Source organism: Sphingomonas sp. 77B, from assembly GCF_056497825.1.
Map to the genome: position 1 here is coordinate 745,601 of NZ_JBWMBY010000001.1, position 57,671 is coordinate 803,271.

Genomic DNA, 57,671 nt, shown 5'->3' on the forward strand with positions numbered 1-57,671 from the left:
CCATGCCCAGCGTCGCACGGTAATAATCGGCCTGAAATTCCTCGGAGAATTTTTGCTTGTTGGTCGGATCGTGAAATCCCGCGCGTGCATCCGCCCCGAATTCGGAGAAGATCAGCGGCTTGTCGGCAGGCACCCGCCATTCGCTGCGCGCCAGGTCGGTCAGGCGGTCCTGGGTGTACCAGCCATTATAGGTGTTGATCGCCATGACATCGAGCGCATCGGCCAGCGGGTCGGCCAGCGTCATCACCGGATGATCGGCGCCCTCGCCGCGTTCGACCAGCAGCGCGGCGCTGACCAGACGGGTGTCGTCGAGCCGCCGGACATCGCCGACCAAAGTGCGCAGGAAGGCGTTGCGGGCATCGGTCACGGGCGTCTCGTTGGCGACGCTCCAGATCGCGATCGAGGCGCGATTGCGATCACGCAGGATATTCTCGGCGAGCATCGTGCGCGCGCGGTTCAGCGTATTGGGATTGGACCAGGCGACACGCCAATAGACCGGCACCTCGCTCCACACGATCAGACCGAGTTCGTCGGCCAGCCGCACCGTCACGTCGGAATGCGGATAGTGCGCCAGCCGGACGAAATTGCCGTGCAGCCCGTCCTTGATCTCGCTGAGCAGCGCGCGCGAGGCGGCCGGGGTCATGGCGCGGGTGGGGTCGACGCCGAGTTCCTCCTCATGCATCGAAATGCCGCGCAGGAAGATCGGCTTGCCGTTGAGCAGGATGTCGGCCCCGCGCCGCTCGATCGTGCGGAAACCGATCCGGTCGCGCCACTGGTCCTCGCCCGCCGTCACCGCCACATCGTAGAGGCGGGGCCGCTCGGGCGACCAGCGGACCAGCGCGCGTGGGGCGGCCATGGTCGCACGCCAGTCGCCATTGGCGTCGGTCGTGCCCGCCCGGTCCAGTCCCAGCTCGGCGATGCGCAGCCGCACCGGCCGGTTTGCCGCCTGCGGCCCGTCGAGATGCACATCCACCGCCATGCGGCCGTCACGGGTCAGCCGGACCCAGGCGTCGTCGACATAGGTGTCCGGTGTGGCGATCAACCGCACCGGGCGAGTGATGCCGCCATAATTTTCCCAGTCGGTGACGGGCGGCGGCACGGTCGCCTCGGTCGCCTGGCTGTCGACGCCGACCGTGACCTGGTTCTGGCCATCGCGCAGCAGCCCGGTCACGTCGAAGGCAAAGGGGGTGAAGCCGCCCTCATGCTTTCCGACCGGCTTGCCGTTCAGATAGACGATGGTCGCGTAGTTGGCTGCTCCGAAGCGGAGGAAATAGCGCCCCTTGCGGACGGCGGGGGCGGCGAAGGTCCGCTGATACCACATCAGCCCGTCATAGTGGCGAAGCTCGGGCGCCTGGGTCAGCCAGGACGATGGCAGCGAGGTCAGCGGCGAATGGGGGAGGTCGAACTCGTAAAGGACGCGGCTGTCCTTCGCCATTTCCGCGCGGACATCGACATCCTTCCAGCGCTGCTGGCCGCTGTCGGGCATGCCGCCATGAAAGCCCGAAATGCCCGAGCGGAACGGATCGATCGAGTAATGCCAGGGCCCCGACAGGTCGGTCCCGTCGCGCAGGTCGGCGGAAGCCAGAACGGGACCGGGCCGGGGTGCGATATCCTGCGCGGCCAGTGGCGTGCCCGTCGCCAGCATCATGCCCGCGACGGCATACCCCCATATCGTCCTGCCCATCACATGCCTCTCCCCGTCATTCGGCCAGTCCTGAACGCTAGCCATTGTCGTCAGCCTAGACCCCGCCCCCACTCATCGCCAGCCGGGTGCGGGCCGATATTCAAAGCTCATGCCGACGGCCCGACCGGGCTGAAAACCCTTCCATACGGTCGAAGCGGGCGGGCCGGGGCTGTACTGCGCGACGCGGCCTACCGGCGCACCCGGCCAGCGGCCCGCATCCGACTGCACCGTCAGGCCGTTGAGATAGGCGTCCATTGCCGTCTCGCCCTTCACATAGCGGTCGAGAAAGGCGGTGATGAAATGGGTCTGGATCGGCAACAGCCGGTCCTTGCGCCACACCGCGTCCTCGAACCAGTCCATGTCCCAGAAGCGCTGCCGCATCGCCGGGGGCGCGGGGGTCAGGGCGATGCTGTGCCCGGCCTGGGCGAAGGTCAGCAGGTAACGCGGGGCGGACGCGGGGGCCATGAACAGCGCGCGCACCGTCTCATGCCCGACGACGCGGTCATGATCGCCGACCACGATCAGGGTCGGCACGGGCACTGCCCCCACCCCCTTCCCGGTCCAGATCGGCACCTCGCCGAAGCGCGCGGCGGGTGCGAGTGCGACGATGGCCTTGAGATTTTTCACGCGCAGTTCGCCCGCGCGAACGGTGGCATAAGGGGTCAGGATATCGCGGCTGAGCGCGCCCATGGCCGGGTTCAGTGGCGCGCCGCCGACGGTCAGTACGCCGTAACCACCCATCGAATAGCCGATCAGCGCGGTTCGCGCCGGATCGGCGGCGGCGAACACGCCTTCGTGTTTGCCCGCACGCGCTTGTGCCTCGGCGGTCACGAAAGCGATGTCCAGCGGTCTGCGGGCGATCGGCCCGGCCCGCGCGGCATCGGTGCGGATGCTGATCGGCGGATCGCGGAATGCGGGAGCCACAACGACATAGCCCTTGCTCGCCAGATTTTCGCCGAGCCAGGACAGGACCTCCGGCGTATTGCCATAGCCATGCGCCAGGATCACCAGCGGAAACCGGCCCGCCGCAACGGGACGGTCAGGCGAGGCCAGACCGGGCACGTCGAAGGCGACGTCGCGACCGTCCTCGCCCGACAGGGCGGTGTGATAAATCGCCCCACGCCCCGGCGAGGCCGCCGGATACCAGATCAGCAGCGGCAATTCACGCGGCCCGATGGCGGGCCTGTCCTTGCCTCGAAGCGGATCGGCCTGTCCCGGCTGGACGAAATGGCTGCGTTGAACGCCGACGGGATAGCGACCCAGTCGGGCCAGTTCCGGCGCATCCACTGGCGGCCGGGCCAGAGTGTCGCCCTGCCCCGCCTCCGGCCGTTGGGCGGTGGCGACGGCAGTGACCGCCGCCATGGCCGCCAGCCCGAACCCCAGGCCGATCCGGCGCATCAGAAGTTCAGACCGACGCGCATCCCGGCATAGCGGCGGAAGTCGCGGGGCAGCACCGCCTGCGTCGCGATATTGTTGCCGAAATTGCCTGCGGTGTTCACCAGCGACCCGTAATATTGCTTGTCGAACAGGTTGTTGACGAAGGCGACGATCTCCCAACGGCGATCCTCCTCCCGCACGCCCAGCCCGACATTGACGATGCTGAAGGCGGGCTGGAAGGTCTGCGGATCGCGGGCCTGGAAATAGAGGCTGCTCTGATACTGCCAGTTCACCTGCGCCACACCGCGCGTCGTCGTGCTTAGGCGGGGCGAATAGTCCAGATTGGCGTTGAACTTCCACTTGGGCGCCTGGATCGCGGTCGTGCCGGTCAGGTTCTGGCTGGCGGGCGATCCGGTGCAGCCCTGCGCCGCCGTCTGGAGCGGGTAGCATTGCGCGACGTCGAACTGGGCGTATTTCGCATCCAGATAGGTGACCGCCCCACCCAGGTTGAAGCTGTCGCTGAACCGCATCGAGCCTTCGAACTCGACGCCCTTGGTGTTGAGCTTGCCGACATTGGTCAGGCGATAGTTGGAGGTGCCGTCCGGCAGCGTCTCGATCGTCTGCGCCTGAAGGTCGCGGTAATTGGTGTCGAACAGCGTGACGTTGGCGGTCAGGCGCCGATTGAGGAACTGGCTGCGAATGCCGATTTCCTTGTCGCGCGACTTTTCGGGGCGGATCGGCCCGGCCAACGCGCGGTTGCGGTTGAAGCCGGTCGTCAGGTCGTAGGTCTGGCCCTTATAGCCGGTCGCATAGGTTACGAAGCCGTTGATCGTCGGGCTGAAATCATAGCGCAGCGTACCGCGATAGGTGCCCGCCGTATCGCTGGCATGGCCCGCAAAGGCGGTCCCCGCCAGATTGTCGCGGAAGGTATAGCTGACCCGCTCGTTCTGGACGCGCCCGCCGCCGGTGAAGGTCAGGTCGGGCACGATCGTCCAGTCGACCTGCGCAAAGGCCGCGACCTGGCGCGACTGCGAGGTGGCGTACCAATTGGCGAGCGAAAAGTACGGCCCGCGCTGGAACGGGCGGTTGAACTTCACATTCGCGCCGTACAGCCCCACGGTGTAGCGGAACGGCTTGTCGGCGTCGGACTGGAGACGGACTTCCTCGGTCACCTGCTCGGAATTGAACACGCCGATCTGGGTGTTGTTGCCCAGATTGCCGGGCGCGGACGTGTCGTCATGGTCCAAATAGTCGTTCAGGTGGAAACGGTCATAGGAACTGATCGTGACGAGGTTCAGCGAACCGATACCGAACTCGCCGCGGATATAGCCGCCGCCGCCCTCATATTTGGTGCGCGAATTATAGTTGTTGCTGATCGTCTGGTTGTCCGGCCCGACCACGACGCCGGGCAACACCACCGACGGGGTCAGCCCGGCGACGCCGCGCAGGCGGGCATTGGCGCCGAACGCCAGGAAGGGGCGGCCGACCGTCGTGTTGCCGTTGACGTAATTACCCGAAATGGTCAGCGACGCGGTATCGGTCGGCTCCCAGCGCAACTTGCCGCGCAGGTTCAGCGTCTCGCGGCCATTGACGAACCTGCCGTTGAACAGGTTGCGGATGTTGCCGTCCCAATTGTTGTAGGCGGCCGACACGACATAGCCGAGCTTATCGTTGATCGGGCCCGACACGCTGAAATTGATGCCCTGTTCGCGGTCGGTCGTCGCCACCGCATTGGCACGGATGCGCAACTCCGAGGTCGGGTTGCGGGTGATGAGGTTGACCAGACCGGCCGAGGCCGACTTGCCGTACAGCGTGCTCTGAGGACCGCGCAGCACCTCGATCCGCTCGACATCGGGCAGGTCGGTGAAGGCGCGCGCCTGAAAGGCCAGCGGCACTTCGTCGACCAGCACTGCGACACTCGACTCCACGCCGATGCCGAAGGCGAAGGTGCCGACGCCCCGTAGCGAGATATTGGAGTTTTGCGGCTGTTCCGCCGGGCGGACGACCAGCGAGGACGAAACCTTGCCGATATCGGTGAAATTGCGCACGCCCGCCGCCGCCAGTTGCGCCGGGGCGACGACAGAGACGGCGAGCGGCACGCGCTGGACATTCTCGGCACGCTTGTTGGCGGTGACGATGATGTCGCCTGCGCTGGCCGGTTCGGGCACGATATTGGAGGTGGGACCGCCGGGCTGCCCCTGCGTGTCCTGGGTCAGCCGCGCCTCATCGGTCTGCGACGGAGCCGCCTGCCGGGCCGAAACCTGGGTTGCCGCCGACAGCGATACGATCATCGCCGTCAGCGCCACGGTGGAACGCAGCATCTTCATCCTTCCCTCCCATTGCCGCCGGTCTTGGCCGGTTTTTGCCTTGTCAACCAAACATACCGAATGGCCTTACCAATGCAATGCTGTTGTTAGACCTGCACGGCGTTTGTCGGAACGGACGCGTAGTCGAGGGGGAGAATTGCAAACGTGTGCGACATTTGCGCATCACTGGCCAGCGCCAGATGCAAAAAAGCGCCCGACCAAGGTCGGACGCTTTCGCTCACCATGGACTGCGGTCAGACTGTCAGGCTGAGACCCCGTCGCCCTTCATGTTCCACCGGCTCGCCAGCCGCGTCCTCAACGATCAATAGGCGGTCATCGCCCGGCGGGAGCAGCAACGTGATGCCCCCCTCGCCGCCCCCGGCCCGCGAGACGGACACGACAACCCGCTCCGCATCGGCATGGCCGGTCAGTTGCCAGCGGGTGACCGGGCCGTGGCCGTCGCCGCTATCGTCCATGCCGGTCCAGCGCATTTCGCCCTGCGAGGGTGGGAACAGCCACAGGCCACGCCGATGGGGCTCCGGCCGCCAGCCTCCCTTGGCCAGGTCGACCAGCATCGCCGATCCGCCACGCGCGAACAGCGGCGGCGGGCCGTCGAGCGGTGCCGCGACATCGGCGGTCCCGCCTCCGGCGAAACGCTCGCCGGTCCAGACATGGATCCACTCCGCCCCGCTCGGCAGTTGCACCGAACGGCGCTCCGCCCCTTCATCCATGACGGGCGCGGCCAGAACGTCCGGCCCCAGCATGTGCTCGTCGCGCTCACCCCATGCTGCCGGGTCCTGCGGAAAGTCGGCCCAGAGCGGACGGACCATCGGCTCGTAATCCTCATGATAGCGATGAAGCAGATCGTAGAAGAACGGGATCAGCGTCTGTCGCAGCGCCATCAGACGATGCATCGCGGGCAACATATCCGGATACATCCAGGGCTCGTTGACCGTGCGGTCGTCGTTCCAGCTATGGATACTGAACCGCGGCATCAGCACCCCCGCCTGCACCCAGCGGATCAGCAGCTCGGGCGACGGCGCGGGGCCGGAAAAGCCGCCCACGTCATGCCCGCTGTTCGACACGCCCGACAGCGCAAGGCCGATCGACTGGCGTGCATTATAGCGGATCGTCTTCCACTCGGTTCGATTGTCGCCCGACCAGGTCTGGGCATAGCGGTGCAGCCCCGCCATGCCCGAGCGGGTGACGACATAGGGCCGTGTATCGGGCTTCGCCGCGACCTGGGCCTGGCGCGAGGCGCGGGTCATCAGGATCGGCTGGACCGGCCGCATATCGGACGCAGGACGTGCTTGGCCGAAGCCGTCGACCATCGCGCGGCGGTCCCATAGCTCATATTCGTTATTGTCGTTCCACGTCGCCTCCATCCCATGGTCGAGCAGCGCCGACGTCACCTGGTCGCGCCACCAGGCCGCCGCTGCAGGCTTGGTCATGTCGATATAGCTGCCGACCTCGTCCCAGAATTGCGCCTCGACCGGATGGCCATGCTCATCGGCGACGAACAGCCCTGCCCCCGCCACCTCGTCATAGCGTGGATGGCTGCGCAGCAGCGCGGGCTTGATATTGGGCACCAGCCGCACGCCGGCCTCGGCATAGGAGGCGATGAATGCGGCGGGATCAGGAAACTTGTCGCGATTCCAGTGGAAGACGTAGCGCTTGTCGCCGATCGAGGTGTAGCCCGACGACAGATGGAAGGACGTGCAGCCCAGATCGTGGCGCTCGCACAGTTCCAGAAACCCCGCCATCTGCGCCGCCGCATCAGGCGCATCGGTATAGGTCATGGTTGAGCCCGAATAGCCCAGCGACCAGCGCGGCATCAGCGCCGGACGCCCGGTCAGCCAGGTAAAGCGCCGCGTGACCGCCAGCGGATCCGGCCCGGCGATGACCCAGCGGTCGACGTCGCCCGCGTCGGCCACGACATGGCGGAAGAGGCCGTGATAATTGTCCAGCTCCTGCCCCAGATCGAAGGTGACGTCGGCGACCGTGTCGTAGAACTCGCCATGACAACGGCCCTCGGCATCGGCGACCAGCAGATAGGGGATGGACTTGTAGAGCGGGTCGCTGGTTTCCGCATCGAACCCCATCGGATCGACATTGGTCAGGCGAAAGCGCCGCCCGGCCCGATCGGTATCGCCGGTACGGTCGCCCAGCCCGAAGAAGCGTTCGCCGGGGGTGCGGGCGGCGTAATGATGCGCCCGGCCATCCCACCATCCGAAATCATAGGCCTGGGTCGGGCGGTCCTGGGTAATGACGTGCCAGTCCTTGCCCGCCCGCTGTTCCCAGCGGCCATGCAGGCCGTCGAGTGTCAGGGTCACGCGCAGCCGATCGGTCGCGACGATCAGGCGTCCGTCCGCCTCCTCGCAGGTGAAATCGGGACATGCAAAGCCAGACACATCCATCCGGTCGCGACCCGGCTCGGCAATATCGTCTGCGCCTGGCGCGATCGCCCAGCTCGGCGGGCTGGTCACGCGCCCCTCGGCCAGCAGCAGGAGGCGCATCACGTCCGGCTCCAGCACAAAGAGATGCGCAACCGCGCCGGTATCGGCGGTCAGCGTCAAGCACCCGCGCGAATGGCCGCTGACGGCGAAACGGGGCGGCTGGGACAGGGTGGCGCGCCTCATCGGTCGGACTCCTCGGTGGTGGTGGAAAAAGGCGTCAGGCGCCGAATGAAGATGATGAGCACCGCCGCCCCGATCAGGTCGAAGACCGCGAGCACGGCAAAGAGCGGCGCATAGCCGACCGTATCGGCCAACTGCCCGATCAGCAGCGAGAAGAGCAACCCGCCGATCCAGCCCGCCTGACCGATAAAGCCGTTCGCGGTGCCCACCTCAGCAGGCGCGAAGACATCGGCCGACAAGGTATTGATAAGACCGGAGATCATCTGATGCGCAAAACCGCCGATGCAGAACAGCGCGATCGCCGTGTAGGGGCTGGCCGCCAGCCCGATGCAGCCCGGCGCAATCATCAGCACCGCGCCGAGCGCCACCCCCGCCACGCGCGACGGGATCAGGGTGACGCCGCGCTTCATCAGCCAGGGCGAGAGATAGCCGCCGAGGATGCCGCCGACATCGGCCGCGAGGAAGGGCAGCCAGGCGAACAGCGCGATCTGTTTCAGGTCCATGCCGCGCTCGCTGGCAAGGTAGAGCGGGATCCAGAAGCTGAAGGTCTGCCACGCCGGTTCGGCCAGGAAGCGAGGCACCGCGATCACCCAGAAGCGCGACGTGCGAAGAATGTCCTTCGCCTTGGCGCGCTGGACCGGCCCCTTGGGCTTTTCAACCGCGATCATCGCCTTTTCCTCGGCCGTGATGGCCGGGTGGTCGTCGGGCGAGCGATAGAAGATGTACCAGGCGGCCGCCCAGAAGATGCCCACACCGCCGGTGACGAGGAACGCCGTGCGCCAGTCCGCCCAAAGCGCCACCGCCACCACGACCGGCGGCGCGATCAGTGCGCCAAGCGAGGTGCCCGCGTTGAACCAGCCAACCGCCACCGAGCGCTCCCGCGCCGGAAACCACTCCGCCACCGCCTTGATACCCGAGGGGATGGCGGCGGACTCGAACAGGCCCAATATGCCGCGATAGATGGCCAGGCTGACCCAGCCGATCGCCAGGGCGTGCATCATGTTCGCCGCCGACCAGGCGAGACCGAACAGCGCGAACCCGGCACGCAGGCCGAAGCGGTCGATGAACGCCCCCGCCACCGGCTGCATGATGGTGTAGCAAAGCTGGAAGGCACCGACGACATAGCTGTATTGCTGCGTCGACATGTGGAGCGCTGACTTCAGCTCAGGCGCGAGCACGCCCAGGCTGTTGCGCGCCAGATAATTGGCGATCGTCCCTGCACAGATCAGCGCGACGATCCACCAGCGCAGATTGCGTACCCGCAAGCCCGTCACTCCCCTGTCCTATCCGTGCGCATCACGGCGCCGGTGTTTGGGGGAGCTTAACGGGACAAAAGCGGCCTGTCCATATTGGTCTAGCCAATTCTGGGATCAATCATCGCCAAGTCGCTCGACATAATGGAAATATTGGAAGTCCGCTGGAAGACCGGAGCCGCTCATGTCCTGACAGGCCATGCCGACAAAGGCGCCGGTGAAATTGGGCAGCCCGGCCAGCGTCGCCTCGTCCGACAGGATGGAGGCGTCGAAGCTTTGCGGAAGCCAATTCCACGCCGCCGCCCCCTCCCCCCGGAACGCAAAGCGCAGGACCTCATGATCGACCACGGCCCGCAATTCGATCGGGCCGGAGGGGGCCGGGATGGCCGGGGTCATCAGGCTCTGGCCTTCGCCGTTCGGCAGGACCGAGAGGACCTGGATCAGCTTCTCGCCTCCATCCCCAGCGGTAATCTGGAGGAAATGATATTTGGTGCTGTTGTAATAGGCGACGATCCCGGCCGCCTGCTGGAAATGCTCGGGCTCGTAATCGAGCAGCGCGCGTGCATCATAAGTGAACGCGGTCTGGCGGCGGGCGATCAGCGCCTGCTCGAAAAGACTACCGATCGTCTCGCGCCCGAACAGCCGCAAATGGCCGGGGCGCTCGGTCAGGCTGAAGATATGCCCGGGCTCGGGGGTCCGCAGCCATTGGAAGGCGGCGGGCAATTCAGGGCCGTCGAAACGATCGAGCGCGTCGACCGGCACAGCACCAGCCGCCACCGGGGTCGGCTCGGCACAGCGCAGCCAACCGTCCGCGCCCCATTCCATCCGCTGGATCGCCGTCTCACGGCCCAGCACGCAGCGATTGCTGACGGGCAACGGACGGCCGCAGAGATAGGCCATCCACGTCTCGCCTTCGGGGGTGTCGACCAGATCGCCATGCCCGGTGCGTTGCAGCGGCGCATCGGGCGTGTCGCGTGCGGTCAGGACCGGGCCGTCCGGATGCACCTCATAGGGTCCGAAAAGATCGCGCGCGCGGGCCATCGTGACGGCGTGTCCCCGCTCGGTCCCGCCCTCCGCGACCAGCAGATGATACCAGCCGTCGCGCTTGTAGAGATGCGGCCCCTCGGTAAAACCCAGCGGCGTCCCGTCGAAGATATGGCGACGCTCGCCCAGCAGGCGACCCGTCGCCATATCCATCTGCTGGATCACGATCCCGGCGAACCGCTTGCGGTCGGGCCGATGGTCCCACAGCATGTTGAGCAACCAGCTGCGTCCGTCATCGTCATGGAACAGCGCCGGGTCGAAGCCGCTGCTGTTCAGATAGACCGCATCCGTCCACTCGCCATCGATCCGGTCGCTCGACACCCAGTAATTGTGGAAGTCGCGCAGCGACGCGCCCTTGGCCCCGTCGACGGTGGTGCGGCCGTAGCGCTTCACGTCGGTGAAGATCAGATGGAAGCGGCCATCCGCGTACGTAAGGTCCGGGGCCCAGACGCCGCAGGAGTCCGGGTTGCCGCGCATGTCGAGCTGCCCCGCACGCGCCAGCGGCCGGGCGACCAGCGTCCAGTTCATCAGGTCGCGGCTATGGTGGATCTGGACGCCAGGATACCATTCGAAGGTCGAGGTCGCGATGTAATAATCCTCGCCGACGCGCACGATCGAGGGATCGGGGTTGAAGCCCGGAAGGATAGGATTCGTCGGAGTCATGCGGGTTTGCGCACCAAGGTCCAGAGGAGAGCGGCACCTGCCAGATCGAGCAGGCCGAGCAGGATAAAGAAGGGCTGGTATCCGACCTGATCGACCAGCGAGCCGAGGGTCAGGGTGAAGATCAGGACGCCCAGATTGGCCGCCGTCCCCGACACGCCGGTCGCGGTCGCGACCTGATCCTGGGGGAACAGATCGGAACACAGGGTGATGACGGTGACGGACAGCGTCTGGTGCGCGAAGCCGCCGAGGCACAGCAGCGCGACGGCGGCAATGGGGCTGTCCACGCTGCCGACGAACATCATGCCGGTCATCAGCACCGCGCCCAGCGTGAAGGCCCCGCGCCTAGCGTCGATCAGGTTGACGCCGCGCCGTTGAAGGAAGGCGACGACCGCCGGGCCGAACAGGCAGCCGAGATCGGCGGCCAGGAAGGGCAGCCAGGCGAACATGGCGATCTGGGTCAGGTCAAAATGCCGTGCCTGGACCAGGTAGAGCGGCATCCACAGCGACAACATGCCCCAGACCGGATCGGCCAGGAACCGCGCCGCCGCGATCGCCCACAGGTTCCGTCGACGCAGCAACTCGCCCAGCGGCGGGCGGCGGCGCTGCTTGACCAGCGCGGCCTCCTGCCCCTCGACGATCAGCGTCCGCTCGCGTGCCGACAGCGCCCGGTGCCGCGCGGGCGGCGCATACCAGAACAGCCAGGCCATCACCCAGAGCAGCCCCAGCCCGCCCGCCACGAAGAACGCCGCGCGCCAGCTGTGATGGAATACCGCCCAGGCGACTAGCGGCGGCGCGAAGACCGCGCCGAACGACGCCCCGATCTGATAGATGCCGCCCGCCACCCCGCGCTCGCGCGCCGGGAACCACTCGGCGACGACCTTCATGCCCGCCGGTTGGGCCGATCCCTCGACCAGCCCGAGCGCGCCGCGAAGCCCGGCAAAGCCCAGCCAGCCATTGGCGAAGCCATGTCCGATGGTGATGCACGACCACACCGCGACGAACAGGGTGAAGCCGATCTTCAACCCGATCAGGTCGAGCAGATAGCCCGCCACCGGCTGGAACATTATGCCGAACTGAAAGGCGCCGGTGATCCAGCTATATTGTTCCGAACTGATATGCTGTTCGGCCATGATCGCGGGTGCGGCGACGCCCAGGATACTGCGCGTCAGATAGTTGATGACCATCGCGCCCACGAACAGCGCGATGATCGTCCAGCGGATATAGGGAAAACCCTTCACATGCGGTCCTTCGGCCTGTTCGGCATATATCGTTCCCATTGACCTCATGCGGCCTGCCGGGGCACGGCGGTGGCCGAGCATCGGCATAGCGTGAAGCCCGATGACGGGACAGGATGACCTTGACCAAGACCCGAAAGCGCCCGCGCGGCGTGACCATCATCGATGTGGCCAAGGAGGCCGGTGTCTCGCCCATGACCGTCTCGCGCGTCATCAACGGCGATGCGGGCGTGCGCGACGAGGTTCGCGGCCATGTCCGCGAAGTCATCAAGCGGCTGAACTACACGCCCAACCTGATGGCGCGCAGCCTGGTCACGTCGCGCGAGATCCGTATCGGCGTCATCTATTCCAACCCCAGCGCCGCCTTCATGAGCGAGCTGCTGGTCGGCGTGTTCGAGGAAGCCTCGACCCGCGCGGCGCAGCTCTTCCTGCTGAAGGGCGAACAGGGCCGCCCGCCGACGCGCGAGGCGATCGAACGGCTGATCGAACAGCGGATCGCGGGCGTCATCCTGGCGCCGCCGCTGGGCGAATCCGACTTCGTGCGCGACATCATCCGGGAGGCGCGCCTGCCCATGGCGGTGATCGGCGGCGTCGCGCCGGACGCCGTGTCCGTGTGGATCGACAATGCCCGCGCCGCCTATGACATGACCCGTCACCTGATCGGCCTGGGCCATCGCCGCATCGGCTTCGTCCACGGCAATCCCGGCCAGTCGGCCAGTATCGAGCGTCTGGCGGGCTTTCGCCGCGCGGTCGAGGAGGAAGGCGGCCTCGAAACGCGGATCGTCCAGGGCGATTACAGCTATGCCTCGGGCCTGACGGCGGGTGAGGCGTTGCTCGGTGGCGAACGTCCGCCGACCGCCATCTTCGCCAGCAACGACGACATGGCCGCCGCGATCGTCTCGGTCGCGCATCGGCGGCATCTCGACGTGCCGGGCGACCTGACCGTGGTGGGCTTCGACGACAGCACCGCCGCCACGACGCTCTGGCCGCCGCTGACCACCATCCACCAGCCCGTCCGTGCGCTGGCGACCGAGGCGCTGCAACGGCTGATCCAGGAAATTCGCGGCGGGGTTCCGGCGCCGAACGGCCAGCCGCGCGTCACGGTGCTGGAGCATCAATTGATCGAACGCGACTCCACCGCCCCGCCGCGTTCGTAAAACTGCCGCTCCACCCCTCCCCTTCAGGGGAGGGGCCGGGGGTGGGGCGTATCCCAAGGCGCAGCGTTCGCGGCGAGGCCCCACCCCAACCCCTCCCCTGAAGGGGAGGGGCTCGCATCGATCCAAGGCATTACCCGACCATTCCGAACGCGTGGCGACTGGGCCCCAGCCTTCGCCGGGGTGGAGAGAAAGAGGTAGGTTCACCCCCCTATCGCGCCGATGCCGTCACACCGGCATCGGTCTGCACGACCGGCTTCATCGTCCCGTCGGGATTGTAGTAAAGCCGCTCGACCGTCACCGCGCGCCGCCCGATCGCACCGCTCTGGTCGCCGATCGCCAGCGTGGCATTGTGCAGGAACAGATAGGACTTGCCCTTGAAGTCGGCGATGCCCGGATGAATGGTGAAGCTGTATTTGCCCGAGCCGGTCAGCAGCCCGCGATAGGTCCACGGCCCCATCGGTGACGGCGCGGTGGCGTAGGACACATGCTCGTCCCGCTGCGACGTCCGGTCGAGCGACGCATAGGTCAGGTAATAGAGCTTGCCCCTCTTGTGCAGCCACGGCCCTTCCTCGAAATGCGGCGGCGTGATCTCAGTGATCGGGCCGTCGATCTCGATCATGTTGGGCTTCAACTTGGCGATATAGCATTGCCGGTTGCCCCAGGCGATCCAGGTCGTGCCGTCGTCATCGGTCATGACGGTCGGGTCGATGTCTTCCCAGCTATGCGTGCCCTTGGGCGTCATCTCGTTGGTGATGAGCGCCGATCCCTTGGCATCGACGAAGGGGCCGGTGGGCTTGTCGGACACGGCGACCGCGATCGCCTTGCCCGGATGGGTGTTGTCATGCTCGACGGCGGCATAGAACCAGTATTTGCCGTTCTTGTAGATCGCCTGACTGGCCCAGGCGTCCTTCTTGGCCCATTTGAAGTCCTTCACGTTCATGATCGGCCCGTGCGGCGTCCAGCTCTTCATGTCGGTGGTGGAGTAGACCAGCCACTCCTTCATGTTGAACATCTCGTCGCGCTGGGCTTCGTCATGCCCGACATACAGGTACAGCCGATCCCCCACGACCAGCGGCGCAGGGTCCGCCGTGAAGCGGTCGCGGATGATCGGGTTGCTCCCGGGTCGGTCGGCCGCCAGTGCCGCCCCCGACACAGCGAGCAGCAGCAGGGACGCGATCGTCCGCAAATTCGTCATGACCTTTGCCACCATCAGAAGTTGAAGCGCACGCCCGCGCGGAACACCCGCCCGAGAACGTCGTAGAGCGCCGGGTTGACGAAATAGGGCGAGCGGGCCGGATCGCGGTTGAAGACATTGTCGACCTTGAAATAGGCCGTCACCGCCTTCGTCACATTATAGGTGCCGCCGACGTCGAAATAGAAGGCGCCGGGGATGAAGTTGTTGTCGATCGTCGGCCGGTTGGCGGTCGAGGCCGGGCAGCCGGTGGTGCACTGGATATATTGATTGCCCAGCTTGCCGTCGCTGAACCAGCGCTCCTGCAGCAACAGCGACCAGTTGTCGGTGGCATAGGTCTGCACCGCCAGCCACTTCCACTTCGGCGTGTTGCCGATGTTGACGCCCGCCGTATCGTTGGGGATCGTGTTCGGCAGGCCGGTGTCGGTGATGAAGCGGCGGATATTGGTCGCCAGCGCACGCAGCGTCAGGCTGCCCGGCAGGCCCAGCGGATTGCGCCAGCGATAGCTCGCCTCGATATCGAAGCCGTCGGTCAGGATCGACGCCAGGTTGAACGACTGGACGTTGATGAAGTTCGGGCCGTTGGAATTGTTCAGGTTGAACACGCCGCAGGTCTCGGGCGCAATGTTCAGGTAGCACAGGTTGACGATGTCCTGCGCGCCCAGGCTGGAGATCACGTCGGTGATCTTGATCTTGTAATAGTCGACCGACAGGCTGAGCCCCGGTATCGCCTGCGAGTTGGAGAAGGCGATGCCCAGCGTGGTGTTGCGCGCGATCTCGGGCTTCAGGTTGACGTTGCCGATAGTGTTCTGAAGTGCCAGCACATTGACGTTGCGGAAGGGATCGAAAAAGCCCGGCAGCGTTGTGGTGACGGGCGCGGCGAACAACTCCGACAGGTTGGGTGCACGCACGTCGCGCGAGGTCACGCCGCGGATGCGCAGGCCGTCGACCGGCAGGTCCCAGGTCCCGCCGACCTTCCATGCCCAGACGGTGCCCGAGGTGCTGTAATCGGTGACACGCACCGCGCCGTTGATGTTCGCGCGGCCCCCGGCGTCCGAATTGATGATCGGCAGGTCGGCTTCGACGAACGCTTCCTTGACGCTATAGGCGCCGGTGCCGTTCTTGTAGTTGCCCGCATACCAGTTGTTGCCATCCGCGAGCAGCGCCGGGTCGGCCGGGTAGTTGGCATTGGCCGGGCTGTTGGCGAAGCCCGCGCCGTAGGGATCGGCGCGCACGCGGTAGAATTCGTGGCGGAACTCGCCACCGAACGCGACCGACACCGGCCCCGCCCAGGACGAGAAGGGCGAGCCCGAGAAGTTCAGGCTGATGACGTCCTGCGTCTGGCGGGTCCGCTGATAGGGCCCATATTGCGGCATGATGTAGCTGATCGCGGCCGCCGAGGGATTGCCCCCAAAGATGTTGAGCGGCTGGCACCCATTGGCGCGTGCGGTCGCGTCGGCGCAGACGATCGCGCCGTTCAGCGTCGTCGCGTTGATCGCCTGGTTGAAGCGGCGCGACAGCATGATGTTGCTGACATCGACATCGGTATAGTTGGTCCCGTGCTCGTAATACATGTCGTAGGACCAGTCGGACCCGGCGACGCTCTCACGCCCCTTGGCCCCTGCGACGAAACGGAACTGGCGGCGATCGGTATAGACCTGGGTGTTGCCCAGCGCGGCATTGCTGGTGCCGTACTGGAAATTGGTGATGCCCGCCGTGGCGCACTGCGCCTTGACCAGTGCGGGGACGTAAGGGTTGGCACACTGGATGGTCAGGTTCGGCCGGTTCTGCCCGCCGACCGGCTGGTTGTTGGTCTTCACCTGGCCGATATTGATCGTACCGTAAATCTCGCCATTGGGGGCGAAGTCGTAACCGATCCGGCCATAGCTGTTGACGCGCTGGATCTTCGACTGGAGCGAGCGTCCGGCATCGACATTGCCCGACAGGTCGCCGCCCTGACAGAAGCCGGGCAGACAGCCCCGGACATTGCCCGCCGCGTCGCGCGCGGGCACGCCGTTCGAGCCGTACTGGAACTGGAACGGGTTCCCCGACTGGTCGAAGGCAATGCCCTGAAGAGGTCCGGCGGTGATGAGGCCGTATTTCGTATAGTTGTAGGACTGGGCATAGTCGCGGAACAGATATTGCGGCGACCCGTCATTCAGCACGTTGCGGTTGATGAGCGTCGACTGGCGGAACCAGTCACGGCCATTCGCCAGGCCGATGCCGAAGTCGCCACCGCCGACGCCGTCCTCATGCGCATATTCGGTGCTGGCGATCACATGCACCGTGTCGTTCAACAGGCTGGTGCCGCCCGCCAGCTGGATCAGGACCTGCTGATCGTCGCCATAGGTGGTGACACCGCCCTGGATATTGCCCTTAATCCCCTTGAACCGGGTATCGGTGATGAAGTTGACCACACCGCCGACCGCGTCCGAGCCATAGGAGGCCGAGGCACCGCCGTTGACCACGTCGACGCGCTTGATGAGCAGCTGCGGGAACAGGCTGATATCGGGAACGCCCGTGACGTTCGCACCGACGACGCGCTGGCCGTCGAGCAGGGTCAGGGTGCGGATCGCACCGACGCCACGCAGCGAGAAGGAGCTGAGGCCCTGCTGTCCGCTCGACGTGCTGAACGTGTTCGTCGCGGTGCCGGTCGAACCCTGGAGCGAAGGGAGCTGGGCCACCGTGGTGAAGATGTTGGGCTGGGCGTTGGCGGCGATCTGTTCCTCGCCGATCACCGTGGTCGGGGTCGGTGCGGTGAAGCCTCCGGTCGTGATGCGCGATCCGGTCACGATGATGTCGCGGGTCGGGGCTTCGTCAGCCTGATCGGTCTGGGCGGTGGAGGTTGGATCGGACGGAGCGTCCTGCGCGGCCTGGTTCGGAGAAACCTGCGCCCAGGCGGGTGCAGCGGTCATTCCGCCCGCCAGAACCATCAGGCTGGCTGCGCCCAAGGCGCGACGGCGCAGCCGCCGGGTATGCGTTCCCGTCCTCATCATGATCCTCATCCCTTTTGATTCTGTTTTATCTGGTAACGTTACCAGCACTCTTTTCCTGTTTTTGCGCGCGTGTCAATGTTGCAAAATGACATGTGCGTCAGGTGGGTGGGTCCGAAGGGATGGGCGACTGTCCTGCCCGAATCAATTCATCCTCCCCGGCACGGGGAGGGGGACCAGCGAAGCTGGTGGAGGGGGGGCGCCCCCAAAGGATGACCTTTGAAGAAGCCCCCCTTCCGTCAGCGCTGTGCGCTGCCACCTCCCCGTACCGGGGAAGAGTTTTGCGGACTCAATCCTTCGGGCAGTCCGCGCAGCGACCGCGGACCTCGATCACCGGCCGCTCGGGGCGAAAGCCCGCGCCGACGGCCGCGTCGCGAACCGCGCCGGTCAGACGGTCGTCGTCGATATGCGTGATCTGCCCGCATTTGTCGCAGACCAGGAAGATACAGTCGTGCAGGCAGTCCGGATGCGCGTTGGCGACATAGGCATTGGCGCTCTCGACCCGGCGGGCCAGGTTCGCGCCCACGAACAGGTCGAGGATGCGATAGACGCTGTTCGCCGCCACGCGTCGCCCCTGCGACTGCGACATGACATCGGCGATGTCATAGGCCGAGGCGGGCTTTTCGAACCCGGCCAGCGCCTCGAACACGCTGGCGCGCATCGCCGTCCACTGCTCCCCGGCACGCTCCAGAGTAGCCTTGGCCGCGATGGAGAGATCGGCCCCCTGGGGCTCCTGATGTGTGTGAGCATGCGCCATGGAGGGGATTTAGGCGGTGCCGCCCCGGCGGGCAAGGTGCGGCGCGGCGGGGCATTCGGTCCACTATCGCTTGGCGACACCAAGGCTTATGTCTGGCGCCATGCTGCAACCGAGCCCTGCTTTCATGATTACCGCCCGCCCCCGTGCCGTCGCGCGCTGGCTGTTCGCGGTCGCCGGATTGATCGTTGCCATGGTCGTGGTCGGCGGCATCACGCGCCTGACCAATAGCGGCCTGTCGATCACCGAATGGAAGCCGATCACCGGCATCGTGCCACCGCTGACCGACGCGCAGTGGCAGGCCGAATTCGCCAATTACAAACGGATCCCCGAATATTGGACCTTCAACCGCGACATGACGCTGGCCGGGTTCAAGGCGATCTTCTTCTGGGAATATCTTCACCGCGTGCTGGGCCGGGTGATCGGCATGGCCTTTGCCCTCCCCCTGATCTGGTTCTGGGCGAGAAAGGCCATTCCGGCGGGCTACAAGCCCCGCCTCGTCGCGCTTCTGGCGCTGGGCGGACTGCAGGGCGCGGTCGGCTGGTGGATGGTCGCCTCGGGTCTGGTCGAGCGAACCGATGTCAGCCATATCCGGCTGACCGTCCACCTGCTGACCGCGCTGTTCATCCTGGCGGGGATCGTGTGGACGGCGCTCGACCTGATGGCGCTGCACCGCAATCGCCTCGCGGCCCCTGCCCGGCTGACGCTGCTGGGTGCAGGCGCGGTGGTGACGCTGTTCGTCCAGCTGATGTTCGGCGCGCTGACCGCCGGGCTGGACGCGGGCTATGCCTTTTCCAGCTGGCCGCTGATGGGCGACGCGTGGTTTCCGGCGGGTACGCCGATGATGTCGCCCGCCATCGCCAATGTCTTCGACAACCCCGTCGTCGTGCAGTTCATCCATCGCTGGTTCGCCTTCGCCGCGGCGGGGATGCTCGTCTGGATGGCGGCACGAGCCATCCGCCACGGGGCGCTGCGTGCCGGATGGCTGGTGATCGTGCTGGTCGTCGTGCAGATCGGCCTGGGCATCGCCACGCTTCTGTCAGGTGTGCAGATCGACATCGCGGTTTCGCATCAGGCCAATGCCGCGCTCCTGCTGATCGCCGCGACCGCCGCCGCGCACCGCCTCGGGAGCGCCGCCCAAACCCGCAAGGTATCATAATACCCGTCAGCAAAGCCCCACTTTGCTTGACATTTTGGGGGTCCTCCAGCATTGGACCCTCGTTCGCGCCGCCCGGGTTCACGGGCGGCGTGTTGCATTTCAAACCGAAAGGTCTCACGCCCATGAAGGCGCTCATGAAGACCACCAAGGCGGCCAAGCCGCACGAGGTGGAAAAGAAGTGGCATATCGTCGACGCCGACGGTCTGGTTGTCGGCCGTGCCGCCACCATCATCGCGAACATCCTGCGCGGCAAGCACAAGACGTCGTTCACCCCGCACGTCGATTGCGGTGACAATGTCATCGTCATCAACGCGGACAAGGTGCGCTTCACCGGCAACAAGCTGGGTCAGAAGGTGTACTACAAGCACACCGGCTACGCTGGTGGTATCAAGGGCATCACCGCCGCCAAGGTCCTGGAAGGCCGCTTCCCCGAGCGCGTCCTGGAAAAGGCCGTCGAGCGTATGATCCCGCGTGGCCCGCTGGGCCGTCAGCAGATGCGCAACCTGCGCATCTTCGCCGGCACCGAGCATCCGCACGCCGCTCAGAACCCCGAAGTCCTCGACATCGCGTCGATGAACCGCAAGAACAAGGTGGGCGCATAATGTCCGATAACCGCCAGTCGCTCGCCGATCTCGGCGCCACCCTGAACCAGCAGGCCGCTGCCGCTCCGGCGCAGACCGCCGCTGCCGGTGAAGCGCCTGCCGCTCCCGCCGAGCGCGTCAGCACCACCCCGCTGCGTCAGCAGGAACTGGACAAGTTCGGCCGCGCCTACGCGACCGGCCGTCGTAAGGACGCCGTCGCTCGCGTCTGGCTGAAGCCGGGTTCGGGCAAGATCACGATCAACGGTCGTGACCAGGAAGTGTATTTCGCACGTCCCACGCTGCGCCTCGTCATCAACCAGGTGTTCGGCATCACCGAGCGCGAAGGTCAGTATGACGTGATCTGCACCGTCAAGGGCGGCGGTCTGTCGGGCCAGGCCGGTGCGGTCAAGCACGGCATCAGCCAGGCGCTGACCAAGTTCGAGCCGGTTCTGCGCGCTCCGGTCAAGGCCGCTGGCTTCCTGACCCGCGACAGCCGTACCGTCGAGCGTAAGAAGTATGGCCGCGCCAAGGCGCGTCGCAGCTTCCAGTTCTCGAAGCGCTAATTGCGGGCAGCCTCGGATCGCGTATGCCATCCGGGGACATGCTACGAAGCACGAAGGAGCGGTCCGGCAACGGGCCGCTCTTTTCGTTTGGGGCGGACTTCATGCGCCCGACAGGACGAATGCACCCATGACGAACCCCTTGTGGATTCCCGCGACCATCGCCGCCTCGGTCTTCCAGGTCGGGCGCAACGCCCTGCAGCGTGGGGTCATGTCATCCTCGGGCCCCTGGGGCGCGACGCTGGTCCGGTTTTTCTTCGGCCTGCCCTTCTCGATCCTGTTCGTCACGGTTGCGCATTTTGCCATGCCGGGTGCCGATCTCCGCTGGAGCGGCGCCTTCTGGCTCTCGGCGATCGTCGGTGCCGCGTCGCAGGTGCTGGCAACCGCCGCCCTGCTCGACGCCATGCAGCGTTCGGGCTTCGCGGTCGGCACCGCGCTCCAGCAAAGCTCGCTGCCTTTGGCCGCGCTGCTCGGCCTGATCGTCTATCATGACCGGATCAGCGACGTGGCTTGGGTGGGCGTCGTCATCACGACCATCGGGCTGGTTGCCTTGTCCTGGCCACCACCCGAACAGCGTCGCGCCTCGCTGATCGGCGCGGCGATGGGACTGGCGTCGGGTCTCTTCTTCGGCTTTTCGTTGAATGCCTTCCGCCACGCCGCGCTGGCCCTCGACCCCGTCCATCCCGTCTTTGCCGCACTGGTCTGTGTGGCGGTGGTGCAGGCGATGCAGACGGTCGCACTCGGCCTCATCCTCGCCTGGCGCGATCCGGCGACGCTTGTCGAAGTCGCGCGCCGTTGGCGGCCGTCGCTGGGTGCGGGGCTGTGCGGCGCCTGCGCCTCCGCAGGTTGGTTCGTCGCGCTCGCCCTGTCGCCCGCCGCGCCGGTTCGCGCGCTGGGCATCATCGAGGCGCCGATCGCCGCCATGGCCGGGCATCGCTTGTTCCGCGAGCGGCTGGGCGCGCGCCAGATCCTGTCGGGGATCGCCATCATCGGCGGGGTGCTGCTGACGACCCTGTTCTGACTGGACTATCAGGAACATCACCCCCGCTTCATGACGGAGCCATCCGCGCTGCCGCACATTCGGTTCGATGGAGGAAGGGACATGAAGGCACGTCTTGGTACCCGCCGCCGATTGCCATGGCTGGCCATGCTGGCGCTGCCTGCCGTCGCCGCGGCACCGCCGCCCGTCGATCTTTCCGGCATGGCCCCGGGCTGGCGACTTGTGGCGAGCCAGGGCCCGGATGTCGAGGACCCCGGCGGTGATACAGCGCCGGGCAAGTTGCACCTTTGCCTCACGCGCGACGGCGGACGGACGTGCCGCCCCGCGCTTGACGATCTGTTGGCCAATCCGGGCCAGCCCGGCTCATTCGACGAAGCCCATTATCTGGAAAGCGCACGGATCGTCCGCCCCAGCGCCGACCGCGCCCTGCTCTGGGTGCAGGTCGCAAGCGTCCATGCCGGTAATGGCGACCAGCGGGTCGGGCGCATGGCCCTGTCCTATGACCGGGCGGGCGGGCGCTTCCTACCCGTCTTTCGCCAGCAGACGAGCCGCAACAACAACCAGGAAGTCCGCCTTATCGAAAAAGGCGCCTTGCGGGGCGCGATCGTCTCCGCCGTCCCGACGTCCGACGCACCGTTCGGCTTCTGGATCACGGTGAACCGCATGAACGCGAGCGGCCGCTATGCGCCCGTCCTACGCTACCGGAGCGGGACGCGCTATGGCGACGGCAATCCGCTGGCGGTGATCGATTCGGAAATGCCCGAGATCTTGCGTCGCCTGAAACTGTGGCAGCCGGGCCGACCGCTTCCCCTGCCCGATCGCGCCTGTCCCAAGCCCCGGCTGGTCGGACAGGTCCTGTGGTGCACCGATCCGCCTGCTAAGGCCGTCCGTTAGAGCCGCACGATGGCGGTGGCGATCCGCTCGGCTTCCTCGGGATCGTGCGTCACCATCAGGATCGGGATGCCGCTGCAGTCACGCACCGCCTCCAGCGCGTCCAGAATGTCCCCCCGACGCGCGCGGTCGAGCGACGACAGCGGCTCGTCCAGCAGAAGGACGCGCGGGTTGCTGAGCAAAGCCCGCCCGATCGCCACCCGCCGCGCCTCGCCACCGGACAGACTGCGCGGCCAACGGTCCAGCAGATGGCCGATGCCCAGCATCGCGATCACGCCGTCCCAGTCACCCGCACCGCGCGCCATGCCATAACGCAGATTGGCGGCGACCCGTCGGTGCGGGAACAGGCGCGGTTCCTGAAAGACATAGCCGATCCGGCGATGTTCGGGGCGGACATCGATGCGGGCGGCGGCGTCGAACAGCGTCTCGCCCGCGACCCGGACATGGCCGCTTTCCGGGCGGACCAGTCCGGCGACCATTTGCAGGATCGTGGTCTTGCCGACGCCCGACGGGCCGAACAACACGGTCGCCCCCGGCCCGGTAACGAAGCGCGCCGCGATCTGCCCTTCGCCACGCCGCACGGTGACATCGACGTCAAAGGACATGCAGCCCCCGCCCCATCCGCCTCGCCAGCCATTCGGAGGCGATCAGCGCGACCAGCGACAGGACGACCGAGACACTGGCCAGCCGCCACACCATGTCCTCACCGCCCGGCCGCTGAAGCGCCGAATAGATGGCGAGCGGCAGGGTCGCCGTCTCGCCGGGAACATTGGAGACGAAGGTGATCGTCGCTCCAAACTCGCCGATCGAGCGCGCAAAGCCCAGCACCAGTCCGGCCAGGACGCCCGGCGCGCATAGCGGCAAAGTGATGGTAGCAAAGACACGCGCGCGCCCCGCCCCCAGCGTCCGGGCGGCCTGCTCCAGTCGGGGATCGACCGCCTCGATCGACAAGCGGATCGCGCGCACCACCAGCGGCAAGGCCATGACACCCGCCGCGATCGCCGCGCCCGTCCAGCGGAACAACACGCTGACGCCGAACCACTCCGCCAGCCAGCGCCCGACCGACCCCTCCGGCCCGAAAGCCAGCAGCAACACCCAGCCGGTGACGACCGGCGGCACGACCAGCGGCAGATGAACGATCCCGTCGAGCAGCACCCGCCCCGGAAACCGCCCCCGCGCCAGTGCCCAGGCCAGAAGAAAGGCGATCGGCAGGGTCACGAGCATCGCCGTGCCGCCGACCAGCAGCGACAGCCGGACGATCCCCCATTCCTCGGCAGACAGCATCACGCCATCATCGCGTCGAAAAGCCGTAGCGCCGGAAGATCGCCTTGCCCTCGCCCGACAACAGGAAGCGGCGGAAACCTTCGCTTTCCGGGTTGGTCGCGGCCTTCAGCCGGGCGAGCGGATAGGTGATCGGCGGATGGCTGGCGGCCGGGAACATGCCGACCACGCGGACGCGCGGCGACGCCTTGGCGTCGGTCGCATAGACGATACCGTAAGGAGCAGCCCCCCGCTCGACCAGGGCAAGTGCCGCGCGGACATTCTCGGCGCGCACGACATGCGGCGCGACCATCGCCCACGCGCCCAGTTTCTCGAGCGCCGCCTTGCCATATTTGCCTGCGGGCACACTGTCGGTATCGGCCATGGCGAGCGGCCCGGCGGATAGCGTCTTGCCCAGCGTGCGCGTCGTTACCTGCCCGCCCTTGCCCATGGGCGCGATCACGACCAAGCGGTTGCCCAGAAAGGCGCTCCGGGTCTTGTCGGCGAGCAGGCCATCCTTTTGCAGGACGTCCATCCATTCCTCATCCGCCGAGGCGAACAGATCGGCCTTGCCCCCCGCCTGCACCTGTCGCGCCAGCGCCGAGGAGGCGGCAAACGAGATGACGGGACGGGGATGCCCCTTCTTCGCCCAGGCATCGGCAGCGGCGGTCATCGATTCCTGAAGGCTGGCGGCGGCGAGGACCAGCGGGGGACGGATCTGCGCAACGGCCGGAACGGACAGGCTGAGTGCGCCGACCAGTGCGGCAAATCGTAGTCCCATCAACGGCGTCCCCTTTTTCGCCTTGATGGCGTTCAAGGGCTGTAACGCGCAAGGAACAAATTTATTCCTTCGATCGCCAGTGAATTCCTCCCCAAGCTCGCTTGGGGAGGTGGCAGGGCGAAGCCCTGACGGAGGGGCCTTGGCGAGCGTGGCTTTGCCCCTCAACCACCACTTCGCGGCGGTCCCCCTCCCCAAGCGAGCTTGGGGAGGATTTAGGGTTACGCCTCGTCGCCCATGCGCAGCGCGGCGATAAAGGCTTCCTGCGGGATGCTGACCGAGCCGTACTCGCGCATCTTGGCCTTACCCTTTTTCTGCTTTTCCAGCAGCTTGCGCTTACGTGTTGCGTCGCCGCCATAGCATTTGGCGGTCACGTCCTTGCGCATCGCGCTGATCGTCTCGCGCGCAATCACCTTGCCGCCGATCGCCGCCTGGATCGGGATCTTGAACAGGTGGCGTGGGATCAGTTCCTTCAGCCGCTCGCACATGCCGCGACCGCGCGTCTCGGCGGTGCCGCGGTGGACGATCATCGACAGCGCGTCGACCGGCTCTTCGTTAACCAGGATCGACATCTTGACGAGGTCGCCCTCGCGATAGCCGATCTGGTGATAGTCGAAGCTGGCATAGCCCTTCGACAGCGATTTCAGCCGGTCGTAGAAATCGAACACGACTTCGTTGAGCGGCAGCTCATAGGTCGCCTGCGCACGGCCGCCGACATAGGTCAGGTTCTTCTGGATGCCGCGCCGGTCCTGGCACAGCTTCAGGATCGAACCGAGATACTCGTCGGGAACATAGATGGTCGCCTCGATCCACGGCTCGCTGATCGACTCGATCTTGTTGGGATCGGGCATGTCGGCCGGGTTGTGCAGGTCGATCTGGCCGCCGCCATGGGTCAGTTCGATCTGATACACCACCGACGGCGCGGTGGTGATGAGGTCGAGGTCGTACTCGCGGGTCAGACGCTCCTGGATGATCTCCAGATGCAGCAGCCCCAGGAAGCCGCAACGGAAACCGAAGCCAAGCGCCGCCGAGGTTTCCATCTCGAAGCTGAACGAGGCGTCGTTCAGCCGCAGCTTGCTGATCGACTCGCGCAGCTTCTCGAAGTCGTTGGCGTCGACTGGGAACAGGCCGCAGAACACGACCGGCTGGACTTCCTTGAAGCCCGGCAGTGCCTGCTCGGTCGGCTTCTTGGCGTCGGTCAGCGTGTCGCCGACCCGCGCCTGCGCCACGTCCTTGATCTGCGCGGTGATGAAGCCGATCTCGCCCACGCCCAACTCAGTCAGCTGCTCGATCTTGGGCCGGAAACAGCCGACACGGTCGATCAGGTGGGTCGTGCCCGCCTGCATGAACTTGATCTGCTGCCCCTTTTTCAGGGTGCCTTCCATCACGCGGACCAGGATGACGACGCCCAGATAGGGGTCGTACCAGCTGTCGACCAGCATGGCCTTCAGCGGCGCGGTCGCATCGCCCTTGGGCGCGGGGATGTTCTTGACGATCGCTTCCAGGATGTCGCCGATGCCGATGCCCGACTTCGCGCTGGCCAGCACCGCGCCCGAGGCGTCGATGCCAATCACGTCCTCGATCTCGGCGCGGACCTTTTCGGGTTCGGCGGCGGGCAGGTCGATCTTGTTGATGACGGGCACGATCTCATGGTCATGCTCGATCGACTGATAGACGTTGGCCAGCGTCTGCGCCTCGACACCCTGCGCGGCGTCGACGACCAGCAGCGCGCCCTCGCACGCCGCCAGCGACCGGCTGACCTCATAGGCGAAGTCGACATGGCCCGGCGTGTCCATCAGATTCAGCGTATAGGTCTCGCCGTCCTGCGCCTTGTACGCCAGGCGCACCGTCTGCGCCTTGATGGTGATGCCGCGTTCCTTCTCGATCTCCATGTTATCGAGAACCTGTTCGCTCATCTCACGGTCGGTCAGGCCGCCGGTAAACTGGATCAGGCGATCGGCGAGCGTCGACTTGCCATGGTCGATATGCGCGATGATGGAGAAGTTGCGGATCTTGTCGAGCGGCGTGGACACGGGGGGAATGGTTTCCTGAAAAGCTATTGCATCCGCCGTTAGCAAAGATGTGCGCGGATGCCAAAGCTATCGATCGCGGCCAGCGCATTTGCATAGCGGCTCTCGCCCTGCCCTTCGACCAGGGCATAGCGCACGTCGCGCCGATCCAGCTCGGCCCGCGACAAGTCGAAGAAGCGCTGTCGTTCGGCGAGTGTGCCGAACAGGCGGGTGCCGTCCTCGACCCAGGGCAGGTCGGGGGCGAAGAGCAGGTAGAAGTCCGACAGGCGGTTCCAATCGGCGAACCAGGGATCACGCCGACCGAACAGCATGTCCGCCCAGACCGCGGTCATCAACGGATCGGTGTCGGTGACGACCGGCCGGGGGCCGCGCGCCACGGCCTCGGCGAGCATCGCATCATGACCCCGCCCGATCGCCAGCAGATCGGCCATGGTGAAGTCGGTGCCATGCGCCTCGGCATAGTCGCGGCCATATTCCGGGAGATATTGTCCGCCCAGGGCCTTGGCCAAACGCGGCCCGACCGTCGACTTGCCGGTGCTCTCGGGGCCGTGAAGACAGATGCTCCTCACGCGCGTCCTCGCCATTCACGATAGCCCCACAGCGACAGTCCCAGAAAGATGACATAGAGAAAAGCGGTCAGCGTCAGGCCCTTCACCGCGTAAAGCGCGATGGAAGAGATATCCACCGCGATCCAGAGCAACCAATTCTCCAGCCGTCGCCTTGCCAGCAAAATCTGCGCCGCAACGCTGGCGACGGCATTGGCGGCGTCCCAATAGGGCATGGCCGCGTCGGTCCAGTGCGCCATCGCGCCACCCCATGCAGCGGCCGCCACGGCGATTCCAGCCAGCCAGTAGCAACGGGCTCGGATCGTGAGTATCGCCACCGCCACCTCGCCTTCGCGTGCGACGCTGCGCCGCCAGACGATCCAGCCGTAAAGGTTGAGGAAGAAGAAAAAGAACTGCAACGCCGCGTCGCTGTACAGCCGCTCACGCCAGAACAGCAGGGCGTAGAGCGACACCATCACCAGAGCGACCGGATAGTTCCACAGGCTGCGCCGCACGACCAGCGTGACATTTGCGACACCGAGGACAAAGGCGATGGATTCGAGCCAGGTCATGCTACCCGGTCAGGCTACATCGCCCGTTAGGTGCTGTTCGCTATCGGTGAAGCAGGCCGCATCATCAGCGGCGAAAATGGTCGGGGAGAGAGGATTCGAACCTCCGGCCCCTGCCTCCCGAAGGCAGTGCTCTACCAGGCTGAGCTACTCCCCGACTAGAGAGTACGGATCGGTTTTCAGAGCCTTTCGGGAAGGCCGATCCGTGCTGGAGGCGCGCCAATAGCCAGCGGTTCGGAAGCGCGCAAGCGGTTTTTTATCCGTCGGCGAAATTATGACAGACTTCGCCCCATCCGCCCCGCCAGATCGACGATATACTGCCACGCCACGCGGCCCGAACGGCTGCCCCGACGGGTCGCCCAGTTCACCGCCTCGTCCCCGTCGAACGGCAGGTCATGCCGCGTTGCATAGGCGCGCACGATCGCCAGATATCCGTCCTGATCGAGCGTGTGGAATCCCAGGCTGAGACCGAACCGATCGGAAAGCGCAAGCTGGTCGTCGACGACATCGCGGGGATTGATCGCGCTGTCCTGTTCGCTCAGGTCGCGCGGCAAGAGATGGCGGCGATTGGCGGTGACGAGCAGCCGGACATGGGCTGGCCGCGCCTCCGCGCCGCCGTCGAGCAGCGAGCGTAGCTTGCGCCCCTCCCCCGCTTCGTCGAACCCCAGATCGTCGATGAACACGGCAAAGGCGCGGTCGACGCCCTCCAACATGGCGAACAATTCCGGCAGGCTGTCGAGCGTATCGACCGACACCAGCGCCAGCCGCCCCGGCCGATCAGCCTGGACGGTGGCGACGCCCGCCTTGACCAGCGCCGACTTGCCTGTGCCCCGCGCGCCCCAGAGCAGCACGTCCTGCGCCGCATGACCGTCCGCCAGCCGGAACAGATTGGCGAGCAACGCCTCGCGCTGCCGATCCAGCCCCTGCAACAAGCCGAGCGGCATCGGCGAGAACCCACGCGCGGCATCGAGCGCCCCGCCCCGCCACCGATAGGCCGGATGGGCGAGCGGATCGGCCGAGGGGGCGGGCGGCGGCGCGAGACGCTCCAGCGCGGCGGCGATACGCTCCAAAGCGGAATGGGCAAGATCGGTCATGGCTGCGCTGGTACGGCACCGCCCCCCGCCTGCCAAGCGAGCAGCGTCAGAGCGCGGCGCGGTGGGCGAGGATCGTGGGATCACCCGGTGCGAGGGCCAGCGCCTTGTCGAACAACTGCCGTGCGGCGTCCGGCGCACCGTCCGCCGCCAGCGCCTGCCCATAGGCGTCCGCGACCGCCGCATTCATCGGCGCCAGTCGATAGGCCGCCGCCGCATAGCGCCGCGCCACCACGCCGTCCCCCGCCCCGACATACGCGACGGCAAGATCGTGCAGCAGCGCGATATCGCGCAACCCGAGTTGAGCGCGGAGCCCCTCTAGCGTTTCGATGGCGTCGTCCCATCGACCGGCGGCCATCTGCCACTGAGCGAGCAGGCGACGGGCGGGCACGCTTTGCGGGTTCTGGGAAAGATACAGCCCCAGGCTGACCGCCGCGTCCCGCGCACGCCCCGTCCGCTGATAGCTGTCGACCAGTCGCAACATGGTCGGCTCGTCGAAGGTCAGGTCCGCCGCCTTGGCATAAGGCCTCAAGGCCTCGGCATTTCGCCCCGCAGTGGCGAGTATATCGCCGTAAGCCAGCTGCGCGGCCGGTGCGCCGGGGCTTGCGACGACCAGCGACTGGGCGACCCGGATCGCACCGGCGCGGTCGCCCTGGCTCGCCAGCCCCCGGATCATGCCCAGCGCATAGGTGGGATCGGTCGGGGCATCCTTCGCTCCGATCTTAAGATCGATGACGGCCCGATCGGATCGGAAGATGGCGGCATCGCCTCTCCGGGCCAGCGCGGCGCGGTCGCTCAACGCGGCGGCGGCATCGGGATCGGCCACGATCCCGAGCCGGATGGCGTAGCCCGCCGCATCCGTCCGCGCCAGGATCGGACGCAGCGTCGCGAGCGCGGCGGGCCTATCGCCCGCGCCGATCTGTGCCGCGGCGAGCAACTGGCGCGCCACGACGTTCATCGGCTGCATGGTGACCAGTCGGGTCCAGGCACGCACCGCCCGCTGTGGCCGCCCCTGCGCATAGGCGACCGCCCCCTCCAGCATCGCCACGCCGGGCCGCATTCGCAGCGTGCCGCCGGTCAGCTGCAGGAGCTGCTGCGCCAGGGCGTAACGTCCTGCCCGGGCCGCGATGACCGCCTGGAGATAAAAGGCTTCGGGATTGCCCGGTTGCGACACCAGGGCCGAACGCGTCGCGGCCAGCGCCTCGCTCGCCCGACCCAGGTCGCCAAGCGTCGCGGCATATTGAAGCAGTGCCCGCAGGTGATAGGCATCCCGCGCCAGCGCCGCCTGGAACCAGGGCAGTCCGGCGGCCAACCCGTAACGGGCGCGCAGCACTTCGCCCTGCAGGGTCAGCGCATCGGGGTCGGCGGGCGCCAACCCGGCCGCGCGCGCCGCTGCCCGCGACGCCCCCTCCATGTCGCCCGCACCGAACCGGCTCCGTCCGAGGTCGGTCCAGATGCGCGCATCCTTGGGATAGAGGTCGGCCAGCCTCTGCAGCTCCTGGCGCAAAGCCGCGCCACCAAAGCCGCTGTCGTCCTCTGCTGCCTCTACCTGCGCCGCGATCCGCGCCATGGCGGCGTCGCGTTCGGCCGGCATCCGGTCGACCGCATCCTGTGCCCCCGCCAGATCGCCCTGGATCAGCCGCGCCTCGGCCCTGGCCGCCAGCGTCTCGTTCAGCGGCACGCCGTCGGCCAAGGCCCGGTCGAGGGCCGCATCGGCCGTCACCCCTTCGCCGAGCAACAGGCTGGTCCGCGCCAGCATCATCTGCGCCGTCCGCGACCGGGGTGCTGCGTCCGCCGCCTGCCGCGCCTGATCGTGCGCCGAATGATAATTGCCTGCTTCCAGTGCCGCAGTCGCACGTCGCAGTGCCTGAGTGGGATCGACCGGAGGCTTTCCGCCGCGAGCCAATGCCAGCAGCCCCGCCATCGCCAGCGCGACGACGAACAGGACGGCCAGGATGCGGATACGCCGCTGGATCGATCGCCGCTTCCAGATGCGCCGCTTGCGTCGCATCATCGGATAGGGCTGCGACCGTCGCCGGTCGCGCCCCTTCGCTATCACCGCCTCGTCGGTCGCCACGATCAGCGTGCGCCCGAAGGCCAGAGAATGACCCGCAGCGTCTGGAGCAGGATCAACGCGTCGAGAAAGGGCGAATAATTCTTGGCATAATACAGGTCATATTCCAGCTTGTGCCGGGCATCCTCGATCGACGCGCCATAGGGATAGTTGAGCTGCGCCCAGCCCGTGATTCCCGGCTTCACCATGTGCCGCTCGGCATAGAACGGGATTTGCCGTTCGAGCTGCTCGACGAATTGCGGCCGCTCGGGACGCGGGCCGACAAAGCTCATCTCTCCGGTCAGCACCGACCAGATTTGCGGCAGCTCGTCGATCCGCACCTTGCGGATGAAACGCCCCACCCGCGTGATGCGCGGATCGTCCTTCTCTGCCCAGACCGCCTGCCCTGCCACTTCGGCATCCTGCCGCATCGAGCGGAGTTTGGGAATGTCGAAAGGCTGGTTGAACAGGCCGACGCGCCGCTGGCGATAGAAGGCGGGTCCACGCGACTCGAGTCGGATCAGGAGGGCGGTCGCCACAATCACCGGCACCGCCACGACCAGCAGGATCAGGCTGACCGAAATGTCGAAGGCGCGCTTGGCCATGGCCGACCACATACGGCCCGACGCGAAACCCTCGGAAAAGATCAGCCAGCTATGACTGACCGACGCCAGATCGATACGTCCCGTCTGCTGTTCCAGAAAGCTCGATATCTCAGAAACATGCACGCCGGTCGTGCGAACGCGCAGAAGGTCCTGATAGGGGAGCGAGCCGCGTCGTTCCTGAAGTGCCAGCACCACCTCGCCCGCCTCGCGCTCCAGCACGAAACCCGACAGGCTGGGGATCGCGGATCGCGGAACGGCGCCGGGAATTGCGGTTTCGTCCCCGCTCATGGCGATCGCCCCCGCGACCACGAAATTGCTCCCCGGCCTGGCCGCCAGCGCGGCGATCTGCGCGGCACGCTCGCCCGCGCCCATCAGGACGATACGGCGCTTGAACCGATCACCGCCCAGGAAACGACCGAGCAGCCCGCGCACCACCACCAGCAGCATGACCGCGATGACCATCGAGAAGAACAGGCTCGACCGCCAATAGGACAGGTTGGGAAAGAAGAAGAAGATCAGCGACAGGAATATCACGCCCAGCGAGATCGCGACCATCAGGCGCGCCGCGGCAAAACGAAGCGACAGGAAGGAGGCGGCGGCATAGGCGCCCACCGCCAGCAACGAAATCTGAAGCGGGATCGCAAAGCTCAGCACCTGCGGCAGCCGCTCGAAAAACGAGCCTGCCGGATAACCGATCTGGTACGCGCGCAGTACCCAGCCCAGCTCGGCCGCGACCATCAGGAGCAGGAAGTCGACCAGCCCGAGCAACAGCGCCGCATGGGGGACATAATGTTTGAACAGGCGGATCATCTACCGGATCGACATCCCCAACGCATACGCAACCCCGCTTTCGGTAGCTGCTTGTCCCAATTTTTGCAGACAATGACAAACGAAGCGTGAAGATATGCGTTGTGGGTGCGTTACAACCGTCCTGGCCACCGACATATCTCTCGGTGGCTCGGACAATCAGAAGGGGCATTCATGCATAATCCGATCGTGCCGGTCATCCTGTCCGGTGGCTCCGGCACGCGTCTCTGGCCGATGTCGAAGCCGGAGATGCCCAAGCAGCTGTTGCCGCTGACCTCCGACGAGACGATGCTGCAGTTGACCGCGCAGCGGACCAAATCCAACGATTTCGCCGCGCCGATCGTCGTCGCCGGACAGCGCCATGCCGACTTGGTCGAAAGCCAGTTGACGGAGGCGGGCACGCCGCCCCAGGCGCTGGTACTGGAGCCGGTGGCGCGCAACACCGCCCCCGCCATCGCGCTCGCTGCGCTGGCCGCCAAGCCCGAAGACGTGCTGCTGGTCATGCCGTCGGATCATGTCATCGCCGATCTCGATGCATTCCACGCTGCAATTCGCGCGGCGCTGCCGATGGTATCGCAGGGCTGGCTCGCGACCTTCGGCATCACGGCCGACAAGCCGGAAACGGGCTATGGCTGGATCCAGGTCGGGCGCGAGATCGCACCGGGCGTGCATCAGGTCGCTCGATTCGTCGAAAAGCCCAGGCTGGAACGCGCGGAAGCCATGCTGGCGCGCGGCGACTATGCCTGGAACGGCGGAATCTTCCTCTTCCGCGCCGATCGCTTCCTAGAAGAGCTGGGCCAGCACGCCCCCGAAATGCTGGTCGCCGCAGAAAAGGCGATGCGCGCGGCCAAGCATGATGGCAAGCGTATCTCCCCGGATGAAGCGGAGTTCTCGGCCTGCCCGTCGGACTCGATCGACTATGCGGTGATGGAGCGCGCCGACCGGGTCGCGGTCGTCCCCGTCGCCATGGGATGGAACGATGTCGGCAGCTGGGACGCGCTGCATTCGATCAGCGAGCTGGACGGCTTCGGCAATGCGCATCGCGGCGAGGTGCTGGCGATCGACACGAAGAACTGCCTGATCCGCACCGACCGGGTCCGGGTGGCGGCCGTCGACGTGCAGGACCTGATCGTCGTGGCGAGCGGGGACGATATCCTGATCCTGCCGCGCGGTCGCAGCCAGGACGTCAAGAAGCTGATCGAGGCGATGAAGCGCTGATCCCAACGACCGGGTCGCATCTCAACGCGGCCCGGTTATCCGGTGATGGACAGGATCTCGTCGATCGTCGTTGCGGTGACGCCGCGCCTGGTCAATAGCTCGAAAACCGCATCCCACCACCGATCGAACATCGCCCGGTCGCGCGCGTCGCGGACATAGGGCGTATGGCCCGGCTCCAGCGTCGGCGAGTGGAAGGAAAAGGTCAGCAGACGCACACCATCGGCCAGCGCCCGATCGATCGCCGCCAGCGCATCGCCTATGCCCACCCCTTCGGGCGTCAAGGGAATACGGTTCAGCAGCCCCGCCCGCGCCAGGACCCCACGCCCACGCGGCCAGTGCCCGGCGCGGCGATACAGGTCCGCGCCTCCCCATCGCAACAAGCCCGTGTAGACGCTGGTCAGGGGCAACTCGACCATGCCGTCACGGCGAAAGCCATGGGCGTCGATGGCGCTGAAATCCATGCCGCCTGTCGCACCATAATCGTGCAGCGCGCGCATCGAGCTGTCGATCCGGTAGCCTCGTGAGGCCAGCAACGACAGTGACGACGGCCCCAACCCATAGCGCCCCGACCGAAAGACACGAGGCCGTATGCCGAACGAAGCGGTGAGCGCATCGGTCAATGTGTCGAGCTTGGCGGCTTCCAATGGGCCCGGCAGGTTGCCCGCATGACTGGTAAAGGGATCGACGACCTCCTCATAAGGCGGTGTCACCCAGCTATGCAGCTGCGCGCCGATCTCGGATCGGCCATCCGCCAGGCAGGCGGACAGGATGTCCACCGCCGCCGGGTCCACCGCGACCGGATAGTCGACCATGCAGTTGAGCCCGACCCCGGCTTCTGCGAATCGTCGATGCGCAGGTCCAAAGGCGCGCATCGCCTTGGTCGACCGATGGCGGCGGTCGAGCGGCGCGCTCCAGTCGAACTCCTCCTCGACATCGACAGTCACGAGGAAACGTCGCCCGAACGTCTCGGGCCAAATGACGCGCTCGGCAGCCTTAGCCGCCTCATGACGCCGGGGGCGAGCGGCGCTCGGCACGGTCAGGCGATCGATGCCTGTCCCGCGCGCTTCTCCTCGCCGATCGGAAGCGCCAGCACGACACGGTGCAGGCCGATGGTCAGCCCGCCGCCCATCTCGGCGCCGAGCTTGTCGATCAAACGCAACGAGAACCCGGTGCCGAGCAGGGGCGCGCCGTCGCGTTGCTCCTCATCTCCCGCTTCGCTCAACAGCCCGGCATCCGCCTCGACGGTCAGCGACAGGGGGCGATCGATGCGCAGCGCCGCCATACCCTGATCGGCGGACAATTGTGCCGACAGCCGCTCGCCCACCACGCAGTTGGACAAAAGCACGGAGAAAAGCCGGGTCAGCAGCCGCTCGCTCGCCCGGTCATCGGCCAACGCGCATAAGGGGGACGACGACATGTCGAAGCGGATTTCGGCACGCCGCAATTCGGCCAGCGGACGCAGGTCGACCAACACCCGCTGGATCAGCGGGACGAGCGGAACGATGCTTGGCCGCAGCTCCAGCACATGCCCCTCGATCCGGGCTGCGGTGTCGAGATCCTCGACCGAGGCGAGCAGGTCGGCCGCCATCGCCCGGATGGCACTGGCGCGGTCGCGATAGACCGGCGCGACGGGGCCGAGCAGTTCACTTTCAATCAGCTCGGCAAAACCCGCCACCGCGTTTGCCGGAGTCCGCAGTTCATGGACCAGCTGGCGCAGCGAATCGGACGAGGAAGTTTCGGGAACGGCTTCGACCACATTGGCCATCTCGTCCCGGCGCGGGCGACGACCGCTGCCACGATACCCCGCGTAACGGCCGGATGCAGGGTCGAAAAAGGGCATGGCCGATACACGCCACGATCCCGCCGCCGCCGAGCTGCCGCCGATTTCGAGCCGCGCATCGCGAAATCCGGAGCGGCGGCGAAAGGCCCCCATCGCCACGCCGTCGAATTGCGCCAGCCCCTGCATCGCGGTTTCCGCAATGCTGACGCCGACCAGCGGACCACGCGTGACGCCCTCGACGCCCAGGATCAGGCCGTTGGCATCGGTTTCGAAGTCGAAATGCACGGGTCCGGCGTCGCGCTGCGGCACGCCGGTCGTTTCCTCACGCCGTTGATTGAAGGCGTCGATCCGCGCGACGAGATCGGCGATCTCATATCGTGGCGGTGCAGCGGTCGGCAGGGCATGACGCATCGCCTCCGCCATGAAGGGCAGGCTGCGGGCGACCTGCCCCAGAGCGACGAAAGGCGTCGCGGCCTGGGTCGGCACCGGATCCAGAAGGATGGACACGGGCTCGGCTTCGGCCACGGGCTCGGCTGTCATCGGCTTGGGCGTTACGCCTGGCTCGGGCGGCTCCGGGACGCGCGCGGCGGGCTCGCTCACACGCTCCGGCGCGGCCTCGATCGGCAATGCGGCATCCATGATCGCATTGGCCGGGCCGCTCATGTTCGGCAGCACGAAATCGACCGAACCGAAACTTTCCAGGCCGCGCATCACGGTCTCGGACAAGTTCCGCCGGTGCCGGAGGATCGAGCGGGTGCGCGGGGTCAGGTTGGGCAGAATCCCCAGCCAGTCATCGTCCGCCAGTTCGACGTTGCGCAGCACCGTCGCGGCGACCGCCATCGTATCCTGTGCAAAGAAGCCGACCAGTGCGGCGGGCGGGTGGCCGCTGCTCAGGATGCGCGCGCTGGCGACGCGAACGCCCTCGGCCACCGCAGCACGCAGTTCGGCAAGCCGCGCGAGCATCGGCGGATCGGCAGGCACACGGCCACGGCTTATCAAGTCGATCAGCTGCCGCCAGGCAGTCTGCGCGCCGAAAGGCGTCGCAGTGTCGGCCGATAAAATCGTCGCCAGACTATCGTCGAACCGCACTGAGCTCCCTTCACGCATGGCCGATCGGCCCTAACGCCCCTGTCTTAACGTCCTTATCCTTCCAACTGGTAACCTGCAAATATCCTTATCGGTGCCGTTGCAATGCCCGAGAATTACGGTAGTGCGTAATTTTCTTATAGTACGCCGTCAAAGAGCATAGGGATTCGGCATTTTATGTGGAGTATCGTGTAATGGCGCTCGATCGCATCGATCGGCAGATCCTGGCGCTGTTGCAGGCCGATGGCCGTATGACCAATGTCGAACTGGCCGAACGCGTCGGTTTGACCGCCCCGCCCTGCCTGCGCCGCGTCCGCGCGCTGGAGGAGGCCGGGGCCATTCGCGGCTATCATGCCGACCTCGATGCCGCGCGTCTGGGCTTTCCGATCACCGTCTTTGCCATGGTGTCGCTGCGCAGCCAGGCCGAGCATGACCTGGCCGCCTTCGAGGCGCATGTCGCGGGCATCCCCGAAGTGCGCGAGTGCCACATGCTGAACGGCGAGATCGACTTCATCCTGAAGATCGTCGCGTCGGACCTGAAGAGCTTCCAGGAAATCCTGACCGGCCACCTGACGCCCGCGCCCAATGTCGCCAGCGTCAAGACGTCGCTGACCATCCGAACGGCCAAACAGGTTTCTGGGATTCCGATCCAAGCGGATTGATCCGGTTTCGGTTGCAAAAAAGGGCCGGTTCTCCGTACGGGAGGACCGGCCCTTTTTGGTTGGCGATTGGTGCGTAGCCTTCGACTTCGCTCAGGCTGAACGGAGGAAAGGATTGTTGTAAGGCGCGAGCCAAGCCCAACGACCTAGCAGCCGTTCATGCTCAGCGAAGTCGAAGCACACGCCCAGCGCTCCGCCAAGAATGAAAAAGGCCCGCACCGTCGCCGACGCGGGCCTCCATCCTTTACGCCTGGGTGGCGAGCCAGGTGTTCCAGAAGCTCGCCAGATCGGCGCGCGGGGCGCCCTTGACGGCGTCGAACGCGGCCTTCGCGCCCGCCTTGTCGCCACTGGCGGCCAGTGCGATGCCGAGGCGGGTGTTCACCTCATTGGCATCGACGCCGCCCTTCTGAAGCGCCAGGCGATACAGCTCGGCCGCCTTGGCGTAATTGCCCTGACCATAATAGGCCTCGCCGGTCAGCGCCGCCAGCTTTCCATCATTGGCCGACTTGGCGCGCGCCTCGGTCGGAGCGAGCGAGCCTTCCTGACGGCTCTTGGCTTCCGCCGCCGTCAGCATCGCCTTGGCCGTGGCGTTGCCAGCCGGAATCTTGCCGGTCGCCATGCCTTCCTTCAACACGGTCGCCGCCTCGGCGGGCAGGCCCTTGTCCGTCGCGTACTGGGCATATTCCATATAGTCGTTCTGGTCGGCCAGCGACTTGGACGCACGCATCAGGCGGAACAGGTCGAGCTTCTGGTTCTTGTCCAGCGTCGCCAGCGAACCCGGCTGCAGGCCGTAGATGACCAGCGCGTTGCGCCAGTTCTGCGGGGTCGGATAGGCCGCGATCCACTTGCGCATCCAGCTCAGCGTCTCAGGAACCTGCTTAGCCTTGTTGGCACGACCGATGGCGAACTTGTAATAGTCCTCCGGCGCCTTCTGGCCCGAGGCGTTCATCTGGTCGATCACCGACGACAGCTCGGCATTGCCGCCCGCCACGTCGCCCGTCTCGAACTTCGCCTTGACGATCAGCATGGGCAGGTTCGGGTCGTTATATCCCAGCTGCTTGGCCTGCTGGAAATATTGCAGCGCGATCGGATACTGCTTGCCGTTATAGGCCAGCGCACCGCGACGATAGACATAGCGCGGCTTGTCGGCGGCCGGGGTCGATGGGCTGTTGATGAGCGCGTCGAGCGGCTTGGCGAGCACCGCCTCGTCGATCGGGGCGTTCGGGTTGGCCTGCTGGGCCGCGAACAGCTTGCCCGATTCGAGCTCGTAGCGCATCGCCGCGGCGATGTACTTGTCGTCCTCGGTCTTGGCGGCAGCCTCGACGGCGGCGACCAGCGGCTCGGCGGCAGCATAATTCTTCTGCTGCAGCACCGGCTGCGCGGCCTGGGCCGCCTTCAGCGCCTCGGGGCTCAGCTTCAGGCCACCAGCCGCTTCTTCCTTCTTCTTCTGCGCAGACAGCGGCGCGGTCAGCACGACGCTGCCCATGCCCGTCGCGAGCGCGGCCGCCAGCGCGAGCTTCGGTAGGATTTTCATGCGAATTCTCTCCAAGAATACAGCCGGTCGGTCCGGGATCGTCGATGGCAGGCTTGATAGGGGCAGCACGCGTCCCGTTCAAGCAAGGCGATTGAATGGATACCCCTCCTATCCATCCTGCGCTGAACGCGGATTGAACACGAACGCTCCCGGCGCTAGCGCGCCCGATCATGATCGCCGTCATCTCCCCCGCCAAGACGCTCGACTATCAGAGCCCCGTACCCGACCTCGCGCCCACCGCACCGCATTTCGCGCAGGAAGCCGAGGCGCTGGCCAAGGCCGCGTCCGGGCTGGGCGAAGAGAAGCTGGCCTCGCTGATGCGGATTTCGCCCGCGCTGGCACAATTGAATGCCGAACGCTTCCGGGATTTCGCCACCGCGCCGGAGAGGCCCGCGATGTTCGCCTTCGCAGGCGACGTCTATACCGGGTTGGAGGCCAAGTCGCTCGATGTGCCTGCCGTTCGGTTCGCGCAAGACCATCTGCGGATGCTGTCGGGGCTTTACGGCCTGCTCCGCCCGCTCGATGCGATGCGCCCCTATCGGCTGGAGATGGGCACGCGCTGGGCGCCCCCCAGGAGCGGATCGGGTGGCGGCAAACTGACCGACTGGTGGGGCGACCGCATCGCCGAACGGCTGACCCAGGAGGTCGAGGCAGAGGGCTCGGGCACCATCCTGAACCTCGCCAGCCAGGAATATTGGCATGCGGTCGACGGCAAGCTGCCCGCCGCCATTCGCGTCATCGCGGTCGATTTTCGCGAAGGCGACCGCTTCGTCAGCTTCCATGCGAAGAAGGCGCGCGGCGCCATGGCGCGTTGGATGATCGAACATCACGTCACTGACACCGACGCCATGCGCGGCTTCGATAGCGACGGTTATGCGTTCGACGCCGAGGCAAGCACGCCGACGCTATGGAGATTCGTGCGATGAGCGAGTGGAAACGGGCAATCGTCATCGGTGCCTCGGGCGGGATCGGCCGGGCGATCGCCGATGCGCTGGAGGAAGAGGGCGTCCCCGTCACCCGCCTCGCCCGGTCGATGCCAGGTGACGGCCATATCGACCTGGAAGACGAAGCCAGCATCGCCGCCGCGGCCGAACGGATCGCGAAGGGCCCCGCCCCCGATCTGGTGATCGTCGCCACGGGCCTGCTCCATGACGGAGAGCACGGGCCTGAAAAGGCGCTCGACCAGCTTTCGCCCGAATGGCTGGCGCGCAACTTCGCGGTGAATGCGATCGGCCCGGCATTGGTCGCCAAGCACCTGCTGCCGCTGATGCCGCGTACCGGCAAGACCCTGTTCGCGGCCCTCTCCGCGCGGGTCGGGTCGATCTCCGACAATCGCATGGGCGGCTGGTATGGCTATCGTGCGTCCAAGGCGGCGCTCAACCAGTTCGTCCGCACGCTGGCGATCGAGCACAAGCGTCGCAACGACCGCTCGATCATCGTCGCGCTGCACCCCGGCACGGTCGATACCGCGCTGTCCAGGCCGTTTCAGGGGAATGTCCGCCCGGGCGGCCTGTTCGCCCCCGACCGTGCGGCGGTCCAGTTGCTCGACGTGATCGACGGGCTGAAGGCGCCCGACAGCGGCAAGCTGTTCGATTGGGAGGGCAAGGAGGTTCAGCCCTGACGATCCTCCCCGGTACGGGGAGGTGGCAGGCCGGAGGCCTGACGGAGGGGGGCTTCCTCATTGCACGCCCCCAGCGGCACGCCCCCTCCACCATGCTTCGCATGGTCCCCCGCCCCGTACCGGGGAGGATCACAAAGCCCTGATTATCATTTGGATTACAACATCGTAACATCCGAGACATTCAACCGAAACCACTGAAATCCCATAAGACCCCTGCTGGTCGCCGTTTACTCCCGTCGGCGGCCAGCGCCTCCGAAGTCGCGCGAACTTGCTGCCGAGGGGGGAGCACATTCCGCCGGGCCCATCCCCGCCGCCGCCCGTCCCGCGCCGCCACCGTTCCTCCCGAACGACCGCTCGCGAATGGGTTGCGCGGGGGTGGTCAGGCGCTTTCCGCTGGGCTAGGAACGACAATTCCCATCTGACCATCAAGCCGGAAAGCAACAGACTTTGGCCGACGAGACGACCCTCGCGGAACCTTCCGATATTTCGACGATCTCCATCGTCGACGAGATGAAGTCGAGCTATCTCGACTATGCGATGAGCGTGATCGTGGCGCGTGCGCTGCCCGACGTGCGTGACGGCCTGAAGCCGGTCCATCGCCGTATCCTCTATTCGGCCGCCGAAAGCGGCTTTGTCGCGGGCAAACCGTACCGCAAGTCGGCGCGCATCGTCGGTGACGTGATGGGTAAATACCATCCGCATGGCGACAGCGCGATCTATGACGCGCTGGCCCGCATGGCGCAGGACTGGTCGATGCGCGTGCCGCTGATCGACGGTCAGGGCAATTTCGGCTCGATGGACCCCGATCCGCCCGCCGCGATGCGTTATACCGAAGCGCGTCTGGCCAAGGTCGCCAATTCGCTGCTCGACGATCTCGACAAGGACACGGTCGACTTCCAGCCCAACTATGACGGCTCGGAGCGCGAACCCTCGGTCCTGCCCGCGCAGTATCCGAACCTGCTGGTCAACGGCGCAGGCGGCATCGCGGTCGGCATGGCGACCAACATCCCGCCGCACAATCTGGGCGAGGTGGTCAACGCCTGTCTCGCCTATATGGAAAACGGCGCGATCACGGTCGAGGAACTGAACGAGATCGTCCCCGCCCCCGACTTCCCGACGGGTGCGCTGATCCTGGGCCGCTCGGGCGCCCGTTCGGCATACCAGACCGGGCGCGGCTCGATCATCGTGCGCTCGCGTCACGAGATCGAGGAGATGCGCGGCGATCGCCGGGCCATCGTCCTCACCGAAATCCCCTATCAGCAGGGCAAGAACGCGCTCGTTGAAAAGATCGCCGAGGCCGCCAAGGAAAAGCGGATCGAGGGGATCAGCGACATTCGCGACGAGTCGAACCGCGAAGGCGTTCGCATCGTCATCGACCTGAAGCGCGACGCGACCCCCGAGGTCGTGCTCAACCAGCTCTGGCGGCACACCCCCGCCCAGACCAGCTTCCCGGCCAACATGCTCGCCATTCGCGGCGGGCGGCCCGAGCTGCTGAACCTGCGCGACATCATCCAGGCCTTTGTCCAGTTCCGCGAGCAGGTCATCACCCGCCGCTCGAAGTTCGAGCTGGCCAAGGCGCGCGAGCGGGCGCACATCTTGCTGGGCCTCGTCATCGCGGTGACGAACCTGGACGAAGTGGTGCGGATCATCCGCGGCTCCGCCTCGCCGGTCGCCGCGCGCGAGGCTTTGCTCGCCCGCGAATGGCCGATCGCCGAGATCGCTGGCTATATCCGTCTGGTCGAGGCGGTCGAGAGCGAAGGCTTCGGCGACACCTATCGCCTGTCGGAGACCCAGGTTCGCGCCATCCTCGACCTGCGCCTGCACCGCCTGACCGCACTGGGCCGCGACGAGATCGGCGACGAGCTGAAGGGTCTGGCGGACTCGATCACCGAGCTGCTGGAAATCCTCGCCAACCGCGTGAAGCTGTACGAAGTGATGCGCGGCGAGCTGGTGGCGATCCGCGACCAGTTTGCGACTCCGCGCCGCTCGGAAATCGCCGCCGCCGCCGATGGCATCGACGACGAGGACCTGATCGAGCGCGAGGACATGGTCGTCACCGTGACCATGCAGGGCTATATCAAACGTACCCCGCTCGATGCCTTCCGCGCCCAAAATCGCGGCGGCAAGGGCCGCTCGGGCATGGCGACCAAGGACGAGGACGTCGTTACCGAGCTGTTCGTGACCAGCACGCACACGCCGGTCCTGTTCTTCTCGAACCATGGCAAGGTCTATCGCTACAAGGTGTGGCGCCTGCCCGAGGGCGGGCCTGCCACGCGCGGGCGGCCGATGGTCAACCTGCTGCCGCTGGCACCGGGCGAGGTCATCTCGACCGTGCTGCCGCTGCCCGAGGACGAGGCGGAGTGGGGCAAGCTCCACGTCATGTTCGCCACAGCCAAGGGTGCCGTGCGCCGCAACTCGATGGATGCGTTCACCAACGTGCCCTCGAACGGCAAGATCGCGATGCGCTTCGACGACGAGAGCGAGGATCGCCTGATCGGCGTCGCGCTGCTCGGGGCCGAGGACGACGTGCTGCTCGCCACCCGTTGCGGCCGGGCGATCCGCTTTGCCGCCGACGACGTGCGCGAGTTCCAGAGCCGCACCTCGACCGGCGTGCGTGGCATCACGCTGAAGGACGGGGACGAGGTCATCTCGCTGTCGGTCCTGCACCGGGTCGGAACCACCCAGGAAGAGCGCGAGGCGTATCTGCGCTTCGCCCCCTGGAAGGGTGAGAAGGAAGGCGAGCCCGAGCTGTCGGTCGAGCGGTATGACGAGCTGCGTAATTGCGAGCAGTTCATCCTGACCGTCTGCGCCAATGGCTATGGCAAGCTGTCCTCGGCATACGAATATCGCCGCACGGGTCGCGGCGGTCAGGGCATCACCAACATCGACAATATCGCGCGCAACGGCGATGTCGTCGCCAGCTTCCCGGCGGCCAAGGGGCATCAGCTGATGCTGGTGACCGATCAGGCCAAGCTGATCCGCATGTCGCTGGCGTCGCTTCGTGTCATCGGGCGCGGCTCGGCGGGTCTGCGGCTCTTCAACGTGGCACCGGGCGAGCATGTCGTCTCGGCCGCACGCATTGAGGAGACCGAGGAGGATGCCGAGATGAACTTGGCCGACGGCACTCCCGACATCGCGCCCGAGCCGGACGCGGTCGTGGGCGAGAATCTGGCGGCCGGGCCGGAGGATGGCGAATGAGCCACCCCGCCACCGCCTATAAGGTGCTGACCGCCGATCAGATGGCAGTGTTGGAGCAAGAGGGCGTCTTTGCGGGCGCCCCGGTGGATCTGGCCGATGGCTATATCCACCTCTCCACCGCCGCCCAACTGACCGAGACGGTCGACAAGCATTTCGCCGGACAGACCGACCTGCACATCGCGGCGGTCGACCTGGAGGCGATGGGCGAAGCAGTGAAGTGGGAAGAGAGCCGGGGCGGCCAGCTCTTCCCGCATATCTATGCCGATCTGCCGCTATCGGCGGTCATAGCCTATGGCCCGATGAAGCGCGACGAGGACGGCACGGTTCGTTTGCCGGTGGCGGGCTAGGTGTTTGGTCCCAGTATTTGATGGTGCGGGTTTGATGTAAAGCGTGCTGGCTCGTTCTGCCATGCTTTGCAGATGGCCTCGTAGGGCGTGAGGCCTTTGAGCGTCTTGAGCCTGCGGCCGAAGTTGTAGGCGGCGACGAAGTCGCCGAGATGTTGCCGGAGCTGGTCGTGGCTGTCGTAATGGTAGCGCTTGACGGTCGCTTCCTTAATGGTGCGGTTCATCCGCTCGACCTGGCCGTTGGTCCAGGGATGCTTCACCTTGGTGAGCCGGTGCTCGATGCCGTTCTCGTCGCAGACGCGATCGAAGATGTGGTGGAAGGCGTATTTTTGGTGGGCATGGTTGGTGAACTGGATACCGTTATCGGTCAGCACGGTGTGGATACGGTAGGGCACGGCCGTGACCAGATTACGCAGGAACTGCGCCGCGATCATCTTGCCACCTTCCTGATGCAGTTCGACGAACGCGAACTTGCTCGTTCGGTCGATCGCCACGAACAGGCGCAGCTTGCCCTCGGCGGTCTGAACCTCGGCGATGTCGATGTGGAAGTAGCCGATCGGGTAGGTCTTGAACTTGCGTTTGGGCGTCTTGTCGCCGGTGATCTCGGGCAACCGGCTGATGCCATGGCGTTGCAGGCAGCGGTGTAGCGACGAGCGCGTCAGGTGCGGGATCGTCGCCTGTAGCGCGTAGAGGCAGTCGTCCAGCGGCAGCAACGTGTGGCGCCGGAAAGCGACGATGACCGCTTCCTCCTCGATGGTCAGTACCGTCGAGTGCGGGTCCTTCGGCCCAGTCGGCAGATCCTTGACCGCCGTCCGCTTCTTCCACTTCGCGACGGTCTTCTGGTTGATCCCGTGGCGCTTCGCCAGCACCCTCAGGCTCTCTTGACTATGTTGTATCGCTCGACGGACCGCCTCTGTCGTGCGGGCGCTCCCGTGTAGAACCTGTCCCATAGTGCATCCCTCCAAGCTTGCGACGATGATGCAACATCAAATGCCGGGATCAAACAGCTAGGGCCCCCACCGGCCGCGGCCGTTTCCGTTTCGTCTTTGAAACGTCACAAATCCATCACATCGCGTTTACCGTTCTGTCGTAACGCCAGCAACGATGAAGCCGCCCGTCTTTTCCTGTTGGTCCGCCGGTGCGGAAAGCCCGGTCATCGCGGCGGATGCTTCACTGGTCGACGCGATCGCGCTGTTCCGGCAATATCCCGATATGCGGCTGCTGCCGGTACTCGATGGCGATAGGAAACCGATCGGCGCCATTATCGAACGCGATGTGAAAGGGTTGCTCTACAATCCCTTTGGTCATGCGCTGCTCCACAATCCCGATTTCGGCGCCAGCCTGACCGCCTATGTCCGCCCGCACCCCAGTTGCGAGGAGGACGCGTTGCTCGCCGAAAAACTGGCACTGCATGCCGATTGGGGAGCACCCGACGCGCTGATCCTGACCCGCAAGGGGGTCTTCGCCGGAATGCTCGACGCGGCCCGGATCGCCCGGCTGGCCGCCGATGCGCAGATGGCGCTGGCGCAGGAACGCATGACGCGGGCGCGGCGGATCGATGAGGCCGCGCGGGCCTTCACCGCGGACATCGCCACCCTGTCGGAGGACCTGCTCCGTGCCACCGCGGACATGGCCAGCATGGCCAGCGACCTCGCGCGTTACGCTGGGGAGACGCAGGGCGGCGCGGATCGCATGACCGAGGCGATGGCCGATACCGGCATGGCGCTCAGCGACATCGCCACGCGGGGCCATGGCCTCGCCGACGCCTTTGCCGCGATCACCCGCGACATGGACCAGTCGCGCGCCATTCGCGAGATCGTCCGCCACCGCATCGCCGCGACCGACCAGCGGGCGGGTGCGTTGGCGGCCAGCGCCACGACGATCGACACGCTGCTGGCCCTGATCGAAACCGTCGCGGCGCGAACCAATCTGCTCGCGCTCAACGCCGCGATCGAAGCGGCTCGCGCGGGCGAGGCCGGACGGGGTTTTGCCGTCGTCGCGCATGAGGTCAAGGCGCTGGCCGGTCAGACCCGCGAAGCCGCTCGCGACGCCGCGCGCAATATCGGCGAGGTCACCGCCAACCTCCACGCGCTGGTCGCCGAACAGGCGCAGCTCAACCGCGCGGTCGATACGATCGGCACCCTCTCGCAATCGATCGACGAGGCGGTGGCGGCACAGGGCTTCGCCACGACCGGCATCGCCGCCAGCGTCGACCAGTCGGTCGCCTCCGCCCATCGCGTCGGCCAGCAGGTCCAGCAGTTGCAACAGGATGCCCGCCGGGTCGACCAGGATGCCGGGTCGCTACTGACCCTGGCGAAGGCGCTGGAGAAGAATATCGGTACGCTACGAGACTGCACCGACGCCTTTATCGCGTCGGTTCTCTGACAGGTCAGACGTAGAGATCGACGACCGTCATCCCCTGCCCCACCGCCTCCAGCAGCAAGGTACGGTGGCAATGACACGGGTCGCGCTCGAAACATAGCAGAGCGCTGGGCTTCTCCTCCGCCAGATCGAGCATCCGCGCGGCCGCCGCCTGCGCCTCGGGCAGGGCCAGCTGGTCGTCATAGACCTCGCGCAGCGTCCCGACATCACCCTTCTTCGCCGCGTCGCGCCCGCGCTTGGGCGTGCCCAGGTCCTTGAGATGGACATAGTCGATCCCGACCTCCTTCAACGCCGCAGCGAGCGGTGATTTGGAGAAACCCGGTCGCCGCGACAGAGGCAACGCGCGAACGTCGATCAAGCGCGTGACCCCGGCCGTCTTCAGCGTCGCGAGGAAGCCATCGACGGTCGCCCCCTCATAACCGATGGTGAAGATGGTCGTCATGTCACCGACTTGGGGAGCCGTGCCTCACGCGCCAAGTCCTTCCAACCGGGGCCGTCCGGGTTTAAGGCGTCGCGATGACCTATGACATTCATGTGATCGGCGGCGGGCTGGCGGGCTCGGAAGCCGCGTGGCAGCTGGCCGAGGCGGGGCTGAAGGTGCGCCTGTCCGAAATGCGCGGCGGCGCGGACACCACGCCTGCCCATCATGGCGGCGATCTGGCGGAGCTGGTCTGCTCCAACTCCTTCCGCTCGGATGACGCGACCTCCAACGCGGTCGGCCTGCTGCATCAGGAGATGCGCGCGCTCGGCTCGATCATCATGGCCAAGGGCGACACCCATGCGGTGCCCGCCGGGTCTGCGCTGGCGGTGGACCGCGACGGCTTTTCGGGCGGCGTGACGGCGGCGCTGGAGGCGCATCCCAACATCACCATCGTCCGCGAGCGGATCGATGCCTTGCCGGACGGTCCTGCGATCATCGCCACCGGCCCGCTGACCGCGCCATCGTTGGCGGGTGGCATCGGCGAGGCGACCGGCGCGGAGGCGCTGGCATTCTTCGATGCGATCGCCCCCATCGTCCACCGGGAGTCGATCGACATGGACGTCGCCTGGTTCCAGAGCCGCTGGAACAAGGGCACGGGCAAGGATTACATCAACTGCCCGATGGACAAGGAGCAATATTACGCCTTCCATCAGGCGCTGCTCGACGGCGAGAAGACCGAGTTCCGCGAGTGGGAAAAGGACACGCCCTATTTCGATGGCTGCATGCCGGTCGAGGTGATGGCTGAGCGCGGGGTCGAGACGCTACGCTTCGGGCCGATGAAGGGCGTCGGGCTCGACGACCCGCGCACCGGGCGCTGGCCCTATGCCGTCGTCCAGCTACGACAGGATAACGCTGCGGGCACGCTGTGGAACATCGTCGGTTTCCAGACCAAGCTGAAATATGCCGAGCAAATCCGCATCTTCCGCACCATTCCCGGCCTCGAAAAGGCCGAGTTCGCGCGGCTGGGCGGGCTGCATCGCAACACCTTCATCCGCTCTCCCGAGTTGCTGGACGCGACGCTGCGGCTGAAGTCGCGGCCGAACCTGCGCTTCGCTGGGCAGATTACGGGTTGCGAGGGCTATATCGAGAGCGCCGCGATCGGCCTGCTCGCCGGGCGTTTCGCGGCGGCCGAGCTGACGGGCAAGACCATCGCACCGCCGCCGGTCGAGACGGCCTTGGGCGCGCTGCTCGGCCATATCACCGGCCTCGCCGAGGCCGAGACGTATCAGCCGATGAACGTCAATTTCGGCCTGTTCCCGCCCATTCCCGGCCGCACCAAGAAGGCCGATCGCAAGAAGATGTATACCGACCGCGCGCGCGAGGCGCTGCCCGACTGGCTCAACTCTCTTCCGCCGGGGCCGCCTCCGGTGCCTCAGCCGGTGCCCCTCGCGCCGGAGGACAGTTCGCCCGCCCAGCCGGTCGACGCTTGACGGCGGTCGTGGCGAATTCGGCGGCATTCATCGCGCCGGATTTGTCGCGGTCGGCGGTGGCAAATTTGGTCGTGGCCTTGATCGCCCACTCGTCGAAGCTCAGCTTGCCGTCGCCATCCCGGTCGAGCTTGGCGTAAGCCTTACGCCGCGCGGCGAGATATTCCTCGCGGGTGATCGCGCCGTCGCGGTCCTTGTCGTAGCGGTCGAAGCGTTTTTGCTCGCGGGTCTTGGCGGGCGCTTCGGGGAGTGGCGTGTCATCGGTCGCGGCGCTCTGCGGTGAAGCCGCCGTTGCCGCACTCGCGGCGGGGAGCGGGGACGGTGTGTCCGGGCGGCTGCCCCATAGGAACAGCCCTGCCCCCACCAGCACAAGCGTGCCCACACCTCCCGCCAGATAGCGCCACATTCGTCCGTCTCCCCCGTTCGACGGACCTATGGTTAACCGGGGTCAGGCATGGCCGACAAGGCGATTCCCTTGGCCTTCGACTTCGCTCAGGCTGAACGGGGTTTGGGGGAGTTTCCTCCTCCACTTGTATCCACCCCCGCGAAGGCCGGGGGCCAGTCGCTATGTCCCCTCGACGGCGCCGGACGATCAGGCGATCGGCCATGCCGCAACTGGACCCCGGACTCCGCCGGGGCGGATGCGGTGGACGATGCTCAGCGCCCCGTCAGGCCATGCCAAGCCAGTCGCGCGGCGCGGAGGGGATGGCCCGGCAAGCGTTCCGGGTGGCGCAGACTTTCGCGCGCCAGAACCGCAAGGCCGCTCAAACCGCGAGCAGGCTTCGGCGACTTCCCCGTCAGCGCCGCGTCCAATTCTGATAAGGCCACGCCTCCAATTCGAGCGCGGATTGCAACGTCGGAGACATGCCGTGCCAGATCGGCCTTGGCCCAAGCGGCACCCAATGGCGCCACCCCCGCTTGCCCCAACAATTGCCCAATGGACGCAAACAACACCCCACCCCGCGCCTCGGCATGACGCGCCACGCGCTCGTCATCCAGGGGTTCGCCATCATCGAGAAGCGCTTCCCACCCCTCGATCATCGGCGCGAGGTCGGCCCCCTTCACGCCCGTCGGCAACACCGATGCGGCCAGCCGCTGCAACACCGGGTGCGCCGGGGCGGGCGCGTGGTCGAGCTTTTCCAGCGCCTCATACCACCAGGTCAGCCGCATCTGGCCGATCATCGGCTCGGTCGTGCTTTGCAGGATCGAGGCAAGCTGGTGGTCCAAATCGAGCAGCGCCGCAAAACCGTCCCGGCTCGCCTCCGGCGCATAGCCCACCGCCAGCGCCTGTTCGCGCATCACCGCGTCGATGGCGAGCGAGGGTGTGTTGGCGGCGGGGCTATCGGTCATCCCCTGCCCTTCGCACAGGAAACGCCCATGAAAAAGGGCCTCCCGGTTTCCCGGAAGGCCCCTTTCATACCAGAGGGTTACCCCACGACTTAGCCGCGATAGGTTACCTTCTTGACGGCGGCGACGACCTTGTTCGCGTCGACCAGCGCCAGCTTTTCGAGGTTGGCGGCGTAAGGCAGCGGCACGTCCTCGTTGGTCACGCGCAGCACCGGCGCGTCGAGGTCGTCAAAGCCCTCTTCCATCACGACGGCGGCGATTTCCGAGGCGATCGAGCAGGTCGGCCAGCCTTCCTCGACCACGACCAGGCGGTTGGTCTTGGCGAGCGACTTCAGCACCGTCTTGGTGTCGAGCGGACGCAGCGTGCGCAGGTCGATGACCTCGGCGTCGATGCCCTCGGCCGCCAGCTTCTCGGCGGCTTCGAGCGAGACGCCCACGCCGATCGAGTAGGAGACGAGCGTGACGTCCTTGCCCTCGCGCATGATCCGCGCCTTGCCGATCGGCAGGACGAAATCGTCGAGCTTGGGCACGTCGAACGAACGACCGTACATCAGTTCGTTCTCGAGGAAGACCACCGGGTCTTCCGAACGGATCGCGGCCTTCAGCAGCCCCTTGGCATCGGCCGCGTCATAGGGCGCGATCACGATCAGGCCGGGGACCGAGGCGTACCACGGACCATAGTTCTGCGAGTGCTGCGCACCGACGCGGCTGGCGGCACCGTTGGGACCACGGAATACGATCGGGCAGCGCATCTGGCCGCCGGACATGTAGTTGGTCTTGGCGGCCGAGTTGATGATGTGGTCGATCGCCTGCATGGCGAAGTTGAACGTCATGAACTCGATCACGGGGCGCAGGCCGCCCATGGCGGCACCCGTGCCGACACCGGCAAAACCATATTCGGTGATCGGCGTGTCGATGACGCGGCGGTCGCCGAACTCGTCCAGCAGGCCCTGCGTCACCTTGTACGCGCCCTGATACTGGGCGACTTCCTCGCCCATCACGAAGACGCGGTCGTCGGCGCGCATTTCCTCGGCCATCGCATCGCGCAGCGCTTCGCGGACGGTGAGCTTCACCATCTCGGTGCCTTCCGGGATCTCCGGCGAGGCGGGCGCTTCCTGCTCGGCGGCGGCGACCAGCTTCTGCGTGCCGCTTTCCTGCTCGGCCGCAGCCGCGCCTTCCGGCATCGGCGGGGCGTTGTGGTCGGTCGCCTCGTTCTTCGGCGCGGCGTTGGCTGCATCGCCCGAACGCGAACCCGACGCGGCGGCGGACGCGACGTCCTCGCCCTCTTCGGCCAGCAGCGCGATGGCGGTGCCGACCTTCACATTATCGGTGCCCTCGGCAACGATGATCTTGGCGATCACGCCCTCATCGACGGCCTCGAATTCCATCGTCGCCTTGTCGGTCTCGATCTCGGCCATGATGTCGCCGGACTTGACCGTATCGCCTTCCTTCACGAGCCACTTGGCGAGCGTGCCCTCTTCCATGGTCGGGGAAAGGGCCGGCATCTTGATCTCGATCGCCATCTTAGTAACGCTCCACCAGCACTTCAGTGTAGAGTTCAGCCGCATCGGGCTCGGGGGTCTGCTCGGCGAAGTCCGCCGCCTCGTTCACCGTCTTGCGGATATCTTGCTCCAGGACCTTCAGATCGGCCTCGGTGACGCCCTGCGCTTCGAGCAGCTTCTTGACGTGGTCGATCGGGTCCGACTTGTCGCGCACGCCCTGCACTTCCTCGCGGCTGCGATACTTGGCGGGGTCGGACATGGAGTGACCGCGATAGCGGTAGGTCTTCATCTCGAGGATGACCGGGCCCTTGCCCGCACGGACCCAGGCCAGCGCCTCTTCGGCGGCACCACGGCACGCCAGCACGTCCATGCCGTCGACCTGGATGCCGGGGATGCGGAAGCTCTCGCCGCGGCGATAGAGCTGGTCCTCGGACGAGGCGCGGTTGACCGCGGTGCCCATGGCGTACTGGTTGTTCTCGATCACGAAGATGATCGGGAGCTTCCACAGCTCGGCCATGTTGAAGCTCTCGTACACCTGGCCCTGATTGGCCGCACCGTCGCCGAAATAGGCGAGGCAGACGCCGCCGTCATTGCTGTACTTGTGCCCGAACGCCAGGCCGGTGCCCAGCGACACCTGCGCGCCCACGATGCCGTGGCCGCCATAGAATTTATGCTCGGTCGAGAACATGTGCATCGACCCGCCCTTGCCCTTGGAGATGCCGGCGGCACGCCCCGTGAGCTCGGCCATGATGACCTTGGGGTCGATGCCGTAAGCCAGCATGTGGCCATGGTCGCGATATCCGGTGATGACCGAATCCTTGTCGCCGTCGAGCGCCGACTGCAGACCCACCGCGACGGCTTCCTGGCCGATATACAGGTGGCAGAAACCGCCGATCAGGCCGAGGCCGTAGAGCTGGCCCGCCTTTTCTTCAAAGCGGCGGATCAGGAGCATCTGCTTGTAGAAATCCAGCAGCTGTTCCTTGGTAGCCTGGAACGGTTGCGGTTCGGCGGGACGCTCCCGATTGGGAATGGGGGGCTCGCTGGTACGGCTTGGAGCTTTTGCCACAGTCGGGAACACCTTTGTTTCCGTTAGGGAAGGATGGGAGCCTATTGGCGTGCTTTGTCGGGAAACTCAATTCCCCGTTACAATTCCTAACAGGACAGTTGGAATTTGCGGGCTGATAGCTCAGCCTCGGTTGCCTTGCGGACAAGCAGATGCCTACAACGCACACCGACCATGGATAAACCCGTACACCCGTTCCGCATCGCCAATTTCCGCAGCTACTGGCTGTCGCGGTTCAGCGGCACAATCGCCGTTTCCGCCATGTCGATCGTCATCGGCTGGCAGGTGTATAATCTGGCGCGCGAGACGATGGACGTCCGGCAGGCCGCCTTCATGCTGGGCATGATCGGCTTTGCGCAGTTCGTGCCGCTGTTCCTGCTGACCCCGATCACCGGGCTGGTCGCCGACAGTGTCGACCGGCGCTGGATCGTACGGGCGACGACGGGATTGCTGGTCCTGACGGCCGCGTCGCTGTGGTTCCTGACCTGGTCCGGCCATCTGACGCTGGGGGCGCTGTTCACCGCCGCGGTCGCTTTCGGCATTGCGCGTGCCTTTTCGGGACCGGCCTATTCCTCGCTCGCCCCCAATCTGGTGCCGCGGGAAAGCCTGCCCACCGCCATCGCGGTCAGCTCGATCGCGTGGCAGGTCGGCACCATCGCCGGGCCCAGCGTCGGCGGGCTGCTCTATGCGGTCCATCCCGAATTCGCGTATGGCGTCGCGACGCTGCTGTTCGCGGTCGCGCTGGTCTGCATCTTCACCATCGGCCCGGTGCCGCAGCCGCCCGTCCAGACCGACCACCGGCCACTCGCCCGAATCGTCGAGGGGTTCAGCTATGTCCGCCGCAACCGGCTGGTGCAGGCGGCGATCACGCTCGACCTGTTCGCGGTGCTGCTGGCGGGCGCGACGTCGCTGCTGCCGGTCTATGCGCGCGACATCCTGCATGTCGGGTCGCAGGGGCTGGGCGTGCTGGCGGCAGGCATGGGGATCGGCGCGGCGTCGACCGCAATCTGGTTCTCGTTCAAGCCGATGAAGACCAATGTCGGCGTGAAGATGCTGGCTGCGGTCGTCGTGTTCGGCCTGTCGATCCTGACCTTCGGCATCGCCAGCCATATCACCGGCGCGCTGGGCCTGACCGGCGGCACGCTGGCATTGGGCGGCGCGACAATCTTCGTCCATCCCGCCTTCCTCCTCAGCCTGATCGCGCTGATCTGCGCGGGGGGCGCGGACATGGTCTCGGTCTATGTCCGCCAGTCGCTGATCCAGCTCCACACCCCCGACGCGATGCGCGGCCGGGTCAGCGCGGTGTCGCAGCTGACCATCTCGGCCTCCAACGAGCTGGGCGAGTTCGAGAGCGGGGTCATGGCCTCGATCCTCGGCCCCGTCGGCGCGGTGGTGTTCGGCGGGCTGGGCGCGATCGGCGTCACCCTTCTCTGGTCGCGACTTTTCCCGGAACTTGGGCGTGCGCGAACCTTTGATCCGCCTGAAATCCTCGAAACCGAACCAACCCACGGAGAAGCCAAGCCATGAAGGCCAACACCATCCTGGAGACGATCGGCAACACGCCGCATGTGAAGATCCAGCGGCTGTTCCCCGGATCGGAGGTCTGGATCAAGTCCGAACGCTCCAATCCCGGCGGCTCGATCAAGGACCGTATCGCGCTCGCGATGATCGAAGCGGCGGAGGCCAAGGGCGAGTTGAAGCCCGGCGGCACCATCGTCGAGCCGACCAGCGGCAACACCGGCGTCGGCCTGGCGATGGTCGCGGCGGTGAAGGGTTACAAGCTGATCCTGGTCATGCCCGAGTCCATGTCGATCGAGCGCCGCCGCCTGATGCTGGCTTACGGTGCGACCTTCGACCTGACCCCGCGCGAAAAGGGCATGAAGGGCGCGATCGAACGCGCGCTGGAGATCGTGCGCGAGACGCCCGGCGCCTGGATGCCGCAGCAGTTCGAGAATCCGGCGAATATCGACGTGCACGTCCGCACCACGGCGCAGGAAATCCTGAACGACTTCCGCGATTCGCCGATCGACGTCATCATCACCGGCGTCGGCACCGGCGGCCATATCACCGGCGTCGCTGAGACGCTGAAGAAGGAATGGCCGAACCTCAAGGTCTATGCGGTCGAACCCGCCGCCTCGCCGGTCATCCAGGGCGGCCAGCCGGGCCCGCACCCGATCCAGGGCATCGGCGCAGGGTTCATCCCCGCCAACCTCCACACCCAGGCGATCGACGGGGTGATCGAGGTCGATGCCAATGTCGCCAAGGACATGGCCCGCCGCTCGGCACGCGAAGAAGGGCTGCTGGTCGGCATCTCGTCGGGCGCGACGCTGGCCGCAATCCTGCAGAAGCTGCCCGACCTGCCCGATGGCACGCGCGTGCTCGGCTTCAACTATGACACGGGCGAGCGTTATCTGTCGGTGCCGGACTTCCTGCCCGAACAGTGAGCGACCTGTCCCGGCCGCGCGGCGGCATCCGCGCGGCATTGTTCGTCATCGCCGGTACGGCCAGCGTCGTACCGGCTTTGCTTGTGGCGAACGCACCCGACATTCCCAGGACATCGCACAGGTCGCCCCATCGGACAGGCCAGGTGCCGCGCGTGGTTTCGCCCACCGAAGTACCCCCGGTCGAGCCGGTGGCGTTCATCGACATGACGCCCGATGAGGCGCGGGCCTACAACCAGAGCATCCCCTTTTCGACCGATCCCAACCCGGCGGCGCGTCCCTTCGTCTATCGCGGATCGGCGGAAGACAAGGCGCGGGCGCTCGACTGTCTCGCGGCGGGTGTGCTCTACGAGGCGGGCGACGATGCCAAGGGCGAGCAGGCGGTGGCGCAGGTCGTGCTCAACCGCCTTCGTCATCCCGCCTTCCCGAAAACGGTGTGCGGCGTGGTGTTCGAGGGGCAGGAGCGCAGCACCGGATGCCAGTTCACCTTCACCTGCGACGGCGCGCTGACCAAGTGGCAACCGTCAGAGGCCGCCTGGACCCGCGCCCGTGAGATCGCCGCGATGGCGCTGAACGGCAAGGTCTTCCGTCCCGTCGGCCATTCGACCCATTATCATACCGATTGGGTCGTCCCCTATTGGCAGGCGAGCCTGGACAAGGTCGCGGCGGTGGGCAGCCACTTGTTCTTCCGCTGGTCCGGCTGGTGGGGCACGCCGCCCGCCTTCAACCGGCATCTGGTGGCGGGTGAGCCGGTCGTCCCGGCGCTGGCCCCGTTCTCGCCCGCACACCGGGCGGCGGCGGATGCCAGCGACGATGCCGGAGCCGCGCTGGCCGAAGGGGCGGTCGCCACGGGGAGCATGGCGCCGCTCGCGAGCGAGCCCGACACCTTCCTCATCACCCTGCCCGCCGGACTCGCGGCGGAAGGCTTCCCGGCCTTTGCGCTGACGCTGTGCGGGTCGCGCAAGCATTGCACGGTCATGGCATGGCGCGATGCCGCAGCCACGGCATTCTCGGTTCCGCTAAGCCAGGTCCAGATGGAGACGATGGCGTTCAGCTATTTCCGCGATCCCGCGATCGGGCTGGAGCGGACCTTGTGGAATTGCGGAATGTATCCGGCGTTCAAGGGTGCACGCTGCATGAAGCGGATGTCGACGACCATCCTCCCGCTGGCCTCCCCCACGCCGCAGCCCAGCCCGACGCCGACACCTTCCGGCGAGTTGACCGGCGTCCGCCGCGCCAGCGCGGCCCCGACCGAGGTGAAACCCGCAATTCCTCCCCTGTAAGAGCGGGAATATCGTCGGTTACTCCCGGTGCGATTCGACCAGCGCCACGAAGTCGATCAGCTCCGCGATCGCCGCATCGATATCGCGCTTCTGCGCCTGAAGCGCCTCGATCTTGGCGGTGCACCGCTCCAGCGTCACCTCTCGCTGAAGGCGGCGACCATCACCCAGATCGTAGAGATCGATCATCTCGCGAATATCGGCGAGGCTGAACCCGACCCGCTTGCCACGCAGTATCCAGGCGAGCCGCGCGCGGTCCCGCTGAGAATAGATGCGCTGGGTCCCCCGCCGCTGGGGCGAGATCAGCCCTTCGTCTTCGTAGAAGCGCAGCGCGCGGGCGGTGACGCCGAACTCGGCGCAGAGCTGGGTGATCGAATAATCGTCGCGATCGACACTGGGCAGCGGTTCGGCGGAGGCGGCGACCTGGGTCATGGCTGCCGAGGCTAAATGCCCTTTACGTGAACGTCAATCAGCGCAAAGCGTGGTGCCGTTCACACTGCGCAATGCCCGCGCCTCGGCCACCGAAGCGCTGATCCGCTCGACGTTCAGCGCCGACATCGTGGCTCGGCCTGTGCAGAAGGCGTTGCAGGCGGACGGCAGCATCGCCGGGAACTGGATGGAGTCGCCATCGAACCGTGCGGTGAAGCGGCACGCCCCCAGCGTCAGCTTGAGCGCCGCGCCCGAGCGTTCCATGGTGCCGATGGCGGTGCAGCCCTGCCCCTCACCATAATCCAGCATCACGCCGACCCGACGGCCCAGGCCACGCCCAGCGGGCAGGATGCACATGCGATCGGTATCGCGCGACCAGATGCCATCCAGCGGCGCGGCGGCTGGATCGGCGACCAGCCCGGCGGCGATGCTCGCCGCCTCCAACTTCTCGCCCGCCTGACCGTCCCCGCCCTCGCCGTTCCGACCGCAGGCGGTCAGCAGGATCAGGGTCGCCAGCACGATCCTGCGCCGGATCACGCGACCGGCGCCAGTCCGTCGCCTTCGATCCGCCGATAAAAGCAACTACGCGCACCCGTGTGGCAAGCCGGGCCCGCCGGATCACAAATCAGCCAGATCGCGTCCTGATCGCAGTCTATCCGCATCTCGACCACGCGCAGCACATTGTTCGAGCTTTCGCCCTTCTTCCAGAGCCGCCCCCGACTGCGTGACCAGAAATGCGCATCGCCGGTCGTCCGCGTGGCCTCCAGCGCCTCGGCGTTCATGTGCGCCACCATCAGCAATTCACCGCTGGCGCGATCGGTCACGATCGCGGTCAGCAAGCCCTGGGCATCGAATTTGGGATCGAGCGTCAGCCCGGTATCTCGGTGGTCTGCCATAGGTCGCGATTAGAGCGGAATGGGGCGGAAGTCATCCATCGCGAGCGTTGCCTGTCCCTCCACTATCCTGCGGATGCCCCCCTCCCCAGGCAAGCCTGGGGAGGATTAGGTGTTTGATCCCGGCATTTGATGGTGCATCATCGTCGCAAGCTTGGAGGGATGCACTATGGGACAGGTTCTACACGGGAGCGCCCGCACGACAGAGGCGGTCCGTCGAGCGATACAACATAGTCAAGAGAGCCTGAGGGTGCTGGCGAAGCGCCACGGGATCAACCAGAAGACCGTCGCGAAGTGGAAGAAGCGGACGGCGGTCAAGGATCTGCCGACTGGGCCGAAGGACCCGCACTCGACGGTACTGACCATCGAGGAGGAAGCGGTCATCGTCGCTTTCCGGCGCCACACGTTGCTGCCGCTGGACGACTGCCTCTACGCGCTACAGGCGACGATCCCGCACCTGACGCGCTCGTCGCTACACCGCTGCCTGCAACGCCATGGCATCAGCCGGTTGCCCGAGATCACCGGCGACAAGACGCCCAAACGCAAGTTCAAGACCTACCCGATCGGCTACTTCCACATCGACATCGCCGAGGTTCAGACCGCCGAGGGCAAGCTGCGCCTGTTCGTGGCGATCGACCGAACGAGCAAGTTCGCGTTCGTCGAACTGCATCAGGAAGGTGGCAAGATGATCGCGGCGCAGTTCCTGCGTAATCTGGTCACGGCCGTGCCCTACCGTATCCACACCGTGCTGACCGATAACGGT

Annotated in this window: 49 protein-coding genes and 1 tRNA gene (2 of these 50 running past the window's edge); 18 read left to right on the top strand and 32 right to left on the bottom strand. The window is 66.2% G+C overall.

Annotated features, from left to right (window positions below; genetic code table 11):
- The 7 genes from AC1GI4_RS03470 to AC1GI4_RS03500 all read right to left on the bottom strand — a co-directional run.
- Window positions 1–1,648 carry the 5' portion of a glycoside hydrolase family 2 protein gene (locus tag AC1GI4_RS03470; RefSeq protein ID WP_479628569.1) on the bottom strand. The gene continues 188 nt to the left of window position 1, outside the view, so 1,648 of the gene's 1,836 nt are visible here — the first part of the coding sequence; it begins with the start codon at window positions 1,646–1,648; its stop codon lies off the left edge, out of view.
- Between the two features lie 108 nt (window positions 1,649–1,756).
- Entirely contained in the window at window positions 1,757–3,082 is a 1,326-nt protein-coding gene (locus AC1GI4_RS03475; protein ID WP_479628570.1) for an alpha/beta hydrolase family protein, read from the bottom strand.
- The gene (locus tag AC1GI4_RS03480) at window positions 3,082–5,388 is read right to left on the bottom strand and encodes a TonB-dependent receptor (protein ID WP_479628571.1); all 2,307 of its coding nucleotides are present in this window, start codon (window positions 5,386–5,388) and stop codon (window positions 3,082–3,084) included. Before AC1GI4_RS03480 ends, AC1GI4_RS03475 begins: the two co-directional genes overlap by 1 nt.
- 233 nt (window positions 5,389–5,621) lie before the next feature.
- Window positions 5,622–8,006: a glycoside hydrolase family 31 protein gene (locus AC1GI4_RS03485; protein WP_479628572.1), complete on the bottom strand. Its 2,385-nt coding sequence runs from the start codon at window positions 8,004–8,006 to the stop codon at window positions 5,622–5,624.
- Window positions 8,003–9,268, bottom strand: coding sequence for an MFS transporter (locus AC1GI4_RS03490; protein WP_479630340.1), 1,266 nt, complete (start codon window positions 9,266–9,268; stop codon window positions 8,003–8,005). Before AC1GI4_RS03490 ends, AC1GI4_RS03485 begins: the two co-directional genes overlap by 4 nt.
- A gap of 105 nt (window positions 9,269–9,373) precedes the next feature.
- Window positions 9,374–10,963, bottom strand: a complete 1,590-nt coding sequence (locus tag AC1GI4_RS03495; RefSeq protein WP_479628573.1) for a glycoside hydrolase family 43 protein — start codon at window positions 10,961–10,963, stop codon at window positions 9,374–9,376.
- Window positions 10,960–12,240 (bottom strand): MFS transporter, encoded by a 1,281-nt coding sequence (locus AC1GI4_RS03500; RefSeq protein ID WP_479628574.1) that lies wholly within the window; start codon window positions 12,238–12,240, stop codon window positions 10,960–10,962. The genes AC1GI4_RS03495 and AC1GI4_RS03500 overlap by 4 nt, the downstream gene beginning before the upstream one ends.
- Window positions 12,241–12,350: 110 nt before the next feature.
- Between AC1GI4_RS03500 and AC1GI4_RS03505 the strand changes: the two genes are divergently transcribed.
- On the top strand, window positions 12,351–13,355 hold the full coding sequence (locus AC1GI4_RS03505; RefSeq protein WP_479628575.1) for a LacI family DNA-binding transcriptional regulator: 1,005 nt from the start codon (window positions 12,351–12,353) through the stop codon (window positions 13,353–13,355).
- A 208-nt stretch (window positions 13,356–13,563) separates the two neighbouring features.
- Here AC1GI4_RS03505 and AC1GI4_RS03510 read toward each other — a convergent pair whose 3' ends face one another.
- From AC1GI4_RS03510 to AC1GI4_RS03520, 3 genes are all read right to left on the bottom strand, one after another.
- Complete coding sequence (locus AC1GI4_RS03510; RefSeq protein WP_479628576.1) at window positions 13,564–14,550, bottom strand: glycoside hydrolase family 43 protein; 987 nt, start codon at window positions 14,548–14,550, stop codon at window positions 13,564–13,566.
- 14 nt (window positions 14,551–14,564) lie between these two features.
- A complete protein-coding gene (locus AC1GI4_RS03515) occupies window positions 14,565–17,543 on the bottom strand; it encodes a TonB-dependent receptor plug domain-containing protein (protein ID WP_479628577.1) in 2,979 nt (992 codons plus the stop codon).
- Between the two features lie 286 nt (window positions 17,544–17,829).
- Entirely contained in the window at window positions 17,830–18,297 is a 468-nt protein-coding gene (locus AC1GI4_RS03520; RefSeq protein ID WP_294269229.1) for a Fur family transcriptional regulator, read from the bottom strand.
- Between the two features lie 100 nt (window positions 18,298–18,397).
- Here AC1GI4_RS03520 and AC1GI4_RS03525 point away from each other — a divergent pair, with 100 nt between their 5' ends.
- The 5 genes from AC1GI4_RS03525 (at window position 18,398) to AC1GI4_RS03545 (ending at window position 22,488) form a co-directional block, all read left to right on the top strand.
- Entirely contained in the window at window positions 18,398–19,453 is a 1,056-nt protein-coding gene (locus tag AC1GI4_RS03525; RefSeq protein ID WP_479628578.1) for a COX15/CtaA family protein, read from the top strand.
- Window positions 19,454–19,575: 122 nt separating this feature from the next.
- Complete coding sequence (rplM, locus tag AC1GI4_RS03530) at window positions 19,576–20,055, top strand: 50S ribosomal protein L13 (RefSeq protein WP_042488064.1); 480 nt, start codon at window positions 19,576–19,578, stop codon at window positions 20,053–20,055.
- Window positions 20,055–20,597 (top strand): 30S ribosomal protein S9, encoded by a 543-nt coding sequence (gene rpsI, locus AC1GI4_RS03535; protein ID WP_061778995.1) that lies wholly within the window; start codon window positions 20,055–20,057, stop codon window positions 20,595–20,597. Before rplM ends, rpsI begins: the two co-directional genes overlap by 1 nt.
- Before the next feature lie 127 nt (window positions 20,598–20,724).
- A complete protein-coding gene (locus AC1GI4_RS03540; RefSeq protein WP_479628579.1) occupies window positions 20,725–21,615 on the top strand; it encodes a DMT family transporter in 891 nt (296 codons plus the stop codon).
- Window positions 21,616–21,696: 81 nt separating this feature from the next.
- Entirely contained in the window at window positions 21,697–22,488 is a 792-nt protein-coding gene (locus AC1GI4_RS03545) for a hypothetical protein (protein WP_479628580.1), read from the top strand.
- Here the strand turns inward: AC1GI4_RS03545 and AC1GI4_RS03550 are convergent.
- From AC1GI4_RS03550 to AC1GI4_RS03595, 10 genes are all read right to left on the bottom strand, one after another.
- Window positions 22,485–23,090 carry an ATP-binding cassette domain-containing protein gene (locus tag AC1GI4_RS03550; RefSeq protein WP_294269218.1) on the bottom strand — a complete coding sequence of 202 codons (606 nt, stop codon included), beginning with the start codon at window positions 23,088–23,090 and terminating at the stop codon, window positions 22,485–22,487. The two genes, AC1GI4_RS03545 and AC1GI4_RS03550, sit on opposite strands and share 4 nt — an antisense overlap.
- Window positions 23,080–23,769, bottom strand: a complete 690-nt coding sequence (gene modB, locus AC1GI4_RS03555) for a molybdate ABC transporter permease subunit (RefSeq protein ID WP_479630341.1) — start codon at window positions 23,767–23,769, stop codon at window positions 23,080–23,082. The genes AC1GI4_RS03550 and modB overlap by 11 nt, the downstream gene beginning before the upstream one ends.
- Before the next feature lie 7 nt (window positions 23,770–23,776).
- A complete protein-coding gene (gene modA, locus AC1GI4_RS03560; protein WP_294269215.1) occupies window positions 23,777–24,526 on the bottom strand; it encodes a molybdate ABC transporter substrate-binding protein in 750 nt (249 codons plus the stop codon).
- A 218-nt stretch (window positions 24,527–24,744) separates the two neighbouring features.
- The gene (gene lepA, locus AC1GI4_RS03565) at window positions 24,745–26,556 is read right to left on the bottom strand and encodes a translation elongation factor 4 (protein ID WP_007404479.1); all 1,812 of its coding nucleotides are present in this window, start codon (window positions 26,554–26,556) and stop codon (window positions 24,745–24,747) included.
- 38 nt (window positions 26,557–26,594) lie between these two features.
- A complete protein-coding gene (locus AC1GI4_RS03570; RefSeq protein WP_479628581.1) occupies window positions 26,595–27,122 on the bottom strand; it encodes an AAA family ATPase in 528 nt (175 codons plus the stop codon).
- Window positions 27,119–27,670, bottom strand: coding sequence for a nicotinamide riboside transporter PnuC (gene pnuC, locus AC1GI4_RS03575; RefSeq protein WP_479628582.1), 552 nt, complete (start codon window positions 27,668–27,670; stop codon window positions 27,119–27,121). Before pnuC ends, AC1GI4_RS03570 begins: the two co-directional genes overlap by 4 nt.
- A 77-nt stretch (window positions 27,671–27,747) precedes the next feature.
- A tRNA-Pro gene (locus AC1GI4_RS03580) sits at window positions 27,748–27,824 on the bottom strand.
- Between the two features lie 115 nt (window positions 27,825–27,939).
- Window positions 27,940–28,761 (bottom strand): ATP-binding protein, encoded by an 822-nt coding sequence (locus AC1GI4_RS03585; RefSeq protein ID WP_479628583.1) that lies wholly within the window; start codon window positions 28,759–28,761, stop codon window positions 27,940–27,942.
- A 46-nt stretch (window positions 28,762–28,807) separates the two neighbouring features.
- Window positions 28,808–30,835, bottom strand: a complete 2,028-nt coding sequence (locus tag AC1GI4_RS03590) for a tetratricopeptide repeat protein (RefSeq protein WP_479628584.1) — start codon at window positions 30,833–30,835, stop codon at window positions 28,808–28,810.
- Between the two features lie 2 nt (window positions 30,836–30,837).
- The gene (locus AC1GI4_RS03595) at window positions 30,838–32,226 is read right to left on the bottom strand and encodes a TIGR03013 family XrtA/PEP-CTERM system glycosyltransferase (RefSeq protein ID WP_294273133.1); all 1,389 of its coding nucleotides are present in this window, start codon (window positions 32,224–32,226) and stop codon (window positions 30,838–30,840) included.
- A gap of 171 nt (window positions 32,227–32,397) precedes the next feature.
- Between AC1GI4_RS03595 and AC1GI4_RS03600 the strand changes: the two genes are divergently transcribed.
- A complete protein-coding gene (locus AC1GI4_RS03600) occupies window positions 32,398–33,441 on the top strand; it encodes a mannose-1-phosphate guanylyltransferase/mannose-6-phosphate isomerase (protein WP_294273130.1) in 1,044 nt (347 codons plus the stop codon).
- Window positions 33,442–33,476: 35 nt separating this feature from the next.
- Here AC1GI4_RS03600 and AC1GI4_RS03605 read toward each other — a convergent pair whose 3' ends face one another.
- Together AC1GI4_RS03605 and AC1GI4_RS03610 are read right to left on the bottom strand one after the other, a co-directional pair.
- The gene (locus tag AC1GI4_RS03605) at window positions 33,477–34,385 is read right to left on the bottom strand and encodes a polysaccharide deacetylase family protein (RefSeq protein ID WP_479628585.1); all 909 of its coding nucleotides are present in this window, start codon (window positions 34,383–34,385) and stop codon (window positions 33,477–33,479) included.
- Window positions 34,386–34,477: 92 nt separating this feature from the next.
- Complete coding sequence (locus tag AC1GI4_RS03610) at window positions 34,478–36,310, bottom strand: histidine kinase dimerization/phospho-acceptor domain-containing protein (RefSeq protein ID WP_479628586.1); 1,833 nt, start codon at window positions 36,308–36,310, stop codon at window positions 34,478–34,480.
- A gap of 191 nt (window positions 36,311–36,501) precedes the next feature.
- Here AC1GI4_RS03610 and AC1GI4_RS03615 point away from each other — a divergent pair, with 191 nt between their 5' ends.
- Window positions 36,502–36,969, top strand: a complete 468-nt coding sequence (locus AC1GI4_RS03615) for an Lrp/AsnC family transcriptional regulator (protein ID WP_294273120.1) — start codon at window positions 36,502–36,504, stop codon at window positions 36,967–36,969.
- 241 nt (window positions 36,970–37,210) lie between these two features.
- On the opposite strand, the gene AC1GI4_RS03620 is transcribed toward AC1GI4_RS03615, so the two are convergent.
- Window positions 37,211–38,500, bottom strand: a complete 1,290-nt coding sequence (locus AC1GI4_RS03620) for a hypothetical protein (protein ID WP_294273118.1) — start codon at window positions 38,498–38,500, stop codon at window positions 37,211–37,213.
- A 170-nt stretch (window positions 38,501–38,670) separates the two neighbouring features.
- Between AC1GI4_RS03620 and yaaA the strand changes: the two genes are divergently transcribed.
- The 4 genes from yaaA (at window position 38,671) to AC1GI4_RS03640 (ending at window position 43,666) form a co-directional block, all read left to right on the top strand.
- On the top strand, window positions 38,671–39,426 hold the full coding sequence (yaaA, locus tag AC1GI4_RS03625) for a peroxide stress protein YaaA (protein ID WP_433910900.1): 756 nt from the start codon (window positions 38,671–38,673) through the stop codon (window positions 39,424–39,426).
- Complete coding sequence (locus AC1GI4_RS03630; RefSeq protein ID WP_294273111.1) at window positions 39,423–40,121, top strand: SDR family NAD(P)-dependent oxidoreductase; 699 nt, start codon at window positions 39,423–39,425, stop codon at window positions 40,119–40,121. Before yaaA ends, AC1GI4_RS03630 begins: the two co-directional genes overlap by 4 nt.
- A gap of 447 nt (window positions 40,122–40,568) precedes the next feature.
- Window positions 40,569–43,319, top strand: a complete 2,751-nt coding sequence (gene gyrA, locus AC1GI4_RS03635; RefSeq protein ID WP_433910901.1) for a DNA gyrase subunit A — start codon at window positions 40,569–40,571, stop codon at window positions 43,317–43,319.
- Window positions 43,316–43,666 carry a DUF952 domain-containing protein gene (locus tag AC1GI4_RS03640; protein WP_479628587.1) on the top strand — a complete coding sequence of 117 codons (351 nt, stop codon included), beginning with the start codon at window positions 43,316–43,318 and terminating at the stop codon, window positions 43,664–43,666. The genes gyrA and AC1GI4_RS03640 overlap by 4 nt, the downstream gene beginning before the upstream one ends.
- On the opposite strand, the gene AC1GI4_RS03645 is transcribed toward AC1GI4_RS03640, so the two are convergent.
- Window positions 43,663–44,613, bottom strand: a complete 951-nt coding sequence (locus AC1GI4_RS03645) for an IS481 family transposase (RefSeq protein ID WP_479628588.1) — start codon at window positions 44,611–44,613, stop codon at window positions 43,663–43,665. The genes AC1GI4_RS03640 and AC1GI4_RS03645 overlap by 4 nt on opposite strands.
- A 154-nt stretch (window positions 44,614–44,767) precedes the next feature.
- Between AC1GI4_RS03645 and AC1GI4_RS03650 the strand changes: the two genes are divergently transcribed.
- Window positions 44,768–46,048: a methyl-accepting chemotaxis protein gene (locus AC1GI4_RS03650; protein ID WP_479628589.1), complete on the top strand. Its 1,281-nt coding sequence runs from the start codon at window positions 44,768–44,770 to the stop codon at window positions 46,046–46,048.
- 4 nt (window positions 46,049–46,052) lie between these two features.
- Here the strand turns inward: AC1GI4_RS03650 and AC1GI4_RS03655 are convergent, their stop codons facing one another.
- Window positions 46,053–46,487, bottom strand: a complete 435-nt coding sequence (locus AC1GI4_RS03655; RefSeq protein ID WP_479628590.1) for a DUF488 domain-containing protein — start codon at window positions 46,485–46,487, stop codon at window positions 46,053–46,055.
- 74 nt (window positions 46,488–46,561) lie between these two features.
- Between AC1GI4_RS03655 and trmFO the strand changes: the two genes are divergently transcribed.
- On the top strand, window positions 46,562–47,956 hold the full coding sequence (gene trmFO / locus AC1GI4_RS03660) for a methylenetetrahydrofolate--tRNA-(uracil(54)-C(5))-methyltransferase (FADH(2)-oxidizing) TrmFO (RefSeq protein ID WP_479628591.1): 1,395 nt from the start codon (window positions 46,562–46,564) through the stop codon (window positions 47,954–47,956).
- Here the strand turns inward: trmFO and AC1GI4_RS03665 are convergent.
- From AC1GI4_RS03665 to pdhA, 4 genes are all read right to left on the bottom strand, one after another.
- The gene (locus AC1GI4_RS03665) at window positions 47,865–48,359 is read right to left on the bottom strand and encodes an EF-hand domain-containing protein (protein WP_479628592.1); all 495 of its coding nucleotides are present in this window, start codon (window positions 48,357–48,359) and stop codon (window positions 47,865–47,867) included. The two genes, trmFO and AC1GI4_RS03665, sit on opposite strands and share 92 nt — an antisense overlap.
- A 251-nt stretch (window positions 48,360–48,610) precedes the next feature.
- Window positions 48,611–49,303, bottom strand: a complete 693-nt coding sequence (locus tag AC1GI4_RS03670) for a squalene/phytoene synthase family protein (protein WP_479628593.1) — start codon at window positions 49,301–49,303, stop codon at window positions 48,611–48,613.
- Window positions 49,304–49,392: 89 nt separating this feature from the next.
- Window positions 49,393–50,823, bottom strand: coding sequence for a pyruvate dehydrogenase complex E1 component subunit beta (locus tag AC1GI4_RS03675; protein ID WP_479628594.1), 1,431 nt, complete (start codon window positions 50,821–50,823; stop codon window positions 49,393–49,395).
- A 1-nt stretch (window position 50,824) separates the two neighbouring features.
- Window positions 50,825–51,868, bottom strand: a complete 1,044-nt coding sequence (gene pdhA, locus AC1GI4_RS03680) for a pyruvate dehydrogenase (acetyl-transferring) E1 component subunit alpha (protein WP_433910910.1) — start codon at window positions 51,866–51,868, stop codon at window positions 50,825–50,827.
- A gap of 171 nt (window positions 51,869–52,039) precedes the next feature.
- Between pdhA and AC1GI4_RS03685 the strand changes: the two genes are divergently transcribed.
- Genes AC1GI4_RS03685 through AC1GI4_RS03695 form a run of 3 tightly spaced genes read left to right on the top strand, consistent with a single transcriptional unit; the run spans window position 52,040 to window position 55,589 of the window.
- Entirely contained in the window at window positions 52,040–53,392 is a 1,353-nt protein-coding gene (locus AC1GI4_RS03685; protein ID WP_479628595.1) for an MFS transporter, read from the top strand.
- A complete protein-coding gene (cysK, locus tag AC1GI4_RS03690) occupies window positions 53,389–54,309 on the top strand; it encodes a cysteine synthase A (RefSeq protein ID WP_479628596.1) in 921 nt (306 codons plus the stop codon). Before AC1GI4_RS03685 ends, cysK begins: the two co-directional genes overlap by 4 nt.
- Window positions 54,306–55,589, top strand: a complete 1,284-nt coding sequence (locus AC1GI4_RS03695) for a cell wall hydrolase (RefSeq protein WP_479628597.1) — start codon at window positions 54,306–54,308, stop codon at window positions 55,587–55,589. Before cysK ends, AC1GI4_RS03695 begins: the two co-directional genes overlap by 4 nt.
- A gap of 18 nt (window positions 55,590–55,607) precedes the next feature.
- Here AC1GI4_RS03695 and AC1GI4_RS03700 read toward each other — a convergent pair whose 3' ends face one another.
- Genes AC1GI4_RS03700 through hisI form a run of 3 tightly spaced genes read right to left on the bottom strand, consistent with a single transcriptional unit; the run spans window position 55,608 to window position 56,911 of the window.
- Window positions 55,608–56,018, bottom strand: a complete 411-nt coding sequence (locus AC1GI4_RS03700) for a MerR family transcriptional regulator (RefSeq protein WP_479628598.1) — start codon at window positions 56,016–56,018, stop codon at window positions 55,608–55,610.
- A gap of 33 nt (window positions 56,019–56,051) precedes the next feature.
- The gene (locus AC1GI4_RS03705) at window positions 56,052–56,552 is read right to left on the bottom strand and encodes a hypothetical protein (RefSeq protein WP_479628599.1); all 501 of its coding nucleotides are present in this window, start codon (window positions 56,550–56,552) and stop codon (window positions 56,052–56,054) included.
- Entirely contained in the window at window positions 56,549–56,911 is a 363-nt protein-coding gene (gene hisI / locus AC1GI4_RS03710) for a phosphoribosyl-AMP cyclohydrolase (RefSeq protein WP_294275474.1), read from the bottom strand. Before hisI ends, AC1GI4_RS03705 begins: the two co-directional genes overlap by 4 nt.
- A gap of 166 nt (window positions 56,912–57,077) precedes the next feature.
- Between hisI and AC1GI4_RS03715 the strand changes: the two genes are divergently transcribed.
- Window positions 57,078–57,671: the 5' portion of an IS481 family transposase gene (locus AC1GI4_RS03715; protein WP_479628588.1), read on the top strand. Its footprint extends 357 nt past the window's final position; 594 of the gene's 951 nt are visible here — the first part of the coding sequence; the start codon lies at window positions 57,078–57,080; its stop codon lies beyond the right edge, outside the window.

Bases quoted from the DNA above. Each gene is read 5' to 3' on its own strand.
- AC1GI4_RS03525 (WP_479628578.1), top strand. From the start codon at position 18,398: ATGCTGCAACCGAGCCCTGCTTTCATGATTACCGCCCGCCCCCGTGCC.
- AC1GI4_RS03685 (WP_479628595.1), top strand. From the start codon at position 52,040: ATGGATAAACCCGTACACCCGTTCCGCATCGCCAATTTCCGCAGCTAC.
- trmFO (WP_479628591.1), top strand. From the start codon at position 46,562: ATGACCTATGACATTCATGTGATCGGCGGCGGGCTGGCGGGCTCGGAA.
- AC1GI4_RS03480 (WP_479628571.1), bottom strand. From the start codon at position 5,388: ATGAAGATGCTGCGTTCCACCGTGGCGCTGACGGCGATGATCGTATCG.
- AC1GI4_RS03475 (WP_479628570.1), bottom strand. From the start codon at position 3,082: ATGCGCCGGATCGGCCTGGGGTTCGGGCTGGCGGCCATGGCGGCGGTC.
- AC1GI4_RS03520 (WP_294269229.1), bottom strand. From the start codon at position 18,297: ATGGCGCATGCTCACACACATCAGGAGCCCCAGGGGGCCGATCTCTCC.
- hisI (WP_294275474.1), bottom strand. From the start codon at position 56,911: ATGGCAGACCACCGAGATACCGGGCTGACGCTCGATCCCAAATTCGAT.
- AC1GI4_RS03540 (WP_479628579.1), top strand. From the start codon at position 20,725: ATGACGAACCCCTTGTGGATTCCCGCGACCATCGCCGCCTCGGTCTTC.
- AC1GI4_RS03620 (WP_294273118.1), bottom strand. From the start codon at position 38,500: ATGAAAATCCTACCGAAGCTCGCGCTGGCGGCCGCGCTCGCGACGGGC.
- rpsI (WP_061778995.1), top strand. From the start codon at position 20,055: ATGTCCGATAACCGCCAGTCGCTCGCCGATCTCGGCGCCACCCTGAAC.
- yaaA (WP_433910900.1), top strand. From the start codon at position 38,671: ATGATCGCCGTCATCTCCCCCGCCAAGACGCTCGACTATCAGAGCCCC.
- AC1GI4_RS03550 (WP_294269218.1), bottom strand. From the start codon at position 23,090: ATGTCCTTTGACGTCGATGTCACCGTGCGGCGTGGCGAAGGGCAGATC.
- modA (WP_294269215.1), bottom strand. From the start codon at position 24,526: ATGGGACTACGATTTGCCGCACTGGTCGGCGCACTCAGCCTGTCCGTT.
- AC1GI4_RS03595 (WP_294273133.1), bottom strand. From the start codon at position 32,226: ATGATCCGCCTGTTCAAACATTATGTCCCCCATGCGGCGCTGTTGCTC.
- AC1GI4_RS03500 (WP_479628574.1), bottom strand. From the start codon at position 12,240: ATGGGAACGATATATGCCGAACAGGCCGAAGGACCGCATGTGAAGGGT.
- AC1GI4_RS03630 (WP_294273111.1), top strand. From the start codon at position 39,423: ATGAGCGAGTGGAAACGGGCAATCGTCATCGGTGCCTCGGGCGGGATC.
- AC1GI4_RS03485 (WP_479628572.1), bottom strand. From the start codon at position 8,006: ATGAGGCGCGCCACCCTGTCCCAGCCGCCCCGTTTCGCCGTCAGCGGC.
- AC1GI4_RS03510 (WP_479628576.1), bottom strand. From the start codon at position 14,550: ATGACGAATTTGCGGACGATCGCGTCCCTGCTGCTGCTCGCTGTGTCG.
- AC1GI4_RS03640 (WP_479628587.1), top strand. From the start codon at position 43,316: ATGAGCCACCCCGCCACCGCCTATAAGGTGCTGACCGCCGATCAGATG.
- modB (WP_479630341.1), bottom strand. From the start codon at position 23,769: ATGCTGTCTGCCGAGGAATGGGGGATCGTCCGGCTGTCGCTGCTGGTC.
- AC1GI4_RS03545 (WP_479628580.1), top strand. From the start codon at position 21,697: ATGAAGGCACGTCTTGGTACCCGCCGCCGATTGCCATGGCTGGCCATG.
- AC1GI4_RS03670 (WP_479628593.1), bottom strand. From the start codon at position 49,303: ATGACCGATAGCCCCGCCGCCAACACACCCTCGCTCGCCATCGACGCG.
- AC1GI4_RS03675 (WP_479628594.1), bottom strand. From the start codon at position 50,823: ATGGCGATCGAGATCAAGATGCCGGCCCTTTCCCCGACCATGGAAGAG.
- AC1GI4_RS03495 (WP_479628573.1), bottom strand. From the start codon at position 10,963: ATGACTCCGACGAATCCTATCCTTCCGGGCTTCAACCCCGATCCCTCG.
- AC1GI4_RS03700 (WP_479628598.1), bottom strand. From the start codon at position 56,018: ATGACCCAGGTCGCCGCCTCCGCCGAACCGCTGCCCAGTGTCGATCGC.
- AC1GI4_RS03615 (WP_294273120.1), top strand. From the start codon at position 36,502: ATGGCGCTCGATCGCATCGATCGGCAGATCCTGGCGCTGTTGCAGGCC.
- cysK (WP_479628596.1), top strand. From the start codon at position 53,389: ATGAAGGCCAACACCATCCTGGAGACGATCGGCAACACGCCGCATGTG.
- AC1GI4_RS03665 (WP_479628592.1), bottom strand. From the start codon at position 48,359: ATGTGGCGCTATCTGGCGGGAGGTGTGGGCACGCTTGTGCTGGTGGGG.
- AC1GI4_RS03650 (WP_479628589.1), top strand. From the start codon at position 44,768: ATGAAGCCGCCCGTCTTTTCCTGTTGGTCCGCCGGTGCGGAAAGCCCG.
- AC1GI4_RS03645 (WP_479628588.1), bottom strand. From the start codon at position 44,613: ATGGGACAGGTTCTACACGGGAGCGCCCGCACGACAGAGGCGGTCCGT.
- rplM (WP_042488064.1), top strand. From the start codon at position 19,576: ATGAAGGCGCTCATGAAGACCACCAAGGCGGCCAAGCCGCACGAGGTG.
- AC1GI4_RS03655 (WP_479628590.1), bottom strand. From the start codon at position 46,487: ATGACGACCATCTTCACCATCGGTTATGAGGGGGCGACCGTCGATGGC.
- AC1GI4_RS03600 (WP_294273130.1), top strand. From the start codon at position 32,398: ATGCATAATCCGATCGTGCCGGTCATCCTGTCCGGTGGCTCCGGCACG.
- AC1GI4_RS03585 (WP_479628583.1), bottom strand. From the start codon at position 28,761: ATGACCGATCTTGCCCATTCCGCTTTGGAGCGTATCGCCGCCGCGCTG.
- pnuC (WP_479628582.1), bottom strand. From the start codon at position 27,670: ATGACCTGGCTCGAATCCATCGCCTTTGTCCTCGGTGTCGCAAATGTC.
- AC1GI4_RS03515 (WP_479628577.1), bottom strand. From the start codon at position 17,543: ATGATGAGGACGGGAACGCATACCCGGCGGCTGCGCCGTCGCGCCTTG.